The 55,078-nt window shown below is 59.2% G+C and carries 58 protein-coding genes and 1 tRNA gene (1 of these 59 cut by a window edge); 33 read left to right on the top strand and 26 right to left on the bottom strand.

Features of this window, described 5'->3' with window-relative positions; genetic code table 11:
* Together ACTXGA_RS21465 and ACTXGA_RS21460 are read left to right on the top strand one after the other, a co-directional pair.
* Positions 1-262: the 3' end of a serine hydrolase domain-containing protein gene (locus ACTXGA_RS21465; RefSeq protein ID WP_443396763.1), read on the top strand. The gene continues 902 nt to the left of window position 1, outside the view; only the last 262 of its 1,164 coding nucleotides appear in the window; its start codon lies off the left edge, out of view; the stop codon is at positions 260-262.
* Between the two features lie 13 nt (positions 263-275).
* The gene (locus ACTXGA_RS21460; protein WP_443396762.1) at positions 276-653 is read left to right on the top strand and encodes a DUF2237 family protein; all 378 of its coding nucleotides are present in this window, start codon (positions 276-278) and stop codon (positions 651-653) included.
* A gap of 182 nt (positions 654-835) precedes the next feature.
* Here ACTXGA_RS21460 and trpB read toward each other — a convergent pair whose 3' ends face one another.
* From trpB to ACTXGA_RS21430, 6 genes are all read right to left on the bottom strand, one after another.
* A complete protein-coding gene (gene trpB, locus ACTXGA_RS21455; RefSeq protein ID WP_443396761.1) occupies positions 836-2,080 on the bottom strand; it encodes a tryptophan synthase subunit beta in 1,245 nt (414 codons plus the stop codon).
* 145 nt (positions 2,081-2,225) lie between these two features.
* A complete protein-coding gene (locus ACTXGA_RS21450) occupies positions 2,226-3,203 on the bottom strand; it encodes a zinc-binding dehydrogenase (RefSeq protein WP_443396760.1) in 978 nt (325 codons plus the stop codon).
* Positions 3,204-3,227: 24 nt separating this feature from the next.
* Positions 3,228-3,809, bottom strand: coding sequence for a TetR/AcrR family transcriptional regulator (locus tag ACTXGA_RS21445; RefSeq protein WP_443396759.1), 582 nt, complete (start codon positions 3,807-3,809; stop codon positions 3,228-3,230).
* A 62-nt stretch (positions 3,810-3,871) separates the two neighbouring features.
* Positions 3,872-5,194 (bottom strand): MATE family efflux transporter, encoded by a 1,323-nt coding sequence (locus ACTXGA_RS21440; protein WP_443396758.1) that lies wholly within the window; start codon positions 5,192-5,194, stop codon positions 3,872-3,874.
* 187 nt (positions 5,195-5,381) lie between these two features.
* On the bottom strand, positions 5,382-5,891 hold the full coding sequence (locus ACTXGA_RS21435) for a PaaI family thioesterase (protein WP_443396757.1): 510 nt from the start codon (positions 5,889-5,891) through the stop codon (positions 5,382-5,384).
* A complete protein-coding gene (locus tag ACTXGA_RS21430) occupies positions 5,891-6,313 on the bottom strand; it encodes a PaaI family thioesterase (protein ID WP_443396756.1) in 423 nt (140 codons plus the stop codon). The genes ACTXGA_RS21435 and ACTXGA_RS21430 overlap by 1 nt, the downstream gene beginning before the upstream one ends.
* Before the next feature lie 143 nt (positions 6,314-6,456).
* On the opposite strand from ACTXGA_RS21430, the gene ACTXGA_RS21425 reads away from it, so the two are divergent.
* From ACTXGA_RS21425 to ACTXGA_RS21375, 11 genes are all read left to right on the top strand, one after another.
* Positions 6,457-6,834, top strand: coding sequence for a MerR family transcriptional regulator (locus ACTXGA_RS21425; protein WP_443396755.1), 378 nt, complete (start codon positions 6,457-6,459; stop codon positions 6,832-6,834).
* Between the two features lie 241 nt (positions 6,835-7,075).
* A complete protein-coding gene (locus ACTXGA_RS21420) occupies positions 7,076-7,477 on the top strand; it encodes a MerR family transcriptional regulator (RefSeq protein ID WP_443396754.1) in 402 nt (133 codons plus the stop codon).
* A 35-nt stretch (positions 7,478-7,512) separates the two neighbouring features.
* The gene (locus tag ACTXGA_RS21415) at positions 7,513-9,294 is read left to right on the top strand and encodes an acyl-CoA dehydrogenase C-terminal domain-containing protein (RefSeq protein ID WP_443396753.1); all 1,782 of its coding nucleotides are present in this window, start codon (positions 7,513-7,515) and stop codon (positions 9,292-9,294) included.
* A 62-nt stretch (positions 9,295-9,356) separates the two neighbouring features.
* Positions 9,357-9,569, top strand: coding sequence for a hypothetical protein (locus ACTXGA_RS21410; protein WP_443396752.1), 213 nt, complete (start codon positions 9,357-9,359; stop codon positions 9,567-9,569).
* A gap of 10 nt (positions 9,570-9,579) precedes the next feature.
* A complete protein-coding gene (locus ACTXGA_RS21405) occupies positions 9,580-10,719 on the top strand; it encodes an acyl-CoA dehydrogenase family protein (protein WP_443396751.1) in 1,140 nt (379 codons plus the stop codon).
* A gap of 321 nt (positions 10,720-11,040) precedes the next feature.
* Positions 11,041-11,679, top strand: coding sequence for a glutathione S-transferase family protein (locus ACTXGA_RS21400; protein WP_443396750.1), 639 nt, complete (start codon positions 11,041-11,043; stop codon positions 11,677-11,679).
* A gap of 543 nt (positions 11,680-12,222) precedes the next feature.
* Complete coding sequence (locus ACTXGA_RS21395; RefSeq protein WP_443396749.1) at positions 12,223-13,434, top strand: acetyl-CoA C-acetyltransferase; 1,212 nt, start codon at positions 12,223-12,225, stop codon at positions 13,432-13,434.
* A 4-nt stretch (positions 13,435-13,438) separates the two neighbouring features.
* Positions 13,439-14,365: a hypothetical protein gene (locus tag ACTXGA_RS21390; RefSeq protein WP_443396748.1), complete on the top strand. Its 927-nt coding sequence runs from the start codon at positions 13,439-13,441 to the stop codon at positions 14,363-14,365.
* 63 nt (positions 14,366-14,428) lie between these two features.
* The gene (locus tag ACTXGA_RS21385; protein ID WP_443396747.1) at positions 14,429-14,896 is read left to right on the top strand and encodes a cupin domain-containing protein; all 468 of its coding nucleotides are present in this window, start codon (positions 14,429-14,431) and stop codon (positions 14,894-14,896) included.
* Positions 14,893-15,330, top strand: coding sequence for a hypothetical protein (locus ACTXGA_RS21380; protein ID WP_443396746.1), 438 nt, complete (start codon positions 14,893-14,895; stop codon positions 15,328-15,330). The genes ACTXGA_RS21385 and ACTXGA_RS21380 overlap by 4 nt, the downstream gene beginning before the upstream one ends.
* Positions 15,331-15,332: 2 nt before the next feature.
* Positions 15,333-17,534: a 3-hydroxyacyl-CoA dehydrogenase NAD-binding domain-containing protein gene (locus ACTXGA_RS21375; RefSeq protein WP_443396745.1), complete on the top strand. Its 2,202-nt coding sequence runs from the start codon at positions 15,333-15,335 to the stop codon at positions 17,532-17,534.
* 107 nt (positions 17,535-17,641) lie between these two features.
* Here ACTXGA_RS21375 and ACTXGA_RS21370 read toward each other — a convergent pair whose 3' ends face one another.
* On the bottom strand, positions 17,642-17,839 hold the full coding sequence (locus ACTXGA_RS21370; RefSeq protein WP_443396744.1) for a hypothetical protein: 198 nt from the start codon (positions 17,837-17,839) through the stop codon (positions 17,642-17,644).
* Between the two features lie 617 nt (positions 17,840-18,456).
* On the opposite strand from ACTXGA_RS21370, the gene ACTXGA_RS21365 reads away from it, so the two are divergent.
* The 10 genes from ACTXGA_RS21365 to selD all read left to right on the top strand — a co-directional run bounded on the left by ACTXGA_RS21365 (position 18,457) and on the right by selD (position 27,362).
* On the top strand, positions 18,457-18,741 hold the full coding sequence (locus ACTXGA_RS21365; RefSeq protein ID WP_443396743.1) for an STAS domain-containing protein: 285 nt from the start codon (positions 18,457-18,459) through the stop codon (positions 18,739-18,741).
* Positions 18,738-19,112: a response regulator gene (locus ACTXGA_RS21360; RefSeq protein ID WP_443396742.1), complete on the top strand. Its 375-nt coding sequence runs from the start codon at positions 18,738-18,740 to the stop codon at positions 19,110-19,112. Before ACTXGA_RS21365 ends, ACTXGA_RS21360 begins: the two co-directional genes overlap by 4 nt.
* Position 19,113: 1 nt before the next feature.
* The gene (locus ACTXGA_RS21355) at positions 19,114-21,237 is read left to right on the top strand and encodes a chemotaxis protein CheA (protein ID WP_443396741.1); all 2,124 of its coding nucleotides are present in this window, start codon (positions 19,114-19,116) and stop codon (positions 21,235-21,237) included.
* Entirely contained in the window at positions 21,230-21,697 is a 468-nt protein-coding gene (locus ACTXGA_RS21350; RefSeq protein WP_443396740.1) for a chemotaxis protein CheW, read from the top strand. Before ACTXGA_RS21355 ends, ACTXGA_RS21350 begins: the two co-directional genes overlap by 8 nt.
* A complete protein-coding gene (locus tag ACTXGA_RS21345) occupies positions 21,694-22,575 on the top strand; it encodes a CheR family methyltransferase (protein WP_443396739.1) in 882 nt (293 codons plus the stop codon). Before ACTXGA_RS21350 ends, ACTXGA_RS21345 begins: the two co-directional genes overlap by 4 nt.
* Before the next feature lie 9 nt (positions 22,576-22,584).
* Positions 22,585-22,971: a response regulator gene (locus ACTXGA_RS21340; protein WP_443396738.1), complete on the top strand. Its 387-nt coding sequence runs from the start codon at positions 22,585-22,587 to the stop codon at positions 22,969-22,971.
* Positions 22,968-23,327 (top strand): DUF8776 family protein, encoded by a 360-nt coding sequence (locus tag ACTXGA_RS21335; RefSeq protein ID WP_443396737.1) that lies wholly within the window; start codon positions 22,968-22,970, stop codon positions 23,325-23,327. The genes ACTXGA_RS21340 and ACTXGA_RS21335 overlap by 4 nt, the downstream gene beginning before the upstream one ends.
* 63 nt (positions 23,328-23,390) lie before the next feature.
* Positions 23,391-24,590: a CheB methylesterase domain-containing protein gene (locus ACTXGA_RS21330; RefSeq protein ID WP_443396736.1), complete on the top strand. Its 1,200-nt coding sequence runs from the start codon at positions 23,391-23,393 to the stop codon at positions 24,588-24,590.
* Positions 24,587-25,120 (top strand): chemotaxis protein CheD, encoded by a 534-nt coding sequence (locus tag ACTXGA_RS21325; protein ID WP_443396735.1) that lies wholly within the window; start codon positions 24,587-24,589, stop codon positions 25,118-25,120. Before ACTXGA_RS21330 ends, ACTXGA_RS21325 begins: the two co-directional genes overlap by 4 nt.
* 34 nt (positions 25,121-25,154) lie before the next feature.
* On the top strand, positions 25,155-27,362 hold the full coding sequence (gene selD / locus ACTXGA_RS21320) for a selenide, water dikinase SelD (RefSeq protein ID WP_443396734.1): 2,208 nt from the start codon (positions 25,155-25,157) through the stop codon (positions 27,360-27,362).
* Here the strand turns inward: selD and mnmH are convergent.
* Positions 27,344-28,402: a tRNA 2-selenouridine(34) synthase MnmH gene (mnmH, locus tag ACTXGA_RS21315; RefSeq protein WP_443396733.1), complete on the bottom strand. Its 1,059-nt coding sequence runs from the start codon at positions 28,400-28,402 to the stop codon at positions 27,344-27,346. The genes selD and mnmH overlap by 19 nt on opposite strands.
* A 133-nt stretch (positions 28,403-28,535) precedes the next feature.
* On the opposite strand from mnmH, the gene ACTXGA_RS21310 reads away from it, so the two are divergent.
* From ACTXGA_RS21310 to ACTXGA_RS21295, 4 genes are all read left to right on the top strand, one after another.
* Positions 28,536-28,610, top strand: a tRNA-Phe gene (locus ACTXGA_RS21310).
* A 222-nt stretch (positions 28,611-28,832) separates the two neighbouring features.
* Positions 28,833-29,516, top strand: coding sequence for a dual OB domain-containing protein (locus ACTXGA_RS21305; protein ID WP_443396732.1), 684 nt, complete (start codon positions 28,833-28,835; stop codon positions 29,514-29,516).
* Positions 29,517-29,520: 4 nt separating this feature from the next.
* The gene (locus ACTXGA_RS21300) at positions 29,521-30,108 is read left to right on the top strand and encodes a DUF488 domain-containing protein (protein ID WP_443396731.1); all 588 of its coding nucleotides are present in this window, start codon (positions 29,521-29,523) and stop codon (positions 30,106-30,108) included.
* A 7-nt stretch (positions 30,109-30,115) separates the two neighbouring features.
* On the top strand, positions 30,116-30,550 hold the full coding sequence (locus ACTXGA_RS21295; protein WP_443396730.1) for a DUF488 domain-containing protein: 435 nt from the start codon (positions 30,116-30,118) through the stop codon (positions 30,548-30,550).
* A 78-nt stretch (positions 30,551-30,628) separates the two neighbouring features.
* Here ACTXGA_RS21295 and ACTXGA_RS21290 read toward each other — a convergent pair whose 3' ends face one another.
* Both ACTXGA_RS21290 and ACTXGA_RS21285 read right to left on the bottom strand, forming a co-directional pair.
* The gene (locus ACTXGA_RS21290; RefSeq protein WP_443396729.1) at positions 30,629-31,729 is read right to left on the bottom strand and encodes a helix-turn-helix domain-containing protein; all 1,101 of its coding nucleotides are present in this window, start codon (positions 31,727-31,729) and stop codon (positions 30,629-30,631) included.
* 9 nt (positions 31,730-31,738) lie between these two features.
* Positions 31,739-32,425: a hypothetical protein gene (locus ACTXGA_RS21285; protein WP_443396728.1), complete on the bottom strand. Its 687-nt coding sequence runs from the start codon at positions 32,423-32,425 to the stop codon at positions 31,739-31,741.
* Positions 32,426-32,733: 308 nt separating this feature from the next.
* On the opposite strand from ACTXGA_RS21285, the gene ACTXGA_RS21280 reads away from it, so the two are divergent.
* The 3 genes from ACTXGA_RS21280 to ACTXGA_RS21270 are packed head-to-tail and all read left to right on the top strand — an operon-like array spanning position 32,734 to position 33,469.
* Positions 32,734-32,940 carry a helix-turn-helix transcriptional regulator gene (locus ACTXGA_RS21280; RefSeq protein WP_443396727.1) on the top strand — a complete coding sequence of 69 codons (207 nt, stop codon included), beginning with the start codon at positions 32,734-32,736 and terminating at the stop codon, positions 32,938-32,940.
* Between the two features lie 44 nt (positions 32,941-32,984).
* Positions 32,985-33,212 (top strand): hypothetical protein, encoded by a 228-nt coding sequence (locus ACTXGA_RS21275; protein ID WP_443396726.1) that lies wholly within the window; start codon positions 32,985-32,987, stop codon positions 33,210-33,212.
* Between the two features lie 14 nt (positions 33,213-33,226).
* Positions 33,227-33,469 carry a hypothetical protein gene (locus tag ACTXGA_RS21270; protein WP_443396725.1) on the top strand — a complete coding sequence of 81 codons (243 nt, stop codon included), beginning with the start codon at positions 33,227-33,229 and terminating at the stop codon, positions 33,467-33,469.
* 22 nt (positions 33,470-33,491) lie between these two features.
* Here the strand turns inward: ACTXGA_RS21270 and ACTXGA_RS21265 are convergent, their stop codons facing one another.
* Positions 33,492-34,721 (bottom strand): MobA/MobL family protein, encoded by a 1,230-nt coding sequence (locus ACTXGA_RS21265; RefSeq protein ID WP_443396724.1) that lies wholly within the window; start codon positions 34,719-34,721, stop codon positions 33,492-33,494.
* Positions 34,722-34,781: 60 nt separating this feature from the next.
* Here ACTXGA_RS21265 and ACTXGA_RS21260 point away from each other — a divergent pair, with 60 nt between their 5' ends.
* Positions 34,782-35,051, top strand: coding sequence for a hypothetical protein (locus ACTXGA_RS21260; RefSeq protein WP_443396723.1), 270 nt, complete (start codon positions 34,782-34,784; stop codon positions 35,049-35,051).
* An 8-nt stretch (positions 35,052-35,059) separates the two neighbouring features.
* Here the strand turns inward: ACTXGA_RS21260 and ACTXGA_RS21255 are convergent, their stop codons facing one another.
* The 12 genes from ACTXGA_RS21255 to ACTXGA_RS21200 all read right to left on the bottom strand — a co-directional run bounded on the left by ACTXGA_RS21255 (position 35,060) and on the right by ACTXGA_RS21200 (position 50,567).
* Positions 35,060-36,193 carry an AAA family ATPase gene (locus ACTXGA_RS21255; protein WP_443396722.1) on the bottom strand — a complete coding sequence of 378 codons (1,134 nt, stop codon included), beginning with the start codon at positions 36,191-36,193 and terminating at the stop codon, positions 35,060-35,062.
* A gap of 121 nt (positions 36,194-36,314) precedes the next feature.
* Positions 36,315-37,703: a tyrosine-type recombinase/integrase gene (locus ACTXGA_RS21250; protein ID WP_443396721.1), complete on the bottom strand. Its 1,389-nt coding sequence runs from the start codon at positions 37,701-37,703 to the stop codon at positions 36,315-36,317.
* 376 nt (positions 37,704-38,079) lie between these two features.
* Complete coding sequence (locus tag ACTXGA_RS21245; protein ID WP_417729567.1) at positions 38,080-39,141, bottom strand: site-specific integrase; 1,062 nt, start codon at positions 39,139-39,141, stop codon at positions 38,080-38,082.
* A 264-nt stretch (positions 39,142-39,405) separates the two neighbouring features.
* Positions 39,406-39,735, bottom strand: coding sequence for a DUF2190 family protein (locus ACTXGA_RS21240; RefSeq protein WP_417729565.1), 330 nt, complete (start codon positions 39,733-39,735; stop codon positions 39,406-39,408).
* Positions 39,736-39,739: 4 nt separating this feature from the next.
* Positions 39,740-39,964, bottom strand: a complete 225-nt coding sequence (gene gpW, locus ACTXGA_RS21235) for a gpW family head-tail joining protein (protein WP_417729564.1) — start codon at positions 39,962-39,964, stop codon at positions 39,740-39,742.
* Positions 39,964-41,712 carry a phage major capsid protein gene (locus ACTXGA_RS21230; protein ID WP_417729563.1) on the bottom strand — a complete coding sequence of 583 codons (1,749 nt, stop codon included), beginning with the start codon at positions 41,710-41,712 and terminating at the stop codon, positions 39,964-39,966. The genes gpW and ACTXGA_RS21230 overlap by 1 nt, the downstream gene beginning before the upstream one ends.
* Positions 41,699-43,060, bottom strand: a complete 1,362-nt coding sequence (locus ACTXGA_RS21225) for a phage portal protein (RefSeq protein WP_443396720.1) — start codon at positions 43,058-43,060, stop codon at positions 41,699-41,701. The genes ACTXGA_RS21230 and ACTXGA_RS21225 overlap by 14 nt, the downstream gene beginning before the upstream one ends.
* 261 nt (positions 43,061-43,321) lie before the next feature.
* Entirely contained in the window at positions 43,322-44,224 is a 903-nt protein-coding gene (locus tag ACTXGA_RS21220) for a XamI family restriction endonuclease (RefSeq protein ID WP_417729561.1), read from the bottom strand.
* Between the two features lie 2 nt (positions 44,225-44,226).
* Entirely contained in the window at positions 44,227-45,411 is a 1,185-nt protein-coding gene (locus ACTXGA_RS21215; RefSeq protein WP_443396719.1) for a DNA cytosine methyltransferase, read from the bottom strand.
* Positions 45,412-45,613: 202 nt separating this feature from the next.
* Positions 45,614-47,368 carry a phage terminase large subunit family protein gene (locus tag ACTXGA_RS21210; protein ID WP_443396718.1) on the bottom strand — a complete coding sequence of 585 codons (1,755 nt, stop codon included), beginning with the start codon at positions 47,366-47,368 and terminating at the stop codon, positions 45,614-45,616.
* The gene (locus ACTXGA_RS21205; RefSeq protein ID WP_443396717.1) at positions 47,358-47,882 is read right to left on the bottom strand and encodes a DNA packaging protein; all 525 of its coding nucleotides are present in this window, start codon (positions 47,880-47,882) and stop codon (positions 47,358-47,360) included. Before ACTXGA_RS21205 ends, ACTXGA_RS21210 begins: the two co-directional genes overlap by 11 nt.
* A 432-nt stretch (positions 47,883-48,314) precedes the next feature.
* On the bottom strand, positions 48,315-50,567 hold the full coding sequence (locus tag ACTXGA_RS21200) for a DUF5906 domain-containing protein (RefSeq protein ID WP_443396716.1): 2,253 nt from the start codon (positions 50,565-50,567) through the stop codon (positions 48,315-48,317).
* Between the two features lie 415 nt (positions 50,568-50,982).
* On the opposite strand from ACTXGA_RS21200, the gene ACTXGA_RS21195 reads away from it, so the two are divergent.
* The gene (locus tag ACTXGA_RS21195; protein ID WP_443396715.1) at positions 50,983-52,161 is read left to right on the top strand and encodes a DUF6538 domain-containing protein; all 1,179 of its coding nucleotides are present in this window, start codon (positions 50,983-50,985) and stop codon (positions 52,159-52,161) included.
* Positions 52,162-52,359: 198 nt separating this feature from the next.
* Here ACTXGA_RS21195 and ACTXGA_RS21190 read toward each other — a convergent pair whose 3' ends face one another.
* From ACTXGA_RS21190 to ACTXGA_RS21180, 3 genes are all read right to left on the bottom strand, one after another.
* Entirely contained in the window at positions 52,360-52,731 is a 372-nt protein-coding gene (locus tag ACTXGA_RS21190) for a BRO-N domain-containing protein (protein WP_443396781.1), read from the bottom strand.
* Between the two features lie 75 nt (positions 52,732-52,806).
* Positions 52,807-53,088, bottom strand: coding sequence for a hypothetical protein (locus ACTXGA_RS21185; RefSeq protein WP_443396714.1), 282 nt, complete (start codon positions 53,086-53,088; stop codon positions 52,807-52,809).
* A gap of 84 nt (positions 53,089-53,172) precedes the next feature.
* Positions 53,173-53,703, bottom strand: coding sequence for a DUF2256 domain-containing protein (locus ACTXGA_RS21180; RefSeq protein ID WP_443396713.1), 531 nt, complete (start codon positions 53,701-53,703; stop codon positions 53,173-53,175).
* Positions 53,704-54,949: 1,246 nt separating this feature from the next.
* Between ACTXGA_RS21180 and ACTXGA_RS21175 the strand changes: the two genes are divergently transcribed.
* Positions 54,950-55,078, top strand: a 129-nt coding sequence (locus ACTXGA_RS21175; RefSeq protein WP_443396780.1) for a transposase, incomplete at its 3' end; no start/stop codon positions are given.

Genomic DNA, 55,078 nt, shown 5'->3' with positions numbered 1-55,078 from the left:
CGTGCCTGAATCCTGGGTTCTTGAAAGTACGGCCCCTTCGGCTAATACGGAAGCGGGTAAATTGCGCTATGGTTATCAATGGTGGATGCCTGCCGATGCCCGTGAAGGCGAGTTCATGGCGCGCGGCATCTATGGGCAGTATGTCTATGTCGACCGAGCCAGCGCAACGGTTGTGGCGTTGACCGGGGCAGATCTGAAGTTTCGCGAGGCCGGAGCCTTTGACGATGCACTGAAGATGTTCCGCCGCTTGGCCGCATTGTGAACGGAGTGATGCAATGCTGAAAAAAGACCCCTCTCTCAACGTTCTGGGCGGAGAGCTTGAGGCCTGCTCTCAGGAACCGCTGACCGGCTTCTTTCGCGACGGCCACTGCAATACCTGCGCCGAAGATCAAGGCAGCCACACGGTCTGCGCCGTCATGACCGCAGAGTTCCTCGCCTTTTCGAAATACGTGGGGAACGATCTGTCGACACCTCGGCCCGAGTTCCGTTTTGCCGGATTGAAGCCCGGCGACCGCTGGTGCCTTTGCGCCGCGCGGTTCCTGCAGGCTCATGACGAAGGCTGCGCGCCCAAGGTGCACCTGCCTGCCACGCATATGCGCGCCTTGGACGTCGTGCCATTGAAAATCTTGGAACAGCACACCGACGGTGTGTGATCTGCTTTTACCGCCGCACCGACGCCATGAAGCAGGCGCAAGGAAAACCTCTGGCGTACGCGCTGCGGACAGTGTTGATCGTTGCGAAATCCAAGACGCGATTCCGGCAAGGACCCTGAAAAAAAGGATCGCGGACATGATGCCCGCGATCCTGATGCTGTTCATTGCAGAACCGTTCGATCCTATCCGGCGCTGCGCCCTTCGGTGCCGGACATATCCACGCCAAGGTGTTTGGCCACGGTAAAGATGTCCTTGTCACCGCGTCCGCACATGTTCATGCAGATGATGTGATCCTTGGGCAGGTCCGGGGCAATCTTTGCCACATGGGCCAGCGCGTGGCTCGGCTCCAGCGCGGGAATGATCCCTTCAGTCTCACAGCACAGCTGGAAGGCGGCAAGCGCTTCCTTGTCGGTGATCGAGACATATTTCGCGCGGCCAACCTCATGCAGCCAGCTGTGTTCCGGACCGATGCCGGGATAATCCAGCCCGGCCGAGATCGAGAATCCTTCGAGGATCTGGCCGTCATCGTCCTGCAACAGATAGGTGCGGTTACCATGCAGCACGCCGGGACGCCCGCCTGTCAGGGAGGCGCAATGCTCCATCTTCTCGTTCACACCCTTGCCGCCTGCCTCGACGCCGATGATGTTCACATCCTTGTCGTCAAGGAAGGGATAGAACAGCCCCATCGCGTTCGAGCCACCGCCGATGGCGGCGATGATAGTATCGGGCAGACGGCCTTCGGCCTCCTGCATCTGTTCCTTGGCTTCCTTGCCGATGATCGACTGGAAGTCGCGGACCATCGCCGGGTACGGGTGCGGACCGGCAACGGTACCGATGCAGTAGAAGGTGTCGCGCACGTTGGTCACCCAGTCGCGCAGCGCATCGTTCATCGCATCCTTGAGCGTGCCGCGGCCAGAGGTCACCGGGATCACCTCCGCCCCCAACAGCTTCATGCGGAAAACGTTCGGCTGCTGACGTTCGACATCATGCGCGCCCATGTAGACCACGCATTTCAAACCGAACTTGGCGCAGACGGTCGCGGTGGCCACGCCATGCTGACCGGCGCCGGTTTCGGCGATGATCCGGGTCTTGCCCATGCGGCGGGCAAGGATGATCTGGCCAAGCACGTTGTTGATCTTGTGCGCGCCGGTGTGGTTCAGCTCGTCACGCTTCATGTAGACCTTGGCGCCGCCGAGGCGTTCGGTCAGGCGTTCCGCGTAGTACAAAGGCGAGGGACGGCCGACGTAGTGCTTCCAGAGATAGTCCATCTCATCCCAGAAGCTCTTGTCCGTTTTGGCGCGCTCATACTGTTCCTCGAGTTCAAGGATCAGCGGCATCAGCGTCTCGGACACGAAACGACCGCCGAAGATGCCAAAGCGGCCCTTTTCATCCGGGCCCGTCATGAAGCTGTTCACCAGATCGTCCATATCGCCACTCCTCTGTCTGGCCGTCTGAATAGGGCATTTGGGGCACAAGTGACCAGAGGCAAAAGGCAAAGAGCGCACCCCCGGATGTCTTTCCGGGGGGCGGGCCGGGCGTGCAGGCCGGGGTGCCGTTCGGGATCCGCAGGTGTCAGGGCCGGAACATGACCTTGCCCTTGCGCCCCGGGGTGCGGGCCGCGCGCGCCGCCTCTGGCCCCTGATCCAGCGAATAGATTGCATCCACACTCAGCGGCAGCTTGCCCTGCGCGGCCAGGGTGACCAGTTCGGTCATCAGCCGCTTGCGGTCTTCGGCGCCCAAGTCCTCGCTTACCTTCCTGCCCCAGAACCCCTTGATCGTGATCTGCTTGAAGATGATCTGCGCGGTATCCAGAAGCAGCGGCGCACCCGTCGCCGTGCCAAAGGTGACTAGCAGCCCCTCTTCGCCCAGCAAGTTCAACAAGTCGGCGCCGACCTCTCCTCCGACCGAATCCACCGCCGCGCGGGCACCATCCGGCCAAAGAATCTGCTGCGCCTGCTCGATCCAGTCATCGCTCTCGGTCGACAGGACGTTGTCGATGCCCAGATCGGTCATTTCGGTGATCGCTTCGGCACGCCGGACAAGGCTGAGCACCTTTACGCCGCGCGCCTCTCCCAGCTTCGCAAAAATCTTGCCCACGGCCCCGTTGGACGCGGTCTGGACGACCCAGTCCCCTTTCTGGACCTTCAGGAACTCCAGAAGGGAAATTGCGGAAAACGGCATGGCTACCAGTTGCGCGCCAGACTCGTCAGAGATGACATCCGGCAAAGGTAGAATGCCGGCGGCGGACGCCACGAAATACTCAGCCCAGGTGTTCGACGCGCTGCCGGCGGTCACGCGCTCGCCCGTCAGGTCTTCAGGCACACCCTCACCCACCGCCTCGATCACGCCAACAGCCTCGGTTCCGCCGGTGGCGGGCAGCTGTGGTTTGACGCCGTAGTGCCCTTGCACAGTCCAGAGGTTGTGATTGTGGATCGGCGACAGAATGGTGCGGATCAACACCTGTCCGGCTCCGGGTGTGGGCTTGTCGATTTCGGCGGTTTTCAGAACGTCGACGGGGTCGCCAAAGGTTTCGTGGATCACGGCTTTCATGGTCATTTCCTTGGTATTGAATAATCAGGCCCGCAAACGTGCGCGGGCGGCGTCGGTTGCATCGCGCAGCGCGGTGTCCTTGCGCGATAGTCGGGTCAGGATGGCGGCCCCCAAAAGCGTGGCGTAAAGGGTTCGCGCCTCGGCCTGTGGATCGTCCAGGAGACGCAAACTGTGGTCCTTGGCCCCCTGCTGAAAAAGTTTGGCCAGTCGGGCGACGAACTGCTGCACGCCCCGGTCCATGGCAGCGCGCATGGGTTCGGACAGGTCGGACACCTCTGCCCCCAGCTTGACCACCAGACACTGCTCCGCAGACCCGGCATCGCCTTTATCGGACACCCAGGCTGCAAAGAAACGGTCAAGCCTCTCCGACGCGGTGCCCGGCCCGTCGATCAGCGCGTCAAGCCGCGCAAGATAGCGGTCGACATAGGCCTCAATCGCGGCGCGGCCGAAATCCTCTTTGGAGTCGAACCAGTGATAGAAAGACCCCTTCGGCACTTCTGCGGCCCGAAGAAGTGTGGATAGACCCATCCCGGCAAAGCCCGAGGTCAGCATCAGCGCCTGCCCGCGATCAAGTATGTTTTGTCTGGTGGTCTGTGTCTCTGTCATGAGAGAGCAGATAGGCAGGATTAGACCGGTCGTCTAGTGCACTGTCAGATGTTTATTTGACACTATGCCGCAACCGCTGCCCGTTCCAGTGCCGGGTAGCGCAGCGCGAGCGTCGCCGCCCGTGTCACGTAGGCGATCATCAAAGCCGCCCAAAGCCCATGCGCTCCCCAGATCGGGATCAGCGCAGTGACAGCCGCGAAATAGACCACGACGGAAATCGCCATCATGTTGCGCATGTCGCGTGTACGTGTCGCCCCGATGAAAATACCGTCCAGCATCCAGCTTGGCAGACCCAGCACCGGGGTCGCCACGATCCAGGGCAGAAAACTGCGCGCAGTTTGCTGCACCTCCAGATCCTTTGTCATCGCGTCGATGATCGTGCCACCAAGCAGCGCAAAGCCCAGCGCGAAGAAAAGATTCGTGACGAACCCCCACAGGCTGGTCAGCCGCACCGCCCGGCGCAACGGCGCAACGGCCCGCGCGCCGAAGGCCTGCCCGACCAGCGCCTCTGCGGCAAAGGCAAACCCGTCAAGCGCATAGGCCATGATCTCGATGAAATGCAGCAGAACCTGGGTCGCTGCCAGCGTGACGACACCGAAGCCCGCGCTGTAGTAAAAGATGAATGACAGCATGATCGCCTGAAGCATCAGGGACCGCAGCAGGATATCGGTGTTCACCACCGCCATGTGGCGCAGACGCTTGCGGTCGAAAACGCGTGGCCAGTCGCGCCACGCCGGATTGCGAAAGGCCGCCCGGCATAGCCACAGGCCCAGCGCAAACCCGGTCCAGTCAGAGATCACGGTGGCGGTGGCCACACCTTCGACGCCCCAGCCAAGCCCCACGACGAACATCAGGTTCAACGCGATGTTCAGGCTGACGATCCACACCTGCAAGATCAGCATGGATCGGGTGTTTTCCAGCGCCCCAAGCCAGCCGTTGATGCCATAGATCGCCACCGCCGCAGGGGCAGACAGGATCCGAATGTCCATGTATCCGGCGGCCAGCGTCTTGACCTCTTCACCGGCAGGCGACACCGAAAAGCCAAACCCGGATATCGGCGCCAGAAGCGGGATCAGGATCAGCCCCCCTGCCCCGCCGATCAAAAGCGCCCGCGTCAACAGCGCCGCCACCTCCGCCCGGTTCCCCGCCCCCTGTGCCTGGGCGGTCATTCCTGCTGTCCCCATGCGCAGAAAGCCAAAGATCCACAGCACTGCGGTGATCAGCGCCGCGCCCACGGCGACCGCGGCAATCGGCGTTGCATCGGGGATCTGGCCGATCACGGCCGTATCGGCGACCCCTTGAAGCGGCACCGTCATGTTGGACAGGACAATCGGCAGGGCGATGCCCAGAACGCGGGCGTGGGTAATACTGTCGGGGCTCTTCATGAAATCACCGAAAGTCGGATGCGGCAGAGGGCCAAGCCCCCTTCCCCTGCCGGGGTAAGTCAGCCCCTTCCAAACCGCAAGCAGGCAACAGGGCTTCTTTGGTCTGAAAAATACCTTGGGGGAGTCGACCGAAGGGAGACGGGGGCAGCGCCCCCACCTTCTCCACTATTCCTCCATGTGCCGGGGCTCAGGGGTCCTTGCGCGGCATCAGGAAATGCGCCGTCGCCTGGGCAAAGGGCCTGTCGCGGTTGTCCTGCCAGGCCTCGGTATGCACCGACGCGTACCGACGCCCGGACCGGTTGACACGCGCCCGGGCATAGGCGTCTCGCGGCAGACCAGATCGCAGGTAGTCGACGGTGAAATCGATGGTCTTGGGCAGCCGCGGCAGGTTTCCCCGGGACATGGTTTCGAGATCCAGCGCGCCGGATTCGATATCTTCCCACAGCCAGAACCAGTTGAGCGAGATCATCGCCGTGACCTCCAGAAAAGCCGCTGTCACGCCGCCGTGGATGGCAGGCAGAAAGGGATTGCCGATCAGTTTTTCGTCGAAGGGCAGGATGGCGGTCAGCTCATCGCCGCGCCGGTCGAACTGCACGCCGAGGTACTGGATATAGGGAACGCCGTGAACCAGCGCCGAAAGCGCCGCATCCCGGCGTTGCTTGATGACCTGAACGGGCTCGGGGGGCTTGCGCGGCATCACTTGCCCTCCACGGTAAAGGCGCCGGTGGCTGTGGCGACGAGCCGATCCGCATCTTCATCGGTGGCAGTGGCGCGGACAAAGGCGACAGAGCGGGTGATGTGATAGCAGGTGGCCCGCGCCGTGATTGTCTGGCCGGGCGTCGCCGGGCGCATGTAATCGATGCGCAGGTTAATGGTGGCGGTCCCAGCAGGCGATTTCGGGTGGCTCATGACGGCCGCACCCCCGCAGGTGTCCATGAGTGCCGAAACCGCACCGCCGTGAATGACCCCGGTGTCCGGATCGCCAATGAACCGCTCATCGTAGGGCATACGGATTTCGGCAATGCCGTCGCCGATTTCGGTGATCTCCATCCCCAGCGCCCGACAATGCGGGATGGTTTCAATGAATTGCCGGGCGATGCGGCTCTTGTCTGCACTCATGAGTGTCTCCTTGTGCCTTGTTATGGGCCGGGATTCGCTGGGGTTTCAAGCGTGCCCTGTCGTCCGGACGGGCTGACGCTCACGGGTTGTCTCTCCGGCGCAGGGCGCTTAGATTCGCAGCAGAGCGCTTGGGGAGACACGAGATGCCGGACACTCGTCTGACATTCAAGGAAATGTGCGCGAAGTTCGACGTCACGCCGCGGACGCTGCGCTATTACGAATACATCGAACTGCTGCAGCCCGAACGTGATGGCCGGTCCCGGTTCTATGGGGCCAAGGAAATCGCCCGGATGACCCTGATTCTGCGTGGCCGAAAGTTCGGTTTTCAGCTGGAAGAGATCCGTCAATGGCTTGAAATTTACGAAGCCCAAGGCACCGTAGCTCAGATGCATGCGTGGATCGAAATGGCGGATCGACAAATCGCGCAGCTGCGCGAGGATCGCCGTCAGCTGGATGACGCACTGGATGAATTGCAGGCGCTGCGCGATCAAACCGCAAACGCCCTGGACGGAACCGCCTGAAATTCCTTCGCAATCCAGGGCTGGGGGCAATGGACGGAGTTCGCCGCCCCTCTGGTCGTGACCGCGAGTCACAAAATTTCACGAGTACGCAGTTGACCTTTGCTGATCTGACGTCAACTAAGAAGTGACGTAGCGTATGAGTTACGTCAACAGTTTTTCCCATTGTATGAAAAGAGCAGAACATTCACCTCAGTGCATATGAAGTTCTGATGACATGGCTGGAGCACTGAGGATGAGAGACATGAGTGATGAGCAACTGATGACGATCCGGGAAATGTGCGACGCGTTCGAGGTAACCCCCCGAACCTTGCGCTTTTATGAGCAGAAGGAATTGCTCTTCCCGATCCGTGAAGGCCAGAAACGGCTGTTCACCCGGCGCGATCGCGCGCGACTGAAGCTGATCCTGCGCGGCAAGCGCTTTGGCTTCAGCCTGGAGGAAATTCGGCAATTGCTGGATCTCTACCATGTGGGTGATCAGCAACGCACGCAGTTGGCAGCCGCCTACGAAGTGGCACAGGACCGGCTCAAGGACCTGATCCGCCAACGCGACGAAATGAACGCGGCCATCGGTGAGCTCGAAGCACAGATGAAATGGGGCGAGCGTATGATCGCCTCAATGGATTTGAAACGCGCGGCCGAGTAACCGCGGCCGCGGGCAGGACTTCTAGGGAGAGAGACATGCCCACATACAAGGCGCCGACGCAGGATCAGATCTTTGTTCTGGACGATCTGCTTCAGCTGAACACGGCCGGAATCCCGGGATACGAGGATCTGGACCGCGAAACGCTGGAGGCAATTCTGGACGAGGCGGCGAAAGTCGCCGAAAACGTCACGGCGCCGCTGAACGCGGTGGGCGATCAGCAGGGATGCACGCTGGAAAACGGCGTGGTGCGCACGCCTGAGGGGTTCAAGGCCGCCTTCGACCAGGTTCGCGAAGGGGGTTGGACCGCGCTGGACTGCGATCCGGAATACGGCGGTCAGGGCCTTCCCTATGTCCTCGCCACTGCGGTGGGTGAACAGTTTTCGGCCGCCAACATGGCCTTCAACATGTATCAGGGCCTGACCCACGGCGCCTATTCCGCCATCCATGCGCATGGGTCGGATGAACAAAAGGCGAAATACCTGCCCAAGATGGTGACCTGCGAATGGACAGGCACCATGAACCTGACAGAGCCACATTGTGGCACGGATCTGGGCCTGATGCGGACCAAGGCCGTTCCGCAGGAAGACGGCAGCTACCAGATCACCGGCCAGAAGATTTTTATCTCTGCCGGCGATCACGACATGTCCGAGAATGTGATTCACCTCGTGCTCGCCAAGATCCCCGGCGGCCCGGAGGGCATCAAGGGCGTGTCGCTGTTCATCGTGCCCAAGTTCCTTGTGGCCGAAGACGGCACCCCCGGTGAGCGCAACGGAGTCTCGGTCGGCAAGATCGAAGAAAAGATGGGCATCCACGGCAACTCGACCTGCGTCATGAACTATGACGAGGCGACAGGGTATCTGTTGGGTGATGAACACAAAGGCATGCGCGCCATGTTCACCATGATGAACGAAGCCCGCATCGGCGTCGGCCTGCAAGGATATGCGCAAGCCGAAGTGGCCTATCAGAACGCACTGGCTTACGCCAAGGACCGCCTGCAGGGGCGTGACGTGACCGGGGCAAAAAACCCCGATGGCCCTGCCGATCCGCTGATCGTGCACCCGGACATCCGCCGCAACCTGATGGACCAGAAGTCCTTCGTCGAAGGGGCACGGGCCTTTGTCTACTGGGGCGCGTCGATGATCGACCGGGCGCACATGACCGATGACAAGGACGCCGACGGGCTGATCTCCCTGCTGACCCCGATCATCAAGGGCTTCCTGACCGACAAGGGCTTTGAGATGGCCACGGCGGCACAGCAGGTCTACGGCGGGCACGGCTACATCGAGGAATGGGGCATGTCGCAGTTCGCCCGCGACGCCCGCATTGCCATGATCTACGAAGGCGCAAACGGCGTGCAGGCGCTGGACCTCGTTGGACGCAAGCTGGCACAGGACGGCGGCAAGCATGTCATGGCTTTCTTTGAGATGGTCAAAAGCTTTGCCTCTGAACACAAGGGGCAGGACGAGGAATTCGACAAGCAGTTCCTCGATCCGCTCAAGGCGGCCTCCAAGGATCTGCAAGCGGCGGGCATGTATTTCATGCAGAACGGCATGAAAAACCCCAATGCTGCATTGTCCGGATCTTATGACTTCATGCACCTCTTTGGTCATGTCTGCCTTGGCCTGATGTGGTGCAAGATGGCCTGGACCGCCAAGGCGAAACTGGCCGCTGGCGAAGGCGATCATGAATTCTATGCCGCCAAGGTCGCGACGGGCCGCTACTACATGGCGCGGCAACTGCCGATGACGGCAACGCACCTGAAACGGATCGAGTCGGGCGCGGATCCCGTCATGGCGCTTGAGGCAGACGCATTCTGAGGCAATGGTAAGGGCGGCGGGGAAACCCCCGCCCCACCCCATGAACTGCCCCGGAGGAGCCCATGCCCAAACGCTTTCGTCTGACGCGGCGTTTTCCTGTCGCAATGACCGAAGACGGCTATCGTAGACTTCGAAAGTTTTCCCAGGAGGCTGGGTTGGACGAAGGCGAAGCGCTGTCTTTTCTTTTCGAACATTTCGAAAGCGTGACGGATGAAGACGCGCTGGCGCATCGGCTGCGCCTGTTCAACGCAGACCTCGACGAACGAAAGAAATGAGGGAGGAAACATGTCGCGCGGCTGGATGACGGACGAGCACGAAATGCTCGCGGAGATGACCGCCCGGTTCCTCGAAACCGAATGGATGCCGCTCTACGACAAGTGGCGCAAACAGGGACAGATGGACCGCGAAACCTGGCAGCAGGCCGGGGAACTCGGCCTGCTCTGCCCCTCCATCCCCGAGGAATACGGCGGCGCTGGCGGCGATTTCGGCCATGAAGCCGTGATCCTGATCGAGGCGGCGCGCGCCAACCTTGCCAGCTGGGGCAACGGCATCCATTCGGGCATCGTCGCACACTACATCCTTGCCTACGGCAGCGAAGAACAGAAACAGCGCTGGCTGCCCAAGATGGTCACCGGAGAGTTGGTCGGGGCCTTGGCGATGACCGAACCCTCCGGGGGCTCCGACGTTCAGAACCTCAAGACGCGCGCGGTAAAAGATGGCAACGCCTATCGGCTGTCGGGACAAAAGACCTTTATCACGAACGGCCAGCACGCCAACCTGATCGTGGTCGCCGCCAAGACCGATCCGGTACAGGGTGCCAAGGGCGTGTCGCTGATGGTCGTCGAAACCGAGGGAGCCGAAGGGTTCACACGCGGCCGAAACCTCGAAAAGATCGGCTGCCACGCGGCCGACACATCAGAATTGTTCTTCGACAACGTCGCAATTCCGCCGGAAAACCTGCTGGGCACCGCCGAAGGTCAAGGATTCTACCAGATGATGCAGCAACTTCCGCAGGAAAGGCTGATCATCGGCTGCGGCGCGGTCGGCGCGATGGAAGGCGCTGTGGCGCGAACGATAGAATACTGCAAGGAGCGCGAAGCCTTCGGCGGACCGCTGACACAGTTCCAGAACACCCGCTTCAAGCTGGCGGAATGTCAGACGAAAACAACCGTGGCGCGCAGCTTCCTCGACACCTGCATCGCGGAGCACCTGGCGGGGGAACTGACGGTCGAAAAAGCCGCGATGGCAAAATACTGGCTGACCGACACTCAGGGAGTGGTTCTGGACGACTGTGTGCAGTTGCATGGCGGCTATGGCTTCATGCAGGAATATGCGGTCGCAGAGATGTGGGCGGACGCCCGCGTTCAGCGCATCTATGGCGGGACCAACGAGATCATGAAGGAGTTGATCGCGCGCACTCTCTAGCGGTGGCGCGGGAGGCGCGGCTGGAATGACGTATTTAAAAGAGAAGAAACAGGAAGGTCGCACATCGGACCCAGAGGTCAGGGCAGCAGTCGACCTTCCCGCCTTGCCCGCGCCTTTGGATAGGTGCGGGGCTTCTCCTCTTGCGGTCATCGGCTCGCCAGCCTGCACCGCAGCAAAACTCTAGGCGCGTTAACCTTAACGCGCGGTTACCGGAGAAAGAGCCTTTCCGCTTCTTCTCTTTGAAAATACCGCCACGGGGGTGCGGGGGTGTGAAACCCCCGCTCCCGCAGCACCAACAAGCGTAACGGGAGACCCAGCGCGATGACCATGAAACTTTATTGCTTTGGCGAATCGGGGCATTCCTACAAGGCCGCGTTGGCTCTGGAACTTGCCGGTCTCGATTGGGAACCGGTGAAGGTAGATTTCTTCAATGGAGAAACGCGGGGCGACGCATACCGGCAAGACGTCAACGAGATGGGCGAATGTCCCGTTTTGGAGGATGGCGATGTCCGGCTCAGCCAATCCGGTGTCATTCAGCAATACCTTTCTCAGAAATATGGTCATTTCGGCGGCAAGACCAAAGAGGAAGAGCGCGAAGTTCTGCGTTGGATCCTCTGGGACAACCACAAGCTTTCCTCGATGGTGGGGATCACGCGGTTCCTGATGAACTTCCTGCCTGAGGACAAGCGCCCCGCCGAGGTGGTCGGTTTCATGCAGGGCCGTTTGAAAGGTGCCTATGCGATCCTCGACAATCACCTGGCCAACCGGGACTGGATCGTGGGCGATGCCCCGACCAATGCCGATCTGACCTGCTGTGGCTATCTCTTCTACCCCGAACCTTTCGGCTTCGACCGGGGAGACTGGCCTGCGATCGACCGTTGGCTCGCCAACATCGAGGGGCTTCCGGGATGGAAGCTGCCGTATGACCTGATGCCCGGCAATCCTTCCGAGCGGGCATGACCATGTCCTCGGCCCCGGTTTTCACGCAGCTTCTGGACCCACCACGGGACCTGCCGTTCTGGCAATACGGCGGGCAGGACGGGGCCGAGTATCTGACGCTGCTGGACAGTGTCGGCGACCTGACGTTTCCTGCTATCCCGACGACACATATCGCGGCCGAATTGACCGGCCCTTGGTCTGCACCCCCCGAATCCAAGGCAGCCCTGTACGACCTTTTTTGCCCTACTGGTTCAGACCGATTTACCGCGCGTGCATGTCGTAAGCGAAGTGGACCGCCAGAAGAGATTCCGATCACTCTGGGCCGCAACGCAGAGCAAGCATCCTACCGACTGGGACGCCTACAGAAGGGAGCACGGCAAATGTCATTGCCCTCTTCCCCGCTTGCTCGGGCGCCCGTCAGCACCGTTGCTCCGATGGGCGCCGACACTCCAACTCCCGGAGTTGCTAGAAAGACCTCGGCGGGTCCGACCGGTCTGAACTCTACTTCTCCCTGCTTCGACAGTGTCGAGGCGGTTCACATTCTCCAAAAGATCTGAGGACAAGATGAGCGACGCATATATCTACGACGCGGTGCGCACTCCGCGAGGCAAGGGCCGCAAAGATGGCAGCCTGCATGAAGTGACCTCTCTGCGCCTGTCTGCGCAGGTGCTCAATGCCGTGAAGGAGCGCAACGGCCTCGACGGCCACGCGGTTGAAGACGTGATCTGGGGCAATGTCACGCAAGTGGGCGAACAGGGCGGGTGTCTGGCACGCTCTGCCGTGTTGGCGTCTGACCTTGACGAGGGCATTCCCGGGCTGGCCGTCAACCGCTTTTGCGCGTCCGGTCTGGAGGCCGTGAACCTTGCCGCGAACCAGGTCAAGGGCGGCGCGGGCGAGGCCTATATCGCCGGCGGTGTCGAAATGATGGGGCGTGTGGCCATGGGATCCGATGGCGCGGCAATCGCGGTCGATCCCAGCCTTGCCATGGACAGCTATTTCGTGCCGCAGGGGATCAGCGCCGACATCATCGCCACGGAATATGGCTTCAGCCGCGACGACGCCGATGCATTTGCCGTCGAAAGCCAAAAGCGCGCCGCTGCGGCCTGGGCGGACAATCGTTTCGAGAAGTCCATTGTCACCGTACGCGACGTGAACGGCCTGGCGATCCTCGACCATGACGAATACATGCGCCCCGGCACCGACATGCAGGCGCTTGGCAGCCTCAAGCCATCGTTCAAGGACATGGGAGAGGTCATGCCCGGCTTCGACGCCGTGGCACTGATGAAATATCCCCATCTCGAGCGTATCAACCACATCCACCATGCGGGCAATTCCTCTGGCATCGTGGACGGTTCCGCCGCTGTTCTGATCGGCAACAAGGAGTTCGGCGAGAAACACGGCCTGAAGCCGCGCGCACGCATCCGCGCCACCTGCAAGATCGGCACCGATCCGACGATCATGCTGACCGGCCCTGTCCCTGCCACGGAAAAGATCCTCAAGGACAGCGGCATGTCGATCTCTGACATCGACCTGTTCGAGGTGAACGAGGCCTTTGCCTCGGTCGTGCTTCGGTTCATGCAGGCCTTCGATGTCGAAGACAGCAAGGTGAACGTGAATGGCGGCTCGATCGCCATGGGCCACCCGCTGGGCGCCACAGGGGCGATCATCCTCGGCACGCTGCTGGACGAGTTGGAGCGCACGGGCAAGGGCACCGGCCTTGCCACGCTTTGCATCGCTTCCGGCATGGGGGCTGCGACGATCATCGAGCGGTTGTAAAGGCATGCGGGCAGGATCCGAAGCCAAGGCCTTTGCCGTGGCCTCCGGTCTACTGGAGGCCACGGGCGCGACCCTGCGCTCGGGCGACTTCGACGCTTTTGCCCGCTGTTTCCACCTTCCAAATACCCTCGCAACAATCGGGGGCATCCGCCGGTTGTCCAATCAGCAGGAGATGAAACAGGCCTTTGATGAGATCAGAGCGCATTATGACGCTCTTGATCTGGGTCTTCTGGATCGATGGATCGCGGCTGCGCTTTTTGATGGCCCGGACCTGATCCGGTCCTGCCATGTGACGCGGTTCATTGATCGGGGCGGAGCGGTGACAAGACCGACAGTGGCCGCGCTTGGGCGGTTAGAGAGACGCGACGGTGGGGACTGGCGGATCAGCGGCACGCAATATTCCGTGCATCAGGATAGCGACTACGGGAAGGCCCTCCTGGGCGAAGCAAAGCTGATTGATGCCGCATCAGCGGCCAGCACCGCCGCAGAGGCCGTTTTCCAGAGCGTGTTGGACAAGGTCACCACGGCCTATCTCGAAGATCGAAGCGATATTTTGTTGAACATGGTCCAGTTTCCGCTGTTCGTTCAAGGTAGCCGGTCCACGCAGGTGATGACGGCGCCGGAGGATCTTCTGCCGGATTTCCGGCGCTACAGGACGCAGTTCCTCGTTCACCGGGTGACGGTTGTGGTGCGCCGCGTGACCCACGCCGAACAAGTCGGGAACCGTCGCATCCAGGGCGGGTATCGCACCCACATTCTGAGCGGCGAGCAACTGGTCGTGCCTTCTTATGACAGCGCGATGACCCTTGAGCAGGGAGAAGATCTGAACTGGCGCATGACCTCAGTGATCCACCCGATGGGCCACCTGACACTGGACGCCAAGACCGCAGATGCGCGGGACGCGGGGCAATCAGAAGGCGGTGCGACATGATCGATAAAGCGCCGTGCACCGCTGCCAAGAATAACGGCCCGTCGTACTGGAAAGGGAGCCAAGATGCCGAAGATTGATATCGAGGGCCTGCCCGTGCGCACCGGCTCTACATATCCAGCCCCGCACGACGAAAAGGTTCGTGGGCGCAGTCAGGTTCGGCTGGGAGATCCGTCAGGATTGACCCAATTCGGGGTGAACCTTGTCCGACTGGCGCCCGGCGCGATGTCCTCTCTGCGTCACTGGCACGAACGCCAGGATGAATTCCTGGTGGTGACCGAGGGCAATCTGACGCTGGTGGACGATACCGGCGAAACACCTCTGACCCCCGGCGATTGCTGCGCCTTCCCCGCAGGCGACCCGAACGGCCACCATATTGTCAATAATTCCGACGGCCCCGGTGCCTTTGTCGTGGTCGGAACCCGGACCGAAACCGAAACCGGTTGGTATTCGGATCTCGACCTGAAAGTCGAGGTCGCTGACGGCAAGATGCGGTTCCTGAAACGAAATGGCGAAGGGCTGGACGACACATGACCGACCGACATTTCGGCGAAGTGGACTTCAGCAAGTTCCTCGAAGACATTTCGAGCTGTTTCGTGCTGCATGATCTGAAAAGATGGCGGTCCCGCCTGCTGTTGCCATTCAGCATGGTGACCTCCGACGGGCCCGTCACGCTCACCTCAGAGAGCGATGTAGAACGAAACTTCCGCCTCTACATGCAGGCCTTCGATGAAATGGCTCTGGACCTTGTTCATCGGGAGCCGCTGAACATCGAACATTGCCCCGATGGCACGGTTCTGGCGACATACCGGACGCACCTGATGTCCAAGGGACTGCGCGCGGCACCCGCCTATGTCTCGACCGCGCTTTTGCAAAATGAAAACGACGGCTGGCGCATGTCGGCCATTCTTAACGCCCGGGGCCACCATCAGTGGACCGGCAGACCCCCAAAAAACTCTGGAGAGTGACGATGACAGATTTCACGATGGAGACGGGCGCGGACGGCGTCGCGGTGATCACATGGGACGTGCCCGGCAAGTCCATGAACGTGATGACGCTGGAAGCATGGGACGTCCTTGACCAGTTGATCGATCAGGCGCTGGCCGATGAGGCCGTCAAGGGCGTGGTCATCACCTCCGGCAAGGACAGCTTTGCCGGCGGCATGGACCTGAACGTGATCGCCAAGATGAAGGAAATGGCAGGGGACGACCCGGCGCGCGGCCTGTTCGACGGGATCATGAATGCCCACCGCATCATGCGCAAGATCGAGCGGGCGGGCATGGACCCCAAGACCCTGAAGGGCGGCAAGCCCATCGCGGCCGCACTGCCCGGCACCGCACTTGGCATCGGTTTGGAAATCCCGCTCTCGACGCATCGGATCTTTGCCGCCGACAACCCCAAGGCCAAGATCGGCCTGCCCGAGATCATGGTCGGCATTTTCCCCGGTGCGGGCGGCACCACGCGTCTGGTGCGCAAAATGGGGGCGATGGCCGCTTCTCCGATGCTGCTGGAAGGCAAGCTGAACGACCCTAAAAAGGCCAAGGCCGCAGGCGTGATCGACGAGGTGGTCGAAGATCCGCTCGCCGCGGCCAAGGCATGGGTGCTGCAGGCGACAGACAAAGATATCGTGAAGCCCTGGGATGCCAAGGGCTACAAGATGCCCGGCGGCACGCCTTACCATCCTGCCGGCTTCATGACCTTCGTCGGAGCCAGTGCGATGGTCAACGGAAAGACCAAGGGCGTCTATCCGGCTGCCAAGGCACTGCTGTCGGCGGTCTACGAAGGCGCGCTGGTGCCGTTCGACACCGCCCTCAAGATCGAGGCACGCTGGTTCACCAATGTCCTGATGAACCCCTCTTCCGGAAACATGATCCGCTCGCTCTTCATCAACAAGGAAGCACTGGAGAAGGGGGCCGTTCGTCCGACGGATGTTTCGGATCAGAAGGTGAAAAAGGTCGGCGTTCTGGGCGCGGGCATGATGGGGGCGGGCATTGCTTTGGTCTCCGCTCAGGCAGGCATCGAGGTGGTGCTGCTGGACCGCGAACAGGCTGCCGCGGACAAGGGTAAGGCCTATAGCGCCGACTATGCCGCCAAGGGTGTCAGCCGGAAGAAGATCACGCAGGACAAGGCTGACGCCATGCTGGCGCGGATCACCGCGACCACTTCTTACGACGATCTGAAGGGCTGCGACCTGATCGTCGAAGCGGTGTTCGAAGACCCCAAGATCAAGGCCGAGGTGACCAAGGCCGTCGATGCCGTGACGGGCGACGATTGCATCTTTGCCACGAACACATCGACCCTGCCGATCACCGATCTGGCAAAGGCGTCCAAAAACGCCGAGCAGTATATCGGCATTCACTTCTTTTCGCCCGTCGAGAAGATGATGCTGGTCGAGATCATCAAGGGACGCGAAACCGGTGATCGCGCCGTGGCCAAGGCGCTGGATTTCGTGCGCCAGATCCGCAAGACGCCCATCGTGGTCAATGACGCGCGTTTTTTCTACGCCAACCGCTGCATCATCCCCTACATCAACGAAGGCATCCGCATGGTGAAGGAGGGCGTCGCCCCGGCCCTGATCGAAAATGCGGCCAAGCTGGTCGGGATGCCTCTGGGTCCGCTGCAACTGGTCGATGAAACCTCTATCGACCTGGGCGCAAAGATCGCCCGCGCCACGCGTGCCGCCATGGGCGATGCCTACCCCGACGGTGAGGTAGACGAAGTGATCTTCTGGATGGAAGAACAGGGTCGGCTTGGCCGCAAAGCCCAGGCCGGGTTCTACGACTACGACGAAAAGGGCAAGCGCACGGGACTGTCCCAAGTCGTGGCCCACCAGTATCCGCAGGCCGAGGAACAGCCCTTGCTGATCGACGTCCAGCACCGCCTGCTGTTTGTACAATCGCTGGAGGCCGTGCGCGCATTGGAAGAAGGCGTGCTGATGGACATCCGCGAAGGTGACGTGGGTGCAATCCTTGGCTGGGGCTTTGCGCCGTGGTCAGGCGGTCCGCTCAGCTGGCTGGACATGATCGGCGCGCCATATGCGGCAGAGCGCTGCGATCAGTTGCAGGCGGCCCATGGCGCGCGTTTCTCCTGCCCCGATGTCCTGCGCGAGATGGCGGACAAGGGCCAGAGCTTTTACGGGCGCTTTGCACCGGACGGCGCCAAGGTGGCCTGATCCACCCTAAACACGTCACGGCGCAACCAGCGCCGAGCCTCCCGCCCCAAAGGCGGGAGGCGAGACATCCGGTGCGCGCCTCTGGCGCGCTCCGCTATTGAAGACCTTCAATCGTCCTTCAACAGGGCAGAGACCCGTTCCATCCGGTCGATCTGCGGCGCCATCGTGCACCACTCGTCTTCGACGGCCACCCAATGCGCCGCGCGCACCGTGGCGTCGATGGTGATATGCCCCGGCGCGCTTACGATGCTGTCAGGTGACAGGATGTTGAGAAAAAGGGCGAAGGCTTCGGCAGTCATGCACATGGATCTGATCCTTTGTGGTCATACGGCTCCTCCCTGAATGTTGATGACCACAGCCTCCCACTGATCCCTTTTCGTTCGATGCTAATTATGCTGCATCGCAGCATTCCTCGGGATTTCTGCGCAAGAAAGCTGCAATCCGGGACGGCGCGCTATAATTTCAGGCAGTCAGCGCAACGCCTTTGCCGCGTCACGAAGTGAACGCCGCGGGTTCCATGAGATCGCTCGGTTCACAACCTCAATGCCAATGTTGTGCGACGCAATTTCTTCAATTTCGCAATGGATTTGCGGCACTGTCGTTGCCTGCTACAGACCTTCCTCGCGTCCGCCACTCCAATTCCGCGCTCCATGATCCACGAATTTTTTGCAATAAAACAATCAACTAAAAGATTTTCAAGGGCGCCGATGCCACGGATTGGCGTCAAAGAAATCCGATGCCAGTGACGACGCCGATAATTCTTCTGACGCGGGAACAGCCTGATCCAAACGCCCTGTCCCGCTTCCCAAATTCTCCGACCGGGCCATCAGAACCCTTTGTTAAGAGAGCGTCCGTATTCCTCCAAAGCGTCAGATGTGCCGTGCCAAGACGCACACCCTGCCACGAAGGATGCATTTTCGCGATGTCAGACGTCAACTTCCACGCCCTTGGGGCCGCGCGAGCCCGATCCGGTGAAGATCCGCTTGTTGCCTTCCTCCTGAACGCTCGGCGACTGCCGGTGACGGTCTCCGCCCGCGATGTCTCGCGCCTCGACTCGCACCGCCTGCAGCTGTTGCTCGTGGCGCAGAAACAATGGGCCAAAGATCAGGTGAAATTCGACGTCACCGACATGTCGCCCAGATTTCGTGAGGGGCTCGAAAGGCTCGGTCTCTCTCCCGACCATTTCGAGAAGGAAACGCTGCAATGACGACAAAAGTGCTCGCAATTGACGACTCGCGGACCATCCGCAACCTGTTGCGTGTCTCTCTGGAAGGGGCCGGGTTCGAATTTCACTCCGCCAGTGATGGTCAGGAAGGGGTGGACGTGTTTCCGGACGTCGATCCGGACGTTGTGATCACCGACATCAACATGCCCAAAATGGACGGATTTGGCGTCATCGACACACTGCGCAGCGGCCCCAACCGCACGAACGTGCCGATCCTCGTTTTGACAACCGAAAGCTCGGACGACTTGAAGACCCGCGCGCGCAATGCCGGCGCGACCGGATGGATCGTGAAACCATTCGACGACGCTTCGCTGGTGTCGGTGCTGCGGCGACTGACGGGGCACATGGGCTGACATGTCTGGAAATTCGATCAGAGATACATTCTTCGAAGAATGTGAAGAACTCCTCGAAGCGCTTGTCGAGGGAATGTCCCAGATGGAGGAAGCCCCCGAAGACATCGAGGTGATCAACGCCGTCTTCCGCTCGGTCCATTCGATCAAGGGCGGCGCGGGTGCCTTCGGGTTGGACCGGCTGGTCAGCTTCGCCCATTCCTTCGAGACCGTCATGGACAAGGTTCGCGACCGCAATCTGCAGGTCGACGAGAAACTGATGAGCCTCTTCCACCGCTCCGGCGACCAGTTGTCCGATCTGGTCGCCTCTGCCCGCGACGAAACGGATCTTGACGATGAGGCCGAATCCGGCCTGGTGACGGAACTCGAAAGCTACATCGGGGACGAGGCTGCAGCAGAAGAGTTCAGTTTCGATGCCATCACGCTTGATTTCGACGGTCCCACCGTCGCAGTCCCGCTGGACGAACCGCTTTCAGAACGCCTGTTCCGAATCCGATTTTTTCCGACGAAGGCGCTATACGAAAACGGTCATGAACCGCTGCTGATCTTTGATGCGCTGGCGGAATTGGGCTCACTCAGCGTAGAGGCCGATTTGACCGGTCTGCCTGAATTTGACGCCTTCGATCCTGCGGATGCCGTCCTGTCCTGGACCCTCACGCTTGCAACATCGGAACCGGAAACGACCCTGCATGAAGTCTTCGAATTCGTCGAAGGCCTATGCACGCTGGAAATTTCGATCGACGAAGCCGAAGCCGCCGCGCCAGTCCTACCCTCTGAAACAGCCCATCCTGTCGTCGACGACCCGAAAACCGATCCCTGTCCGCCCAATGACCCTGTTCCTGCGGAAGGCACGCTGCAACAAACGGCCAAACCGGTCTCGGCAGGTATCAAGGACTCGCGTGGCCCCAAACCCACATTGCGTGTCGATCTGGACAGGGTCGATCGGTTGATCAACACGGTGGGCGAATTGATCATCAACCAGGCTATGATCTCGCAGCGGATTGAAGAGCTTGACCTTCCCACCGTCGCGCATCTGACGAATGAGCTCGAAGCCTACAAACTGCTGGCGCGCGACATTCAGGAAGGTGTCATGGCCATCCGCGCGCAACCCGTCAAACCGCTGTTCCAGCGCATGTCGCGGATCGTGCGCGAAGCCTCTGATGCCACGGAAAAGAAGGCCAAGCTGGTCACGGTGGGCGACTCCACCGAAGTGGACAAGACGGTGATCGAGCGACTGGCCGATCCGCTGACCCACATGGTGCGCAACGCCGTCGATCACGGTCTGGAACACCCGGACATCCGTGAAGAAGCCGGCAAGGACCGGACCGGTACGATCCGATTGTCCGCGTCCCACCGATCCGGCAGCGTTTTCATCGAGATTTCGGACGATGGCGCGGGTTTGAACCGCGAGCGAATTTTGGCCAAGGCCATCGAAAAGAACCTGGTGCCCGCGGATGTGGAATTGTCGGATCCGGAAATCGACAACCTCCTGTTTCTACCCGGCTTTTCGACCGCAGGGCAGGTTTCAGCGCTTTCCGGACGCGGTGTTGGCATGGATGTGGTCAAAAACGCGGTACAGGCGCTGGGTGGCCGGGTATCCATCACCTCGACCCCCGGCAAAGGCACGACATTCGCAATTGTGCTGCCGCTGACGCTGGCCGTTATGGACGGTTTCGTGATTTCCGTTGCGAACCAGACAATGGTGATCCCGATCTCCTCGATCCTCGAAACCATCCGTCCCAACCCGCGCGACATCCACGTCGTCGGCACCGATAGCGAAGTGGTAAGCGTTCGAGGCGTCTATGTCCCCATCGTGGACGTGGCGGAAAGCCTCGAACTCGGAACCGCAGAAGAAGATCAGAAGAGCGCTGGCATCCTGCTGCTGGTGAACACGGAAATGCAGGGGCTGACTGCCCTGCGCGTCACCGCGATCCACGATCAAAGACAGGTGGTGATCAAGAGCCTCGAGAGCAACTACGCGGCGATCCGCGGCGTTTCCGCCGCGACCATCCTGGGAGACGGCAAGATCGCCCTGATCCTTGATCCAGAGGAATTGATCAAGCTTGCCCATTCCTCCGGGAATGACCCCTTTGCCCAGCACACCAGAATGGAGCTTCGTCATGCCTGAGACCGCAGAAGCACTTGCAGACACGCAGTTCGAATTCATCACCTTCTCAGCCGGCGGACAAAGCTACTGCCTTGAGATCACGCAAATCCGCGAGATCCGCCGCTGGACTCCGGTGACCGCCCTGCCCCACACGCCGACAGACGTACTTGGCGTCATGAACCTGCGCGGCGCAGTGATCCCGATATTCGACCTGTCGTCCCGGTTCGGGCTTGGCGCGACTCCCGCCAATGAGCGCAATGTCGTGATCGTCGCTGCGGTCGAAGGGGCGACAATTGGATTGTTGGTGGAATCGGTTTCAGAAATCCTGTCGGTGGAAAAAAGCGCCATTCAGGAAACCCCGGATATCAAATCGGAAGCTACGCGAAACAGCATTCTGGGCATGATTTCGGTGGACGACACAATGGTGCGGGTTGTGAACCTCGCCGCGGTCCTCGACACAGGCAAAGGCATGCCTTCATGAACAAGCCTGCAGATGGCGCGTTTTCACGCGACATTCCCTTTAGTGACGCAGATTTCAAGGCAATTGCGACCCTTGCGCAGGAACGCTTTGGACTGAGCCTAGCGGACAGCAAGAAACCACTTGTCTATTCCCGCCTGTCCCGTCGCCTGAAGTCGCGGAAAATCTCCAGTTTCCCCGAATATCTGTCCCTGTTGGGCCAAAAAGGGGAAGAGCAGGAACGGTTGGAACTGATTTCGGCCTTGACGACAAATGTGACCAGCTTCTTTCGGGAAATGCACCACTTCGACCTGTTGCGCAATGCGCTCGCCACGGAACTCAAGGACAAGGCCCGAACCGGGGATCGCCTGCGCTTTTGGTCCGCGGGCTGTTCCTCGGGGCAAGAGCCCTATTCGATAGCCATGACCATCCTACAGGTCATTCCCGACGCGCTTGATCGGGATATTCGCATCCTCGCCACCGATATCGATCCCAAGATCGTGGAAAAGGCAAAGATCGGCACCTATCCAAAGGATGAGATTGCCAGTATCCCGCCTGATCTCCGGTCAAATTGGACCCGGTCCGACAGCGCGCATCCTCAGGTTTCAACCGTCAGCGACGATTTGAAGGCCATGGTCACGTTTAATGAACTCAACCTGATGGCGGACTGGCCGTTTCGGGGGCCGTTTGACGCGATTTTTTGCCGAAACGTCGCGATTTACTTCAATCAAGAGACTCAACAACGCCTCTGGCAGCGCTTTTGTTCGATGCTCACACCCAATGGGCTGTTGTTCATCGGGCATTCTGAAAGAGTTTCGGGGCGCGCGGTGGAGAGTCTCAAGGGGGTCGGCATCACCAGTTACCAGAAGTCACAGGCAGCAGAGCAGCCAAAGCTGCAATAGGAGAGCATCATGGGAACGAAGGACTCGCTGAGGATCATGGTCGTCGATGACATGGCCACAAGCCGCGGACTGATCACCCAGGCATTGGATGATATCGGCATCAAAAACTATGTCACGGAAAATGACGGGCGTTCCGCTCTGGGGCGGATGGCCTCCAACCCCGTCCATCTCGTTTTGTCGGATTACAACATGCCGGGGCTCGACGGTCTTGGCCTGTTGAAGGCGGTCAGGGGTCATCCCGCAACCCAGAAGATCGGCTTCATTCTGGTGACGGGTCGGCCCACTCCCGAAATCGTTGCCGAAGCCAAGAAACTGGGGCTGAATAACATGATCAAGAAGCCTTTCACCGCGGCTTCTATGAAACAATGCATCGAAAGCGTGGTTGGCCGCCTATGAACAAGGAAGTCGAGTTTACGCTGCCGTTGAGGGACGCAACACAGCGCGCATCGTCCGAATTGGAGGGACTTTATATCCGGCTCGAGCGTCTTGAACACGCGCTCGACAGCCTGGTCCTGCACTCTTCTGACGCGCTGGACAGCACGTCCATCGAATTGCTGCAGGAACTTGACATGTTGCGCCAGTCAATCGGCGCCTTGGCGGATTTTCTCGGTCAGGTATCGCAGGAGACGGACAGCAGCGGAATGGTCAACGCCTCCCGTGCGTTACAGGCCGTTCCCCTGCGGGACATGGCTACCCGTCTTGGCGGGAGGACCAAGGCCACTACGAAAGCCGGACATGCGGAGCTTTTTTGAGTTCCTTACCTCCTGTCGCCCGCGAGAAAAGGTTCGCGGATCTGGAACCGTGGCAGGTACGGGATGAACAGAAAGAGCATCGTGATTGCCTCTCCTGATCGTGCGCAACGCAACCGGCTGCGTGATCTGGTCAATCGCATGGAGGAGTTTGAGGTCATCGCCTGCACCGGCGACCTGATGAACACCTACAACGAAGTCGAAGAACGTCTGCCAAAGGCCGTACTCATCGCAGATATACTGGCTGACTTGCCCGAATTCGAAGTCATGCGCGCCCTGTTTGCAACGCTTGATATTCGCTGGCTCGTCATGACCGATGCCAATAGGAAGGGCCGCTTCGGCTCGCCCCCGGATGGGTTGGCTTCCCGGAGCACTGACCTGTTTTCCATCGCCGACGATGCCTCCGAGGCGACCTTTTTTCAGCAACTTTGTGCCCTGACACGGCGGGATCGCCACCTGTCACCGGCAATCCGCAAGGACCTTGCGACACACAAGAACGGCCTGCCTAGTCGATCCGTAAAAACCGGATCTGTGGACAGCCAGAATTCTGGCCAGACAACACGGTTCGACAAATCCCTTTCAGAGGGCTTGGTCTCCGGGTCAAGGTTTACACCGCCGCAGCCACGCGTAGTGGATCACGCGTCGCGCCGCCCGAAAACGGCTGCGCCCTACGACCATGTGATCCTAATCGGGGCAAGTACTGGGGGTGTCGATGCGCTCTTGAACGTTCTCACGCAATTTCCAGAGGATTGCCCGCCGACATTGGTGGTACAGCACACGGGCGCCGGTTTTGGCGAAAGCCTGGCCGCTCTGCTGGACCGACAATGTCTGCCCAAGGTTCAGCTGGCAACCGATCTGCAACCCCTGTGCCCCGGTCTTGTCCTGATCGGCGCGGGGGTCCCCTCTCATCTGGTGCTCGGCACACGGGCCAGCCTGGACGCCAAGCTGGTTCAGGGCAGCCCGGCAACCGGGCATCTCCCGTCGGTCGATATGCTGTTTCGATCTGCCGTGCCTATTGCGGACCGGGTCACCGCAGCAATCCTGACCGGCATGGGCCGAGACGGTGCCGAAGGGATGAAAGCCTTGTACACTGCAGGCGCCCATACAATCGCCCAGAACGAAGCGTCCTGTGTGGTCTACGGGATGCCTCGCGCAGCAGTGGAAATCGGGGCCGTTCGGGAGGTGCTGCCGCTGGAACGGATAGCCGAAGCTTTGCTGAAAAAGCGCGCCCGTCCCCGCAAAACCGGAAAGGAAATGCAGAGATGACACAGTCCGCAGAGAAGATCGTAAACGTCATCCAGGGCGATTTCGTGATCTCCGAAGAGGACACCGTCATCCTGACAACCGTCCTTGGATCCTGCATTGCAGTGTGCATGTGCGATCCTCTGCGCGGGATCGGGGGCATGAACCACTTCCTGTTACCCAATCGCGATGGCGAACATGGCACTAATGTCCGCTACGGCGCCTATGCGATGGAATTACTGATCAACGGCCTGCTTCGGCAGGGGGCCGAGAGAAGCCGCCTGCAGGCCAAGATGTTCGGGGGTGCCAGCATGATGGGTAACTTGCGCGACATTGGCAGCTCCAACGCGGCGTTTGCGCGGCGTTTCCTCAGCGATGAAGGAATCCCCTGTCTGGCGGAAAGCGTCGGGGGGACCTCGGCCCGGCGAATTCGCTATTGGCCCACGACCGGTCGAGCCCGACAATTGCTGGTTTCCGCAGACATCGAAACCGTCGCGCTGGAAAAACAGGTGCCGGTGCCGCGACCCAAGGTGGAAGAGATCACTCTTTTCTGAATGCCGTTTCGGCGCTATCCGACTGAGGCACGACATGGGTCGCGCAGGTCTGTACGTGTCCGGCCTGTGCGCCGACCAATGTGCCAAGTCGGACAAAGGGGCCTCGATGCAGCAGCCGCAGATACCGTTCACGCGCGACCTCGTTCTGATCGGAGGCGGCCACACCCACGCACTTGTCCTGCGCGCCTGGGCCATGCGCCCCCTACCCGGGGTGCGGCTGACCTTGATAAACCCGGAACCGACGGCTCCCTATTCCGGCATGCTGCCCGGCCATGTTGCTGGACACTATGAAAAGGCCGCGCTGGATATCGATCTGGTTCGTTTGACCAGACTGGCCAATGCCCGCCTTGTCATTGCCCCGGCGACGGGGATCGATGTGTCGCGCCGCTTGATCCATGTTGCTGGACAGCCCTCCATCGGCTTTGACATTGCCAGCATCGACATCGGCATCAGCACCCGAATGCCCGAGGTGCCCGGCTTCACGGCGCACGCGGTCCCCGCCAAACCGCTCGACCGATTTGCGACCGCCTGGCGAGGTTTCTGCGATCAGGACGGACCGGCCGACGTGGCCGTCATCGGCGGTGGCGTTGCCGGCGCAGAACTGGCGCTTGCCATGGACCATGCGCTGACGACAAAGAACCGCGCGCACAAGATTCACCTCATCGAACGTGATCACGCCTTGTCCGCGCTACGCTCCCCTGCCGCAAGACTGATGCGCCGAGCCTTGCAGGAAGCCGGTGTTAACCTGCACGAAAACACAAAGGTGCAGGAGGTCACGGCGACGGGCGTCACCCTGTCGGACCGACAGGTCGAGGCTGGCTTTGTCTGCGGTGCCGCGGGCGCTCGCCCGCATGACTGGCTCAAGTCATTGGGTCTGGACGAAAAAGACGGTTTCCTGGTCATCGATGAGACTTTGCGCACCTCGGATCCTGCGATCTTCGCCGCAGGGGATTGCGCGCACATGGCCTTTGCTCCGCGCCCCAAAGCCGGTGTCTACGCCGTTCGTCAGGCGCCAGTTCTGTTGCACAACCTGAAGGTCGCCTTGGCCGAAGTCGGACAGTATCGCCGGTATCGCCCGCAGTCCGACTATCTCAAGCTCATTTCGCTGGGATCGAAATCTGCCTTGGGCGATCGGTTCGGGATGACATTCTCCGGCGGTTGGGTCTGGTGCTGGAAAGACAGGATCGACCGAAAATTCATGCGCATGTTCAAGGCGCTCCCCGAAATGCCCCCCCCTGCCCTGCCGACCCCCCGCGCCGCCGGGCAGGCGGAACTTGGGGACAAGATGTTGTGCGGCGGATGTGGCGCGAAAATCGGTCAGGGCACTCTGATGTATGCCTTGCAGGACATAGACGAAACCTCACAAGCCCCTGGAGACGACGCCGCGGTGATCGAGGCGAACGGTCAAAAACTGGTCTTCAGCACCGATCACCTGCGCCAAATGGTCTCCGATCCGGCCGTCATGGCACGCATCGCCGTCCAGCATGCGTTGGGCGACGTCTGGGCCATGGGGGGCGCCCCGCAGGCGGCCCTGGCCACGATTATCCTGCCGCGAATGTCGCCGACCCTTGCGGCCCGAACCCTCAAGGAAATCATGACCGCCGCACGGGAAGCCATGACCGAAGCCGGTGCGGAGATCGTCGGCGGTCACAGCTCACAGGGCAGCGAATTGACAATCGGGTTCAGCGTCACCGGAAAGTGCGAAACGCCGATCACCTTGTCAGGCGCGCGGCCCGGTGACGCCCTCATTCTGACAAAACCGATCGGCTCTGGCGTCATCATGGCAGGCGAAATGGCAGGCAAGGCACACGGGGCCGAGGTCCATGCCGCGATAGAGGCAATGTCCACGTCGCAGGCCGCTGCTTCGAAGATCTTGAACGGGGCTAACGCGATGACTGATGTCACGGGGTTTGGCCTTTTGGGGCACCTGCGGAACATCTGCCTGAATTCCGGATGCGGCGCAGAGTTCCGGGCGAAGGACGTGCCCCTGCTGCCGGGGGCTCTGCGGCTCTCAGAGGCGGCGGTTCGCTCCAGCCTTTACCCTGACAATCGCGCCCCGTTTCCAGACCTTCCCGATTCTCCGCGTCATGATCTGCTGATCGACCCGCAGACATCCGGAGGCTTGCTTGCGGCAGTCTCTGGCGACCCGGCCCCCTTGCTGACAGCCCTTCAGAGCGCGGGCTATCAAGCCGCGCAAATCGGCGTCATCACAGACCGGACGGGTCAGATCGATATCGTGTGAAACCGCTCCGCCAGCCGATCGGCAAGTCGCGCTAACGCCTGTGGGTCAAGCGATTCGGTTTCTTCACTCAACAAGATCTGAGGCGTGATCGCGCGCATGGAGGTGCGGTACGCCGGATCGTAATGATCGGCCGCCAACGAGGCACACAGGGCCAATCGGTCACCGTCCGTGATCAGTTTGTCCCAGTGGTCGACCAAGGCATGCCCACGATGGAATCGCAGGGGTGACAACTTTTCGCGCAGCCTTGCACTGTCAGAGAGGACATCGTCGTATGCTTCTGCCAGATAGCGCGCGCGCGCCTGCATCGGCGCGGTGATCTCGATCCATGGGGCGGATTTCATGGCGTCCCACAGCGCTGGCGGCAGATTGATTTGCCCGATCTTGCTGCTTTCCGCTTCGACCAGAACCGGGCGCGCCGGATCAAGCGCGTACAGCGCACGCGCGAGATCGGATTCGAAACCTTTTTGGGCTGGCTGCCCCCCCGGCATTTCCCCCAGCAGGGATCCGCGATGGCGCGCCAATCCTTCCAGATCGAGCACTTGCACGCCACGTTGCGCCATCAGTGCAAGCAATTCCGTTTTCGCCGTCCCGGTATAGCCCCCAAGCTGCACCAGCCTGTGAGGGAGCGGATCGTCATAAAGATAGCGTGTGACCAGCCTCCGGTAAGTTCGATAGCCCCCCCCCAGGACCTCCGCCCGCCAGCCGATTTCCCGCAACATCCATGTAAACGATCCGGATCTCTGCCCACCCCGCCAACAATAGACCAACGGCTGCCATCCCCCTTCGTGATGGGACAGGCGCGCCTCGATGTGGTTTGCCGCATTGCGAAACACCAGCGCCGCGCCGATCTTGCGTGCCTTGAACGGGCTTTCCTGCTTGTAGATCGTCCCGACCCGCGCCCGCTCCTCGTTGTCGAGAACCGGCAGATTGATCGCGCCGGGCACACGATCCTCCGCAAACTCCGCCGGACTGCGCACGTCGATGACCGTGTCAAACCCGTGAGAAAAGAAAATTTCAAGACTGTCGGCGGTCAGCGTCATTCTGCGGGTGTAGCCCGCCGACCACCGCTTTGGAAGAGGGCGTAAATTCCTTGCTTTTCCATGTCAAAACCCGCTGGACACCGACAAGGACCTCAGCTAAACCGCCTCCACCCGAAGCGAAGGCTTCACCCGTGCCCGGGTAGCTCAGGGGTAGAGCAGTGGATTGAAAATCCTCGTGTCGGTGGTTCGATTCCGCCCCCGGGCACCATTTTCCCCTTGGAAAACTATGCGTTGGCGGATTGGCCGCAATTGCACCTCGATGACTTAAAGCCCCGGACTGCACCGGGACTGCATTTGCGCTTGAGCCTAATTACTATGAACATTTATTGTTGCTTGGTCAATTTCAGATTGTGAGCATTCAAGCTATTGCACTTGCACTTCTACCGCCGGATATTACAAATAGTTTCGAGATTCATTTGGAGCATTTGACATGGCGGTAAGGCGAATTGTATGTCTTGCGAACTCAAAGAAAGACTATCCGAACAGATGTGTGGCGGGCGTAGAGATTGCTAACGATTTCTACAACGGTTGGCTTAGGCCTGTGGGAAACAGGCCCAGCCATTCGATACTGCTCGGCGAACAAACCTATGCAGACGGCAGCCACGTAGAGCCGTTGGATGTTGTCGATATTGACTTTGGTGCAGCGTGTCCCAACGGGTATCAGTCAGAAAACGTCTTCATCACTCCGGGTCTGCGTTGGACGAAGGTTGGTAGGTTCTCTGCCTCTGATGTCACTCCTTTGTTGCACGACGGAGCTTCTCCGCTTTGGCCGGGAACCCAAAACTCTTCCAAAGGGCTCAACGATGAGCTGCAAGAAGCATCTCTGACCGAGATCACAAGCTCGCTGGCTTTGATCCGACCTGAAAGCGCTATCGTAATCGTAGCCGAAAATTACCACGGCCATCCAGAGGCTCGCGTCTGGTTCCAGTGGGGAGGCCAGGCTCACAACCTAAAACTGACAGACCCGCTTGCCGAAGCTGAATTTATTCGCGCTGGCTTCGGGAAACATGTTGTTCAAAACCCAACAATGTGCATTAGCATCAGTGAAACCATCACAAAGCCTAATTCTGACGTCAGGGCCGCTTACAAACTCGTAGCGAGTATGATAATTTAAGGCTATGGGCACTTTGAGAATTTATACAGTCGGCCACTCGACACAGCCTGCAGAAAGTTTTGTTAGGTTGCTTCACGCAAACGGAGTAACTGCAGTGGCTGACGTTCGCTCTTCGCCATACAGTAGGCATGCCCCGCAGTTTAATACCGATGCTTTAAAGGATACACTCAAAGGCCAAGGTGTTGCATACGCTTTCTTAGGCAAAGAGCTTGGTGCAAGATCTGAAGATGAAAGTTGTTATGTCGGCAATACCGTTAGCTATCAAAAACTGGCTCAATCCCCCCTTTTCCTGTCAGGAATCCAAAGAGTTGAGGAAGGAGGCCAGCGCTTTCAGATAGCACTGATGTGCTCAGAGCGTGATCCAACTGAATGCCACCGAACGATATTGGTTTCGAGAGTCCTGCAAGAGCGAGGAGCCCAGGTTTGCCACATCCTTGGTGACGGAACTCTGGAACCACATAGAAACACCATGCTGAGAGTTCTCGACATTCTTGGAACACCCAGAGGCGACATGCTCGACTCTGAAGATGATCTGATCGCTCGAGCGTATGAAGGTCGTGAAAAACAAATCGCCTACCGGCGAGAAGGATAAATACTAGATGGTTCAGGTATTTACTATAGGATTTACCAAAACCACCGCGGAGCATTTCTTTGCTCGTTTGAAGGAGTCCCAATCTCGGAAACTCGTCGATGTTCGATTGAATAACGTTTCGCAGTTGTCAGGGTTTGCCAAGCGGGACGACCTCAAATTTTTTGCCAAGAGTCTTTGCAGCATGGACTACGTTCATGCTCCAAACTTCGCCCCGACCAAGCCTATGCTTGATGCATACAAGAAAAAGAAAATCGACTGGTCAAACTATGAAAACCAGTATCTGGATCTCATGATGAAACGGAGAGTAGAAAGGCTCCGTCCGGCGGATTTAGATGGATGCTGTTTGCTTTGTAGTGAAGACACGCCGCACTTTTGTCACAGACGCCTCTTGGCCGAATACCTTGACCAAAAGTGGGGCAACGTCGAAATCATCCATCTTTGAGGATGGTGTGAGCCTGCCACCGTTGATGACAAACTGCGCCTGCTGACCTCTCACAGCCAGCAGGGCACCCATCATACTTTATTCGACAATGCGCAAAGTCGGGCGTTCATTGCTGTTGCCCACATCGCTTTGATCGGTTCTGGGCAATATCCCTGAAAGCAGCATTTCCACTTCACTCACGGGCAAATATAGATCGTCCGCCAAATTCTGTAGGTTCTTTCGATCCGACCAAAGCTCGGACAAAATCTTCCCCCAGAGAACCGAGCTTTCTCTGGCGATCCCATCTGGCTCTCCGCTCCTATATCCCCGTTTCCCTAACTCAATGCAGATGGAGCGATATTGCCACTCAGTCAGCATGGGCTTGTTAAAGTGGCTCAGACGATAAGCCAGGGCCATAGCTGACACACGCCACCGTTTCTTCGCTTTGATGATGAGGTTTGCGGTAATGAGACGAGGCATTCGGGCACGAATATCTTCTTCCGGCATCAAAAATGCAGCTGCAAATCTGTTGGCCTCCAATTCAACAGAACGAGTTTCTCCATTCGCGCCAGATGTCTCGCCATGCTTGTGCAAAACAAGGTGACCCAATTCGTGAGCTGCATCAAAAATGCTACGCTCAGCAGATTTGTAAGAATTCAAGAAGACATAAGCGCTGTTGTCCTGCCAGAAAGAGAATGCATCCACGTTAGCTGTGTTCTCTTCCAATCCAAGAACGCGGATACCCTTGGATTCAAGTAGCTTAAGCAAATTCGGGATAGGATCATATCCAAGCCCCCAATGCTGCCTCAGCGCCTCAGCGGCTGCTTCTGGTGTCAATTCCGGGTCGAAAGGAGGGAGGTCGAGCGGCGGCAAATTGAAGTGACTATCCAGCCATGAATAGACCTCCACACCAATCTCGCCAGCCGACAATGCTGCATCCCGTTCCTTGGCGCTCATACTTTTCAGGCTGCGGAAGCTCACAATCTCTTTGGTAAGTGGTGCCGGTTCCGCTTTGAAGAAAAAGGAAGCAGGGTAGTCCAGAACTTCTGCGAGCTTTTCTACTGTTACGGGATCGGCTTCATTTTGGCCGGTTTCCAATCGAGTGATTGTTACAGGTGATACGCCTGCTTCTTCTGCGAGTCCTTTTGCCGTCAGCCTGCGCCGTTTTCTGGCGAGGCTGAGTCTTTTGCTGCTAAACATTTTTTCACGTCACTTCCGGGTCACGACGATATCCAGGTCGGATTCGTCGGCCGGTTCATCAACGCCGAAGTCAATCTCGTCAAGGTCATTCCCATCAAGTAGGAAAATCCGCTCAACACACCGCAAAAAGTTTCCGCCTTTCACAATGGGTAGGCTGAGTTCCATAGCCCCGTTTTGATCAACCATCAGGTAATAGGTTTTGTAGTCGCCATGGAACTTCACGACGCTGACCGGGAGATCAACACCTGCGGCATCGAACATATCACCGCAGGCGACACGCTCGGAACCTGCGCCTTTGCGAGAGCGGGCTTGAGGACTAACTTCGCCACAAGCTTCATGCACATTGGCAAACAAGACCCTCAGCTTCAGTTCCTCATTGCAGATGCCTTCGACACCTTCGCTACGAAAGAACTGCCAATGGTCGCCCATATTTTCAGCCCGCAGCCCCTTGACGCCATCGGCGTATGAAAAATAGCCTGCTGCGTTCGCTGGGTGGAGCGGGGATGCGCTTGTGCGGGCGGCCAAAGCGTGGTGGCCAGCCGCAATCAGTCGGTCACGTTCGAGTTCAAGCTCTGAAAGGCGTGCATCGCCTTCATGCAAATCTTTGAGGGTGGTAGGTTGGATGGATTCCATATCGGGCCTGCTCGTGTTAATTTTTGATGCCTCGATTGTGGTTGAAAAAATTAACATGGTCAAGCCAGATGTCGCCAACCGTCGCAGAATGCGTCGCCGGGCAACCAAGCCGATACAAACACGTCCATGACCTTTTTGCTCAACTCATGGGGTTGAAGACCTAATGTCTTGCCCTCATACTTTTAGCAAGCGATCTCCGCTGGCAACCCGACGGTCACGGCACGGCGCTGGGGTTTTCAGGGTAATAGTTCGCTGTGATAGACCGGGTGAGCATGGGCATCAAAAAGTTGCCACGCGCCCTTCGGTTTTTCAGAAATGGCCAATATTAAGCTCGCGGCGAATGCCGCGAGCTTAATATTGGAGACTTATCCATGACCCATTCGCCGAAAATGCAACCCCAAGATTCCCTCGTCGATATCAAGACCGTCTGTGTGACCCTGTGCCGGTCCCGCGCCAGCATCTACCGCGACATTCAACGCGGCAATTTTCCAGAGCCGATCAAGCTGGGCGGCTCGTCGCGCTGGCGTATGTCTGACCTCAACAAGATCATTGATCCCGCTTTTCCGATGGCTGCATGAGCCGCCGCGTTCTCACAAGCAACATTTACCATTAAGGAATCAAAATGAACCACATCACCAACCTGACCTATACCGAAACCGAAGGGCTTAAACTGGCACTTGCCCAACTCATCGACGAACGGGATCTGGATGCCGCAATTTCTTTGCTCGAAACATCCATTGAGTTTGCAGGAACCGAAAATGGCGGAATGCGGGCTTTGATGTTCAAAGCGCTCTTTGATGTAGCGCATTCGAAGATTGCCGTGTCGTCGACTGATCTGCCTCAGCATTGAGAAAGGACCAAACAATGAGCTGTGAGAAGGTCCAGAGCATCATCGAAAGAACCATCCGGCTGGACCGGGATATGTATGGCAATCCTCGCTATTTCACTCCGGCGGATTGCTATCCAGTTGAACCGGGCACACGCCAGGCTCGTGCCGTGGGCCTCCACAAATATCGTGGCGAGGCATACCGTCTTGGGTTTGTGGTGCAGAGCTATGACTTGAAAGATTCCATCGAAAGCTGTGTGCAAGGATGCGCTGACAAATAGAAGTAGCCAATTACCACGCGCCTCATGCCCCTCGCTCAGCCCCGCCGTCGCGGGGCTTTGTCTTTTCTGGCGGGAGGGACTGATGGTTTTCCTGCTCGGGTGCTTCCGGGTGCGAGCGGCGTTGCCCCTCATGAGGCAAAAGCCGCGCCCTCAGGGTGTCGCGTAGCATGATCAACTCACGATAAATCCGCCGAACGCCACGCCCCCGGCGAAGACGGTGAGCAAGCCCAAGGCGAGCAAGCGGGGGGAACCCCGATTGTCGCCCTGGGCGCGGTTGAGCGCGGCTTGGCTGCGGGCAATTTGCTGGCCCTGTGTGGTTTCCAATTGGTCGATAACCTTGGTCAGGCTGGCCAGCTTGCTTGAATGGTGGTCGATTTCCCTCAGCAGCTTCGACATTCCTGCTATCGCGTTCTCGCTGTTTTGCGACGCCGCCGTCGCGCTGCGCCTTGTTGCTTCCATTGCCTGCTCCCAATCGAACGGTTCCTGCATTTTCCTGTTCCTCTTTCAGTTGGTTGATTTCTCGGATGATCGTATTCGCTTCGGCCCGGGTGTGCCCGTGGTCGATATGCTTCCATTTCTCTTTGCTTGCCTTCTTGGCCTTGGGCGTTGCCCGGGCACTCGCGCCCTCGTGGATTGTGGGAACCCTGTCGATGCCACGGTCTGCATAAGACAGGTGGCTTATCTCGAAAGCCGGGCCAAAGCCCCAGCCGCGCATCATCTCGTTGTGAAGCTCGGCCCACATTTTGGCAGCGCCTTCGATGGCGTTTTTCCGGGCGAGGCCAAGTGTGCTTTTGGGCCTGCCGCGCCCGCCAGTTTTCTGCTGCACATCGAAGAACACGAAATGCGCGTGGGGATTTCTTGTGTCATTGCCGTGCTGGTCGTGGATGGCCGCGACATACCCGGCAACGCCTTTGGTCAGCCGCTCCGCAAATGCCCGCGCCAGCGCCTCTCTCTGTGCCGGGGTAGCTTCCACCGGCAGAGCAATCACGAGGCGCTCACAGACGCGCCCCTTGCGCCTCTGGGCCTCTTCTTCGGCAAGGGAGGCAGTCTTGGGGTGGGAGTCGCCAGAAAGCCGCTCTTGCATTACCACACGCGCCGCCTTGGGGCGGGTGATATAGCGAAGATGGGCCGCTGTCTGGCCCGGCTTTGCTGCACGGGAATCAACCGTGCGCTTCTCTGAGAATGTCTTTACCGAATGCCTAAATGAAAACAGTGCCATCCATTCCGTGAGGGTAGCGTGGATAAAAACCATGTTTTTATCCGTTGTGCGCCTTCCCTATCTCCTTCCCGGACCGGAAATAGGGACCAGTCAATGAAATCGAAAAATCCTGATATCCTGGCCGACAAGCGAAAGCAGAACGGGCAGATACTGATGATGATCTCGAACTACTGCCGTAAGCACCGCATGCTCGATGTTGGGCTCAGAAGCCTGCCGATGGAGGCGTTCGAGGCTATCGGCAATGAGATCGTGGATCTGTTCGTGGAGCGCGTAAGGGAGCACTCAAAGGAAGCGGCCCCAGAAACGGGGACGCTTGGCCGGAAAAAAGGCGCTGATCGTCCGACGCGCCCTCGGTCGCCGTAGAGGATGGGTCAGACCGCTGCTCCGCTCCCTGGCGCCCGAAGCCTTACACCATCCTGGGATTTTTCGATCTTGCCCTCGGCAAGCAGCGCCTCCAATGCCGCACCCACCTTTTTCCGCATGGTGTCGGAGTTTTGGCGGATCGCGTTGAAGGGTTCGCCGGACATCTGACCAACTTCCTTCGGCTTGTGCCATTCGCCCCCGTCTTGCTGGTGCAGATCAGTGAGGACACGCAGCAGGTCCTTGGCACGCCGACTGGCCAGCGTTGGCGCAGGCTTGTTGGCGGACTTGATGACTTGACTCTCGATCAGCGAACTGTCGGGCTTGAAGGGCACCGCCCAAGGCACGGTGGTCCTTTCGCCGTGCCGGTTATAGCCGATCTCAAAACCCTTGATTTTGAAGGCCAGGGGGGCGGGCTTTTCGTCTTCGCGTTGCTTATGAACCCGAATGAACACCGTTCCATCAGGATGTGTTTCGTCCGCCTTGTGCAGCGTGAACCCTGTATCCACATTGGCGGTAAGGGTTGTCGAGCCGCGCGGCCTTGATGATTCGGATGCCCCCATGTGATGAACAATCAAAACATGGGCGTTTGTCGTCTTAGCAAGGTAGTTCGCATTTGCCAGGACGCGCCCGGTATCCCGGGATGAGTTTTCATCGCCATCACCCATGCAGAGATTCAGGGTGTCGAAGACCACGACGAGATCATCGCACCCATGGTAATCTCGGAATGCCTTGGCATCGGCTGCAAACCGCTTGATCAATTCGGGATCTGACAGATCCACCGGCATGTCCAAGACCTCGAAGGCGGCGGCCCTGCCGGATTTCTGGCACAGAAACGGAAATGCCCGTTTCAATACGCCCCTTGCTGCCTCTGCGGCGACATAGAGGATTGCGGCGCGAGAAACGCGCATGCCGCAAAAGTCGCGTCCCATGGCGACATGTGCCGCAATGCTGGCCACGATTGCCGACTTTCCCAGGTTCGACGGCCCCGCGAACATGCTGACCTCGCCTGGAAAGAGAAAACGCTGCACAATGTAGTCGGGGTCGGGGTTGGGTTGATGCGCGTTCGCAGAAATTGTTTCCTGCCCGAGGATTCGAGGGCATTGATTGGCTTGAGTTTCTTGGAGATTGTTGTTTTTGTTCATATTTTACCTGTATCGTTAAGTTTTTTCAGCCCGTTTCCGGCGCCGAACAGGACATGGTTCCGCTCGGTCCGGACGAGAAACGAAAAGCGAACATTTTTTTTCGGACGGACGGACGCTCCCCCTATTGGGGGGCGTCCGTCCGTCCGGTGTCCCCGACAGAGTTTGCGTCCTCGACGATATGGTCCAGCGCTGCGCTGAGCTTGTTCAGGGCGACGAGCTTGGGGTCTTCCACCTCATTCAGAATCCGGGTGGCCACCATATAATGACCCGCAGAGCCACTAACGCCTGCGTTGGCGAAGCGGTTGCTGTGGTCGAGAATGGCCTCAATGGTCTGGACGGGCACTTGCAGCTCTTCGAGAAGGGTCGCGCCGGTGCGGCGAAGGTCGTGCCGCGTCCAGCCGCTTGTTTTGCTGCCCTTCTGGATTTGCTCGGCAATCCGGTTCCAGTTGTCCAGCTTTCCGCCATTGCGGTTCGGGAACACGAAAGCCTCTCCGTCCCGCTTCATGTAGCCGGGGAGAGATCGGAGGAGTTCCAGGGCGGCATTGCTGAGAGGCAATCGTTGAGACCGCCGTTTGCCGGTCGTGTCCTTCACCTCATGCTTGACCCATACCCCATTGGCGAAGTCGATATCCCCCCACCGAGCGCTGGCGACTTCCTCACGGCGAGCCAAGGTGAGCAGGAGAAAGCGCATCGCCGCAGGCCCAAAATCGTTCTTTGGAAGGATATTCCGGCGTCGGATCTTCTCCGGTGCAGGGTATTGCAAAAGCGGGAGGATGACCGCGATTTCCTCGACACTCAGGACGCGCTGCCGCTTGCCCGTGATCGTGGGATCGTCGCTTGCGGGGTCATGGACACGGCGCAGTTCGGCTGCATCGAGACGAGTAGCACGACCCGCTCCGATCTTGCCGAACTTGCGGCCACGATGCGCAGCCCAATCCAGCACTGGCGATAGGTAGGATAGCGCCCGTGAAACCTGGCCGTTCGCCGTATTCTTTCCATTCACTGGACGGACTGGTTGATAGCCATTTGCAGCCCGGCCGAAATCTTCCGCCGTGAGGCTTTCGACAGGCTCGTCGAGGAGTGGTTCGAAAACCCGTTCGATCGTGTTTCGAGTGTAAGCGGACGAGCCAGCGCCTCCCCTTGGGCGCCAGCCCTTTTTGGCCTGCGCGAAAACTGGCTGCACCTCGTCCAGCAGTTCCCGGAGGGTGATCTTTTCAACCTTAGCGACAGCTGGTGCGGAAGGCTTTGCCAATCCCTTGGTCTTTAGATCCACCCGAATTTGGCATGCAATTTCTCGCGCCTTCTTCAACGAAAGGTCGGGATAGGTCCCGATGGTGATAGTTGTGTATTTTCCAGCCTTATTGCGCATCATCATAGCGAACGACTTGTGGCCGGTGCGCGAAACGCGCAGCTTGAGCCCAGGAGTTCTGGCATCGGTGATCTGGATGCGGCCCGTGTCGGCTTTGATGTTCTGGATGAGCCTGTCAGTAAGGGGTTGAGTGGTGTTCATGTGGAACCTCGCGTTGATTGCGAGGTGCAGATTGGCCAATGTCCTTTTGCCTGAAGCGGGACTGCACGGGACTGCAAAGCGGCTTGGATTGCCTGAAATCGGCTGAGACAATGCGAGACAAAGCTTGCGTCAGAATGTCGCAGGTCATTCGACGAAATCCCAGCAATCTTCCGGGGTTAGCCTGTCTAACCCAGTGTCAGGTCGAGTCAGTCGATAGCATCCTGAGCTCGATGCAGAATGATTGAAAATCCTCGTGTCGGTGGTTCGATTCCGCCCCCGGGCACCACTTCCCAGACGAAATATTCGTTTTCAATGGGTTGCATAGCGGTTCTGTCCCACCCGTTCGCACCGGTCCCAAAAGTGGGACACTTTCGTTCTATTTCTGTCCATCTGTCAGCCTCTTAAGAGCGGACTCCGCGCGGGTCTTCTGTCGCGCTGCGCGTGTGTAGCGGGTCACTTCCTTTGAGGTCCGGTGACCGGTGATCGCCATGATCTCGAATTCCGTGCAGCCAAGTTCGGCCAGCCTCGCTGCCGCCGCCTTCCGCAAACCGTGCAGCGGGCAATCATTGAGGCCCGCTTCGCGCGCCCACTTTCGGAATCGGTTGCCAAAGCTGCCCGCCGTCCAAGGCGTGCCACGCTCGTTCACCAGATAGGTGAGGTCGCCGGTTGGTGTTGCGTCGATGATCCGTTGAAGTTCGGGAATGATCGGAATTTCCATGCGCACAGGATTGCGGTTCCGCCCCTTGTGCTGCGTGAAGGTCAACCAGCCGTCGCGTGCGTGCTGCCGTCCAAGCTGGATCAGATCGGACAGCCGCTGCCCGGTGTAGAGCGCAAGGGCCAAGGCCAGCCGGGCTTGAGATCCGACAGGATGCTTGTTCTCGAATTTCTCGATTTCTTCGATGGTCCACGAGTGGAAGCCTTCCGGGTTGCCCCGCAGGTATTCGACTGACGCCGCCGGATTGCGGTCGTGCAGATCATACTTCACCCCGTAGGCATAGAGTTGGCGCAACGCCTTCACCATGCCGTTCGCCGCCTCGGGACGGTCGGACAGCTCATCGCGGCGCAACCTGACATGGCGCGGTTCCATCAGCTTGAAAGGCTTGTCCCCATCTCCCTTGTGCTGGCACATGCGTTCGAGGATCGCGCGGCGCACCTTCTGCGTTCTCGGGTCCAGCTGTTTGAAACCCGCGCTCTTGAAGTATTCGCCACAGAGCCACCGGACGCTTTTCGGCACGACAGGCGCAACCTTTCCCGGTTTATCGGTCGCGCCCTTCACCGACTGCGGCCCCTTTGCAGCGCGGCGATAGTCCGTCAGGAATTCGGGCGAACCGATGGGACCGCGCAGCCGAACCTTTGGCTGCCCTGCCTTGCGATAATACAGGCGCACGTTTCCATGCCGGTCTGTATCTTCGACCACATATTTCACTCTGAATTTCATCCCGACTCCCCTTTCATTCGTCCCAAGGGTTCAAGACCGCATCTTCCGCGCCTCCGGGCAAGTCTTCGATTGCCGAGTCAATCTGGCGCACATCCCAGAAGACGCGCGTATAGATGCGCTTAGCCGGGGGCATGATTTTGTCGGCAATCATCCTGTCGAAAGTGACAGGGCTAACCCCGACGTAGGCCGCAGCCTCAGCCCGAGACAGCAGCCGGGCGCAGGGCAACGGCAGAACGCGGGTTTTCTCAGCTGCGGCCCTCATGGTCAGAAGCCCGACAAACGCACGTTGACCGCGCCCGCGCCCGTGCCGGCCGCAGCAACAGCGACGCCCAGTTTCGTGTTGTCGGTTGCCGTGATCGTGGCGAGTTCCGCGGAATCGTCCCAATAGATCACGTCGCCAAGCACCACGTCATCGGCTGCGACCTTGGCGATTTCGAAGACGCCAGAAGTTGCCACGTCCACGGAAGCGCCGCTTGCAGCATCGCCCAAAGCAATTCCGACGATTTCACCGGCGATGACCGGTGCGCCGCTGGTCACGGTTGCGGGGGCGGGAATGGTCAGATTGTCCCCGCGTTGAATGAAGTTCGTTGCCATCGGATCAGACTCCTTTGCTGGTCTGAAATTGGATCATGCGGGCGGGTTTCGCCGCGCCTGCGATTTGGGATTTCAGGTCGAGGATATAGAGGCGCAGCGCGTCGCGGTTGGCGGGTCGGAATTCGACCCGCTCGCCGTTGCTGTCATAGACTGCGACAACCGCCTGACCCGTCATGAGGTCGTGCCACGCGGTTTCCGCCTCAGTCAGCCGTTCGGCCAAGGTTGCCATCAGCTGTCACCGGGATTCTTGTATGCGCCGCGCCAGTCGGACCAGCCGCAGCCGAAGTCGAGGAAGGCGCGATATTCCATGCCCAGCGTGCTCCAGGCTTCCTTGCGCTGGATTTGCACGCCCTGCGCCGATTGCAGGTAGGCAAACTGCAACGCCGGAACCCGTGCCGGGTCAGCAAACAGCCACCAATCGTCCGAGTCTTCCAGACGCGGTTCCACGATGAGTTCCAGACGCGATGCGAAGGGGTTCGCGTCGTCCACTGTTGCCGGGTAGATTTCAGCCATCAAGCGTTCGGCTGCGGTCTCATGGTCCGGTCCCACCAGAAGGAAGCGCGGCTTGGCGTCCACGATGGTCTTGCCGTCCAGCCCCTTGGTCTTGCGCATCGCCTGCCGTGCGGCGTCAAGTGCCGACATATCACCCACGCTGCCGATCGAGGTGCCCGCGCCTGCGAGGTTGCCCCGCGCGGCGAAGAACACCGGGTTTCCGTCAGCCATATTCGGGTTGCTGGTCAGGATCGAAACCAGCTCGTCAGCTTCGGTCTGCGCCGCAGCCTGACCAATGGCAGAGGTCATATCGCCCAGCATGTTCAAGTCGTCGTCAATCAGCAGCTTGCGCGAAACCGAAATGGCGCGACCGAAGGTCTTGAGGCTCATGGACTCGCCGGTTTCCGCGCGGCTGGTATGGGTGAATTCGCCCTGTTCGGACATTTCTTCCATTCGCCCCATCTCGCCCAGGCGAATGGATTGCGAGGGCTTGAAGTTGGGAAGGGTGCGTTGCCGTGCCAGACGTTTCAACGGCGACTCGGCTGCCCGGTAGCTGTCCAGCGCGACCTTGCCCATCGCGTTGCTGACCACCAGCGGGAAGTCGGACGTGCCATGCGCCGCGCGGGTGAAGATTTCATCCGTCGAAAGGCCACGGGTCGCTTCGCCTGCGCGTTGCAGCGACTCCAGCGCCATATCGCGCAGCGTCATGTTCACAAAGTCACGGGACGCTTCCGGCAAGTCGCCGCCCACCATGCGGAAAGCCACTGCATCTGCTTGCCGGGTGCGGATCGTCGCCGGATCTTCGCTGGAACCATGAACACGGATGCGAGGAGCTTGCTCCCTTTGTTTCTCAAGTTCCCGGCGCAGTGCCTCTCGGATTTCTTCTTCAGTCAGTCCGCTGTCGATCATACGGGTTGCCCAGTCTTCGGACAGGCTGCACGCCTTGCGCAGGGTTTCGACCAGTTTTGTCCGGTCGTTCGTTTCATCAAGTGCCATGCTCTTACCTCGCTTTTTGGCATTCGGGTCTGCGGGGATTGCGACAAGCGAAACCTCTTGGATGGTCCACGCCGTCGCGGTTCGGGTTCGGGTGCCTTCGGTCACGCCATCGCGCCATGCGGCGACGCTGTAACCGACGCTGAAACTGGTCAGGGTTCCGTCGCGCACGCGGTCCACGATGGGGGAAACGTCCTGCGCGGTTGAAAAGGTGAGGTCTGCCACCACGGCCCCGTCTTCCAGCCGGAAGTTGCGGGCGCGTCCGATGGTGGCGGTTGCCCGGTGCCGGTCATGGGAGTCCAGAAGCGGCACATCGAGGCTTCCGAGATCCAGCGCCGCCGGATCAAGGACTTCCAGATAAGCGCCGCGCTGGTCACGTCGCCGGACAGGCGTTGCGGTTGCCACGGTTGCCGTGATGGTCAGCGGCCCTTCGGACGCGCCGCCGGGTGCCGTGACCGGCATTTGCCGAGTCAGCAGTTCAAGCGTTGTCATTATCGTTTTCCTTGAAGGTCAGGTTGAGCGCGGTTTCGCGGTCGCGGTCTGCGGCGATTTCCGAGTCCAGTTCGTCAATCGAATAGCCAAGCGAAGCCACCGCCTGACGGCGCGACATGAGACCAGCGCCCATGAGTTTCAGCGTCGCTTCTGCATCCTTGAGGGGGTCCACCCAGGGTTGCGCGGGGGGAATCCATTCGACGGCGAACAGGTCGTTATTCAATGCCGCATCGATTTCACCGGACAGCACGGCATTCGTCATCACGCGACGCCAGACGGGGTTCAGCAGTTGCGGCACCAGCGTGTGAAACTGGTAGGCTTCGACCTTCTGCCGGAAGCTGACCAGCGCCGCGCGAAGGCTTGAATAATTGGCTTGGCGCAAGTCACCCGTCAGCAGATGTTCCGGCACGTCCAGCCCCGCCGCGATGGTCCGGGTCATGTGCGACAAAAACTCTGCGACTTGCTGCGCCTGTTGCGGCGCGGTCGTATTCACGCGCCAACCCCCAGGCACTTTAAACATGGCGCCGGGTTCGAGGCTCTGCCCTTCCGCGAACGGCTCATCGCTGCCATCGTCCATCGCGTTTTCATTGGTCAGGATAACCGACAGCAGCGCGGCAACTTTGGCATTCGTTTGCAGCGCGTCTTCCAAGCCATCCAGTTCGGACAGCCGCAGCAGGACATTCGCCAGCGCCGACACGCCACGCACCGCCCCCGGCCCAGACGGACGATAGACATGCAACACGTCTTCTGCCGGAATGCGGATAGGTTGCGCGTAAGTCGGGAATTGGTCGGACGGTTTTGCAGGGTTCACCCAATAGGCCACGCGCCTTCCGAAGGCGTCCAGTTCAACTCCGTTCGCGATAAGCGCACCGCCCGCAAGGTCGCGGGTCATCGCCATATCCAGCATTTCCGCCGGGATTGCTTGCAGCTGGTCCCCGACCCACCGGAACAGGGCTTCGCCGTCGATGCGTTCGGAGCGCACCGCAGCGGCTTGCAGCCCTGCGAAGTCGGTCAGTTCTTCCAGATCAGCCCGGCGAGTCCACGCCTTAAAAGCCGCGTCCAGGCGCTTGCGGGTTTCCGGGTTCGGATGCTGCGACGTTGCTGTGATGCCTGCCCCCACCGCAGCCGTGGTCCAAGCGGTCACGCCCGAATGTGCCAGCGGGTTGTTCGCGGCAAAATGACGGGCGCGACGCTGCACAGGTTCCCGCGCTGCGGAAGCCTCGGCCGCCCAAGGGCCGAAGGACTGCGACCCGCCCCCGAAGCGGCGCTGCGTCTGAGCTGCCGCATCGTAACTGCGCACGACTTTTGGTTCGGCGGAACGCCGTTTGAAGTGATTGAAGAACCGCATTGTGTTGACTCACTGCCTGTGTTCGCTAAGCATCACGCACAGACAGAAAGTGAGTCAAGTAACTGATTTTATGCGCAAAAAATGTGAAATCCGCCAAGATGCGATAGAATCTATTTCGCGGACCGGGAGGCGTGACAAGATCGAATAGGATCAATCTTGAGGGATCTCATATGTCCCCATACGTCCCAAGCTGACAAGGTCACAAATTCGTGATATCGGGGAAGTTAGGGAAATTCGCAATTTTTTAGGGGGTCGCCGTGCTCAAATTCGGCTCTGCACCCACGCCGAAAAAGAATCTAGATCGTGAGACCAAAAGACTTTCACTCCCTCGTCGGTGAGGCGCTGAACGTCTTCTGGCTTTATAACGCCTTGCAGCAACGCGGCAGTTTCTACAAAGCTACCCCAATGTAATTTCCAAGCGGCAGCCTTCTTTAGAACGTCATTGATGCGCTTTACTGAGTTTGTCGCGTCGTTAGTTACCTTGCATTCCATCGCGGCTACGAATGAAGATGCAAACCCGCAGGCTATATCAACTTCCTGTGCGGTGGTAGTGGCAGTCGCAAAGCGAGTTTTATTCATGAAATGTTTTGACGGAATGGCGGCGCGAGTATCAATGGTAACGCTAGGCAGTTGCGTCCAGCCTTGAGAAAGCAACAAACTAACTACTGCACTTTCTTGTTCTGCGCTCAGCCGATTTCTTTTCTCCGTTTCTGTGAGCTTAGGGGCAATGAATGAAATCACTCGCTCTATCAGAAGTTCACGCTCCACAGCTGTGGGTGCTCGATTCCCTGATAGCCACGGCGCAATATTTCGATCCATCCATTGGTTTAATACAACTGAGACTTTTTTTACTGCTTCGGGGTTTTGCGGGCGACCGGACTTTTCAGACCCCTTAGACCATTCATCGCACAGGAGTTTGAATTGGTCTTGACTCTTAGGTGGAGCTAGCAAATGCCGGAATATCAGCATATGCCGTGCATCCCCTTCCAATGCAGATCGAAAGTCTCGCAAGTCATTTGAAGCAGCTAGTGCGTCTACGACCCGCAACCTTATTTGGGCTAGGGAAGCTGACCAGTCGGTTGCTTCCCCAACCGGGTCAGCGCCTTCGATGTAGAGCTTTTTTGCGTATTCGGCGTTCTCGCGGTTTTCTTTCGAGATGGGCATTCTTAGGCTCGCCGCTTTCGCAGGACTGGTGCGGACCGGCGGGACTCACCATTGCGAGCCTCGTCACGCTTTGTGTAAGCGATTGCAGCCATAAGTCTCTCGTCAAGCGGTGTTAGCTTTTCCACAGAGCGCCAGTCGGAAGGAGGGGTTTGAGTCTGTACCTTGTGCTCCAAGAGTGACAAAGCGACCGCTTTTGCGAGTTTCGGCGGGACAGCATTGCCAATTTGGCGGTAAACAGAAGCCCGCTTTCCCACCCATTTCCAAAAAGACGGAAACGACTGAATAGCTGAACATTCTCGGGGGCACAAACGGCGCAGGCCGTGAACCGGGTCGATCACCCAATCTTGCGCAGTACTCGCAGTCACTGTGCGAGCAGGAAGTGATGGGTCTGCTATAAATGCACCTTGTTTGTAGCCCCAATGGCCTCCCGGTCGAGTTGCTTCAGGTTTTCCACGCGACTTTACGCCACTTCCAGGACTGATCTCTGCCAGTTCTGCTGCTAGTTTGGGGGTGGGTCGAATAATCTCTTCCTCCGAAATATCGCGAACATTTGAAAGGCAACGTTTGAGGCTCACCCAACTTTTCAATCCACCAACCCGATCCTTTGAATGCGTTGGGTTTGGAAAGGAGGGGCAGTCACCAGTCCGATGGGCAATAACAAATAGACGAACGCGTCTTTGCGCAACGCCATAATCTGCGGCGTTCAAAAGACTTACAGCCGTTTGCCAACCTTCTTTACGCAAGTCTTCACGGAGAAGGGCAAGTGCAGATCCAGGTTCACCATCTAATCCGCGAGCCGTCAAAAGGCCACGCACATTCTCCATAATTATGAAGCGAGGGTCCAGCGAGTTTGCAAGCTTAATAAAATGCCGAAAGAGCTGTCCGCGTTCGTCTGCCAACCCTTTTTGATGGCCTGCACTCGACCAAGACTGACACGGTGGCCCACCAACTATAGCATCAAGGTCGCCGTTAGACATACCTCCGGCTCTTGCCAAGACTTCCGCGGCCGTAAGATCGCGAATGTCAGCCTGACCAACAGACGAGCGCTCTTGAGCTTTAGTGTTGGCGCGCAGTGTAGCAACAGCGTCCGAGTCCAAGTCTGACGCAAAGCGGCGAGACCAACCTGCCTGCTCAAATCCTAGGTCCAAGCCACCGGCCCCGGAGAACATTGAAATGAAGTTATGCATCCCTCTCCACCTTGTTTACTGCTTCGTTCGCGGGAACGTTTGTAGAACGGCTTGGTTACCGGTTGCTTTCCATGACATCAACCCAACTGCCCATCCACCTACCAGATAAAGGGCACAGTTGCACTGAATCGTCAAGAAGTTGGGCTTCTAGGTCGCTAGAGCTAATGCTTTGCAAAAACAGACATGGACCTGCCTCTGTCGCTCATGCTAGCCATCTCGATCTCACGATCAATGCGTCTACCTCTCTTGCTTTTTTGCTCGACAGTTCAACTTCGCGCCGGTCAAGGGCTTGCCCCACCAGCTGCCGAGCCGCCCACGCGTAAACAGTCGCGTCCAGCGTTTCCGCCCGCTTCCCCTTGATCCGGTCGAACCGCGCCACCGGCTTGCCGTGCGTGTAACGCACCACGCGGCGTTCTGAGGTCAGTTGTTCGAAGAACACGGGTTCTAGCGTCTCAGCAAACCGGACGCCTTCCCCACGCGACAGGCGGTTGAACAGTTGCGATTTCACCGCGTCGCTACCCACAAGCCATAGCGGTGCCCCCTTGGACCCGGATCGTTGCAAGAACGGGCGCGAGAACCCCGGCACGCCCTTAATGCTGACCACGCGGCGCCCGAACCTTGGGCGGGTGAAGGCGTGGACCAGATCAGTATGCCCCCCGTCGCCGGAGTCGATCGCGCAGGCGTCAATGCCGATGGTCCCGCCCTTGGCATGCGTCCAGCGTTCGCGCAGCAAGGAGTCGAGATCCTGCCAAACAGCTTCCCCGTCGATTGCCCCCCACAAGACCCGGTGATCGAGGATGAACAAATCACTGCGCCCGTGGCCCATCAGGACCAGTTCCAGGCGGTCGTCCTGGCAGTCCACTCCGCAGGTCAGGAACAGCACGTCTTCTGGCATGGTCGGCAGGGTGAAGGGTTCGCGCCGCTGGAACAGTTCGTGTTCGTCCAGGTCCTCGCCTTCGGCCTTCCACGGTTCGCCCAGCACAAGGTTTGTGAAGGTCTGCAAGGTCTCGGGTGATTTCTTCGCTTCCAGGAATTCCGCCACCAGCTTGCCCCACCGGGCGTTGTGGTGAGGCGAGACCAGCGCGTTGATCTTGAACCCCGCATGGCCTTTCACATGCGGCGCGGTCGCCCGCCAGCGGCCGGCTGCCACCATTGCCGGTTTCTGACGTTCTTCGACAACGCAACCATTCGACGGGCAAACCCAATGCGCCGAGTCTGGGTCGCCTTCGGTCCACCGAATATCGGCCCATGTCACTTCCGAGAATTCGCCGCAGCAGGGGCAAGGCACTTCGAAGACGCGCTTGTCGGATTTCTCATAGAGGCGGGTTGCAGGGCCGAAGTCGAAGACCGGCGTGCTGCCCGCGATGATTTTGCGGTCTCGGAAGGTGAGCGTGCGCATCTCGGCAAGCGCGATGGGGTCGCCTTCCTGACTGACTTCGTAACCGTCGATTTCATCGAGCAACAGGATCTTCGCCGTATGCCGTCGCAGGTTGCGCGGCGACTTCGCCGCCAGAAACTTGAGCGACCCGCCGGGAAACTTGCGGTTCAACATGGTGCTGCGCCCGGTTTCGTCCGCCTCATCCGACAGGATGCCCCGCAGAACCGGCGACGCCTCAAACAGGGCTTCGAGGTCCACGGCATAGTCCCGCGCGTCGTCCGCGGTCGGCTGCACGGCGAGGATGGGGCACGGTTGGTTCGCGCAGTAGGACGCAATGATGCCCGACAGAAGCTGAGTGTATCCCACCCGCGCCGATTTCAACACTGTGACGCGCTCTGTCTCGGGGTCGTCAATCGCTTCGCAGATACCGCGCTGATAGGCCCAAAGGCGCATTCGTCCCGGCGTCGCGGATGCGGTCTGCGGCAAGTGGATGTTCGTTTCGATCCACTCGGCAAGCGGGATGTTTGCGGGTGGTCGCAGGGCTTGCAGCGCATTTCGCCGGATCAGTTCAATTCCCATCTGCGAGTCCTTCCAGTGCTGCCCGGAATTCCCGGTCGATCTCGGCAACGTCATGGGCGGTCAGGTGCGGAAGGGTCGCGCCGCAGCGGCTGGGAACCGCCAGCATCGCCGCCCGCACGTCGCGCAGCATCGCAGCCCAGGCGCGTTCCACGTCCGATGCCTTGACCAGCTCGCCACGTGCTGCGGCGTTCTGAATTTCGATCTTGTCGGCCTGTTGCCGGGCAAGGCGCAGCTTTTCCGCTTCAAGGTCGGACTTGCCTAGGTGCTTCCCACCCGCATAGCCAAGCCGGGACGCCTTATCGCGCAGATCGCCAATATAAGTCTTGAGCGACGCCCGCACGTCATAGCGGCCCCTGACAGGGCGATGCAGCATCCCGTCGCGTGCGAGGGTGCGAACGCGGTTCGCCGTGATACCCAGCAGCTGCGCCATCTCGGATTCGGTCGCAAGTGCCGGGATTGCATCGGTTTCTTCGTCGCCAAGCAGGTCTTCGAAGTCGTCAAGATCCGCTGTCATGATGGTTGTCCCATTTCAAAAAATTCTGCAAAGCGCGTTCCTTCGCGGTCAGCGCCCCCCGCGGCCGGTCCCCCTTGGGAAGGACCCGTAGAAGCCATGATGCGACAGGCTGCATGATACGATTGAGCGACGGTGCGAGAGTGGTCCAGGTGTGGTCCACGTTCGGTCCACGTTGGAGAGCCCGAAAAACCCAATGATTTCAACGGTGATCCAAGTGGTCCAGGTGGTCCACGTTGAATCTCTCTAAGGCTTTTCACAGCACTTGGGATGCAGCGGTCGGCAACCCTTCTATGCGTCCCAAGACCCATACTGTGAGTTTTCCACCCGGCCCACCCGGCCCACGTGGACCACCCTTGTCTTTTCAATGGGTTACGGCCTTCCGAACGTGGACCACAACCCGGACCACGGCAAGCTGAACGTGGACCACGCAACTCAGCCATTTTCTTCACTCCAACTGAAATGCGCCTCATCCGATTTCATGTATCCGGCGAAGGCCCTGCGGCATTCATCCAGTTGCGGCATCCAATACGCGCGTTGACGGCCCGATCCTTCGGCACTGCCCCCGCGCCGCCGCCTTGTTTCCATCATGGGACACATTGCATTCAGCGACTTGGCAAATGCTTCCCGCCCTTTAGTGTCCCCGTGGTGCCTTTGCCGGTGCATCCAGTAGCAATAGTCGCTGTGAAGGTCGGTCTTGATGATTTCCAGCGGCCCACTGCGCCATTCGCTTTCATCCCCGAATTCTTCGCTGCCCGTGAAACCGGCACACAGTTTCTCGAACCACCACGCTTCCACATTGCGAAGTCCGGCAAGTTTCTGATCAAGGAGTCCGCGCGTCTGAGGTGGCTTGCCAATCCTGATACCGTCCGGCGTTTCCCAGGCCATGAGGAAGGCCATGAAGGCTGCCGCCCCATCACCCTTAATCTGCCGGTGCAGCGCATCGAAATAGTCGTGGTCTCCGATTCTGTGATCCGACACGTTGAATACGGCATAGCGCCGTTCATCCGCAGTCGCAGGCACGGCCCACTCTTCGTTCGTGCTGAAAATGACCCGGTGAAAGGACGGGATTTGCACCGCGTCCACGCCCTTACGTTCAATGCGGATCTCGCTATTCGTGATGAGCGATTGCAGTTTGCCCTTCGCTTGTTTGTCGCCGCCCCAGCTCGCTTCCTCGGCATGGATCAACAGCGCCGTGTCATAGAGGCCATTGAAATTCGAGGTCAGCACGTCCGGCGAATTCGCCAAGGCGTAATGGCGAGATCCGACAATCCGGCGCATCAGGTCCACAAGCGAATCCTTTCCTGCGCCCTTGCCGCCCTTCAACACCAGCGCCACGCGGGGTTTGTTCGCGGGGTTCTGCACGATGTCTGCAAGCCAAGACACGATGTAATCGAAGTGCGCCGTGTCACCGGACGCCCAAACGTCGCGGATATGGTTCACGATCAGGTCGCAGTTGCCGGTCTCATTCGGCTCAATCGCGAAGCCTTTCCAGAGGTTCAGCTTGTCCTTGTGAACGCGGCCGGACGGATCGAAGGTCAGTCCCCCTTCGAAGGTGGTGCGCTTTTCCGACTTGATCCATTTATCGCCGCGCCCTTGGAAGGCGTGAAGGTCTCGGAAAGCGCGAACGGAAATGAGCGACAGCCCATCGGCTTTCCGGTCCACAATCTGCACGTCCTTGCCGACACGCACCATTGCGTAACGGTCATTCAGGGTCGGTTCATCTTCGCCCAAGAGGTCTTCGAAGGGTTCGGGCAGGTCTTCCAGTTCTTCGTCCAGGCTGGCAACAATCGCGCGGGCGTAGGCTTCCCGTTCCATGAAAAGGATTGTCGCGCCCTTGATCCGTTGCCCCCGGTTGCTCTTGCCGAAAGAACGCCACTGGGAACGGGTATCGCGTTCACCCTTGTAGCGTTCGGGGTCGCGCTGGGACCACGCATCGAAGGCCCGGAACCCGGCTTCGCTGCCGCCGGTCTCATAGCACACTGCCATTCCCACGTTGCGCCATTCGTCGCGGTGAAGTTCCTTAGGGTCGATGCCGCGCAGCGCCGCTTCCAGCCGGTCGAGGGACAATGGGTCAGCGGGCGCAGCCGGTGCCATGCGTTCCGGCCGCTGCAACAGCGACACGTCCACCACAGGCGCACCGGTCAATTCCCAAGTCAGCAGGTCTAAGGGGCGTTCCCAGCAATAGGGTTGCCCCGTGTCTGGATGAATGCTGCCCGGTGCCACGACATAGGTGCCAGTGCCCTTCACGGCGACTTCCCATCCGTCCCCTTTGGCGATGGTCCAGGATGCGAGGGGTTCGGGCGAGAAAATGTAGAAGTGCCGCGACGCGCCACCGCTGCCGGAAATGACGCTGGGAAGGTCCATGGCGTTCGGGCAATGCCGCAGCAATGCCGCCCGCGCCTGCGGTTCGGCTTCCGGGGTCTTCACGTCGAAATCAATAGCGCAGAAGTAGCCAAAGAGAGCCTTGGACGGTTCACCAAGGCGAATGCCGACATTTTCACCCGGTTGCCGCTTCGCTGCGAAGGCGTCGCCGGTCAACACAGGGGCTTTGCTCCACCCCTTTTCGATTGCGGCTTTGCTTTTCGGCTTCACGCGCATCAATGCTGCATGAATCTCGCGCAGATCAGCCGTTTCGCGCATGATCTCGTCTTGCAACTGCGTCGCATTTGCAGTATTTTTGTCCATGTGGTTTCCTTTCATGTGGGTTCCACGGGTTCCGTTGTGGTGGCGGGACCAGCGAAGTGGCTAACGCCACGTCTCAGGGTCCAGGGGGTCAGTTGCATAGCCGCGACTGGCCCCTTTCTCGTCTTGGCGTATTTGGATTTTGGCGGTCAAACGATCTTCGCGATTGACCAAATGCCACTGACAAGCTCCGACTCCGATTCACGGTTGGGTTGACCGGAATCCCATCGCTTGCAGGGCAATAGTGGTGGGACGTAAATTCTGAATTTCTGTTTATTTGCCTATAGCGAAAAAAGTATCCCACTCGCGCGAAGCAATTGAAAACTAGAGAAAACTGCACCCCGCCCCCGGGCACCATTCCTCAGAGTAAACCCTTGTCACGCCTCAGCTTTATCTCAGGATGGAGCAAGCGTAGTACATGGCGGAGAACAAAACTGCAGCCTTCTCATTTGTGAAGGACGGGGTCTACTACTTCAGCAGACGCGTGCCGAAGGACCTGCAACACCACTACACCTCACGGAAGATCAGCTATTCGCTGCGGACCCGGTCAGCTCCGGTCGCGGCGTCACGGGCGATCAGGGCAGCCCAGAAGCTCGACGAATACTGGTACCACCTCAGGATCAAGGACACAGACCTGCCGGGGAAGCACATGCTGCGGCTGGTGCAAGGCGGTCAGGAGGTCCCTGCTGGAACGGTTCCGGCCATCCCCGCAACTGAGTCGGTCAAGCTGTCTGAGGCTGTTGGCATCTACCTCCGCCTCAAGGGGCAAGGGCATCCCGTCACCTTCCACCGGGCAGCCGAGCGGTCCTGCGGCTACGTCATCGACGTCTGCGGCGACAAAGACGTCACTGCGTACACCAAGGCCGACGCCAATGCCTTCCGCGACAATCTGATCGAGCGGGAACTTGCAGGCAGCAGCATCACCCGGGTTTTCGGAACGGTCCGGTCAGTGATCAACTTCGCCGCCGCAGAGACCGGGATCGACATCAACAACCCATTCGGGCGCGTCTACTTTGACCGAAAAGCAGGCGTGGAGGACCGCGCAACCTTCCCGCTGGAGACCATCCGCGACGTGCAAGCCGAGTGCCGAAAGCTGGACGACGAAGCCCGCTGGCTGGTCGCTCTTGTCTCGGACACGGGGATGCGGCTTGCCGAAGCGGCGGGACTGCTCAAGGAGGACCTCAAGCTCGACGACCCGGTTCCGCATGTGGTCATCCGAGAACACCCGTGGAGGCGGCTCAAGACCTCAGGCAGCACGCGCATGGTCCCTCTGGTGGGGCAAGCCTTGTGGGCGGCTCGGCGGGTCCATTCGAATACCGGTAGCAGCACCTTCGCTTTCCCCAGGTACAATACGACCGACCAGACGAACGCGAACTCCGCCAGCGCCGCGCTGAACAAATGGATGAAGCCAAGGGTCCCTGAACGATGCACGATGCACAGCTTCCGCCACTCGATGCGGGACCGGCTACGGGCGGTGGAATGCCCTGCCGACATCGTGGACCAGATCGGGGGATGGCAGACCGAGGGCGTAGGCCACGGCTACGGCACCGGTTATCCCCTTGAAGTCCTTGCCAAATGGATGCGAGCTGCAGAGTGACCCAAAGGCCATGTACTACGCTTGCTCCATCCTGAGATAAAGCTGAGGCGTGACAAGGGTTTACTCTGAGGAATGGTGCCCGGGGGCTGTGTTTTGTTCCCGCTGCAGGCACCGCCTCAGCCCTCGGCCTCAGCAAAACAAGGGGTACAGCGATGGCGATAGCAAGGTCAACAGGCACCGCGTGTACTACGGCAGGTACTACGGTTCCTCAGTGAGCGGATTGGGGAAGGCGCTGCTCAGGATTTCTTCCCCGGTCGCAACCTTCTCCTCACCCAAGATGTTGCTGCCGTCCTTGCGGGTAGCGGGGAGGACCACGCGGGTCACCCAGTCTTGGAACTCACGGGCGATGGGATGCACCCACTGCGCCCGCATGATTATCATGTACAGCCCCGATTCTGAGATCAGCTTGGCGTGTGGGTGCAGGCCCATCCCCCTCAAACTTTGAGGGGTAACCATTTTGTCCCTCGCATCAAGCGAGCGGAGCATGTTGTCGGGGCGGGAGTAGTCGAAGACACGAAGAAGATCGCCAGCCACGAACCACGGCTGGTCGTCTTTCTCAACGACGCGGATGTACGCCCCGTTGAAGTCGAAGGCCCCCTCCCTTCGCTAGGGCATGGGGGGAACCTTCAGCGAGCGCCCTTGGTGTCAGGCGCTCAGATATTTGACCCATTTTTTGGCCGCGATGCAGGTCGCCTCGGGGTCCACATCGAATTGCGCAGCCACCTTTTGGAAGGCGTCGAAGTAGCGGGAGTTGTGGACCCGGACCTCCTCGACACAGTGGTCTTCGAGCGCTGCGAGGAACTGCGGATGCCTGCGGATGATCCGGTTGAAGTTGGACCTGCTGCTTTCCCCGATGTTCGCCATGATGTCGGAGAACAGGATGGGAGCTTCCGGGTCCTCCTTCAGCCTGGCCTTCAGGAGGTCCACAGTGTCCGCCACATGTCCCTTGAGCGGCTTGTGCCGAGATCACCACGGGGGCGGACGCGGAGGACCGCGCTCATGATGGGCCGCTCAGGCAGCCATCGTCGATGGTTCGGCTGTGCCTTCCTGATCCTCGGGGCATTCCCCTGTGGGCGGTTCCGGGGCCTCGCCTCTGACCACAGCCTGAAGGCCGCTTTGCCATGGCGACATCTGGCAGTACTTCTCGGCGGCTTGGGGGAATGTCATGTACGCCGCAGGTGCCTTCCGATGAAACAGGCCGAGGATTGTCTTGTCAGGCCAGATGAACTTCGGGTTGGTAAGGACCCGCCGGAGTGCGCCGCCATGTGGCCTCCTTGCGGCCTGGATGACCTCCTCGACGAACCCCAGCCTGCGCCCCGGAGGCAGCGTATAGAGGCGTTCTCCCAGCCGTTTCATCAGGTCGTAGTCTTCGGCTTGCTGTCTGCGTTGGCCCGGGCTTGAAGCGGCATTCACGGGATTTGCGCTGCGGCTTTTCTTCTGGGCGCTGCGCTTGCGGCACTTCTCCGAGCAGAAGCGCTTGTTCGAGCGGTACGGGAACTCCTTCCCGCACATCGGACAGGTCTTGGTCGTTGGTGTTGTCATGTTAGGGATGTCGCTGCTGAGGACCGCGCACGACCGATCACCCGCATGCGCAAGGTGCAGCGGGGGCGGAGGTGTCGAGGACGGTGATTGGGAAAAGCGTCTTCAGTATACGTAGTAGGATGACTTTGGCTGAGACACTGGCAGGGGGGGCTTGGGTTTGAGCAGTTGTTCGGCAAGCTGGAGGAGAGCGAGCTGAATGCGCATACTGAACGAGAAGACGCTGAAGCTGTTGGCCTGAACCAGTCTTTCGCTCAGGCGGCGCTTCAGCAGGGACCTATGTGGGTGGTACCACCCCCACCACGTCCTTCCCCATCAAGAACGCTCAGCGTCAGCCATTGCGGTGCTTGAGGAGGAGACCAGACCAAGCCTGCCACCAAGTGCGAGGTGGACCGAGGACGAGATACTTCTTCAGGTCAAAGCCATAAGGATCTGGGCAACGTCCAGGAAAGCTGTGAGTTGGGAGGAGGACAGGATGTGGCCAAACAGGTCTGGCATTTGCCTCAGGCTAGCCATGGTCGTGTCGATCAGGGTGGACGTGGTCGAGATGGTACTCTTCCTATTGTAGCCTAAAGAAGACTGTACCAGTTGACCGGAGCGGGTGACTTGAGCGGCGGCAACAGGGCGTGCCACGGCTTCAGCAGAAGTCGCTTGCATGGTGTGTATCTCGGTTGATCAGGAATGAAGGTGCATCCTCCACCGGGTCAACCCCGCCAAGGCAGGATCACGGAGCAGAGGGTCGACCACATCGCCTTGCCCAGCAGAGCAGGAGGACAGCGCGGTCGATGTTATGCGATGGTGGCACCTAAAACCCCAGTTGGTCGACAGTTCCAATGTCCTGACCAAGTCGCAGAAACCCTCGACCGTCTCCTCTGTCTGGGTGAGACCATGGCCGCCCAGTTCGACCAGAACACAAGCTATGCTCGCACAGTCAAGAGAGAAGCTGCTGGATGGGGAGCAAAGTTAATGAATGAGGTCCTTTGGCAATAAGGTAGTCCTTGGCAAGGGCATCAGGGGCGCCAAGAGACGCAACCTGAGCAGAATGTCCCAAGGGTGCATGTGGTGGTCCCATCGACGTAACATAGGAAGGCGCCAACACGGTCGAAGAGACATAAACTGGAAGCGGCAGAAACCCAGGATTCGACTGACCGTGGGTCGCACAAAAAACCAAGGGAAGAGACAATTAGCCTCAGGACCCATTGATTTGAGCCGAAGGGCATGATTCACCGCACGAAAACAGAGCGGTGATATGTCTGATCTCTTCTGGCTGAGCGATGCGCAGATGGCGCGTCTAGAGCCCTACTTCCCGAAGTCCCATGGCAAGCCGCGCGTTGATGATCGGCGCGTGTTGAGTGGGATTATCTTCATAAATCGTAAT

The sequence above is a fragment of the Antarctobacter jejuensis genome, from assembly GCF_052266595.1.
Taxonomy (GTDB): Bacteria; Pseudomonadota; Alphaproteobacteria; order Rhodobacterales; family Rhodobacteraceae; genus Antarctobacter; species Antarctobacter jejuensis.
This window is presented reverse-complemented; position numbering and strand designations above follow the sequence as displayed.

Excerpts from the sequence above, each read along its gene's own strand:
- ACTXGA_RS21440 (WP_443396758.1), bottom strand. The coding sequence starts at position 5,194 with ATGAAGAGCCCCGACAGTATTACCCACGCCCGCGTTCTGGGCATCGCC.
- ACTXGA_RS21355 (WP_443396741.1), top strand. The coding sequence starts at position 19,114 with ATGTCTGGAAATTCGATCAGAGATACATTCTTCGAAGAATGTGAAGAA.
- selD (WP_443396734.1), top strand. The coding sequence starts at position 25,155 with ATGGGTCGCGCAGGTCTGTACGTGTCCGGCCTGTGCGCCGACCAATGT.
- ACTXGA_RS21345 (WP_443396739.1), top strand. The coding sequence starts at position 21,694 with ATGAACAAGCCTGCAGATGGCGCGTTTTCACGCGACATTCCCTTTAGT.
- ACTXGA_RS21335 (WP_443396737.1), top strand. The coding sequence starts at position 22,968 with ATGAACAAGGAAGTCGAGTTTACGCTGCCGTTGAGGGACGCAACACAG.
- ACTXGA_RS21365 (WP_443396743.1), top strand. The coding sequence starts at position 18,457 with ATGTCAGACGTCAACTTCCACGCCCTTGGGGCCGCGCGAGCCCGATCC.
- ACTXGA_RS21265 (WP_443396724.1), bottom strand. The coding sequence starts at position 34,721 with ATGGTTTTTATCCACGCTACCCTCACGGAATGGATGGCACTGTTTTCA.
- ACTXGA_RS21410 (WP_443396752.1), top strand. The coding sequence starts at position 9,357 with ATGCCCAAACGCTTTCGTCTGACGCGGCGTTTTCCTGTCGCAATGACC.
- ACTXGA_RS21330 (WP_443396736.1), top strand. The coding sequence starts at position 23,391 with ATGAACAGAAAGAGCATCGTGATTGCCTCTCCTGATCGTGCGCAACGC.
- ACTXGA_RS21230 (WP_417729563.1), bottom strand. The coding sequence starts at position 41,712 with ATGACAACGCTTGAACTGCTGACTCGGCAAATGCCGGTCACGGCACCC.
- ACTXGA_RS21325 (WP_443396735.1), top strand. The coding sequence starts at position 24,587 with ATGACACAGTCCGCAGAGAAGATCGTAAACGTCATCCAGGGCGATTTC.
- ACTXGA_RS21305 (WP_443396732.1), top strand. The coding sequence starts at position 28,833 with ATGGCGGTAAGGCGAATTGTATGTCTTGCGAACTCAAAGAAAGACTAT.
- ACTXGA_RS21210 (WP_443396718.1), bottom strand. The coding sequence starts at position 47,368 with ATGGGAATTGAACTGATCCGGCGAAATGCGCTGCAAGCCCTGCGACCA.
- ACTXGA_RS21445 (WP_443396759.1), bottom strand. The coding sequence starts at position 3,809 with ATGACAGAGACACAGACCACCAGACAAAACATACTTGATCGCGGGCAG.
- ACTXGA_RS21275 (WP_443396726.1), top strand. The coding sequence starts at position 32,985 with ATGAACCACATCACCAACCTGACCTATACCGAAACCGAAGGGCTTAAA.
- ACTXGA_RS21240 (WP_417729565.1), bottom strand. The coding sequence starts at position 39,735 with ATGGCAACGAACTTCATTCAACGCGGGGACAATCTGACCATTCCCGCC.
- trpB (WP_443396761.1), bottom strand. The coding sequence starts at position 2,080 with ATGGACGATCTGGTGAACAGCTTCATGACGGGCCCGGATGAAAAGGGC.
- ACTXGA_RS21450 (WP_443396760.1), bottom strand. The coding sequence starts at position 3,203 with ATGAAAGCCGTGATCCACGAAACCTTTGGCGACCCCGTCGACGTTCTG.
- ACTXGA_RS21435 (WP_443396757.1), bottom strand. The coding sequence starts at position 5,891 with ATGCCGCGCAAGCCCCCCGAGCCCGTTCAGGTCATCAAGCAACGCCGG.
- ACTXGA_RS21270 (WP_443396725.1), top strand. The coding sequence starts at position 33,227 with ATGAGCTGTGAGAAGGTCCAGAGCATCATCGAAAGAACCATCCGGCTG.
- ACTXGA_RS21205 (WP_443396717.1), bottom strand. The coding sequence starts at position 47,882 with ATGACAGCGGATCTTGACGACTTCGAAGACCTGCTTGGCGACGAAGAA.
- ACTXGA_RS21460 (WP_443396762.1), top strand. The coding sequence starts at position 276 with ATGCTGAAAAAAGACCCCTCTCTCAACGTTCTGGGCGGAGAGCTTGAG.
- ACTXGA_RS21340 (WP_443396738.1), top strand. The coding sequence starts at position 22,585 with ATGGGAACGAAGGACTCGCTGAGGATCATGGTCGTCGATGACATGGCC.
- ACTXGA_RS21295 (WP_443396730.1), top strand. The coding sequence starts at position 30,116 with ATGGTTCAGGTATTTACTATAGGATTTACCAAAACCACCGCGGAGCAT.
- ACTXGA_RS21385 (WP_443396747.1), top strand. The coding sequence starts at position 14,429 with ATGCCGAAGATTGATATCGAGGGCCTGCCCGTGCGCACCGGCTCTACA.
- ACTXGA_RS21215 (WP_443396719.1), bottom strand. The coding sequence starts at position 45,411 with ATGCATAACTTCATTTCAATGTTCTCCGGGGCCGGTGGCTTGGACCTA.
- ACTXGA_RS21220 (WP_417729561.1), bottom strand. The coding sequence starts at position 44,224 with ATGCCCATCTCGAAAGAAAACCGCGAGAACGCCGAATACGCAAAAAAG.
- ACTXGA_RS21380 (WP_443396746.1), top strand. The coding sequence starts at position 14,893 with ATGACCGACCGACATTTCGGCGAAGTGGACTTCAGCAAGTTCCTCGAA.
- ACTXGA_RS21425 (WP_443396755.1), top strand. The coding sequence starts at position 6,457 with ATGCCGGACACTCGTCTGACATTCAAGGAAATGTGCGCGAAGTTCGAC.
- ACTXGA_RS21370 (WP_443396744.1), bottom strand. The coding sequence starts at position 17,839 with ATGTGCATGACTGCCGAAGCCTTCGCCCTTTTTCTCAACATCCTGTCA.
- ACTXGA_RS21300 (WP_443396731.1), top strand. The coding sequence starts at position 29,521 with ATGGGCACTTTGAGAATTTATACAGTCGGCCACTCGACACAGCCTGCA.
- ACTXGA_RS21375 (WP_443396745.1), top strand. The coding sequence starts at position 15,333 with ATGACAGATTTCACGATGGAGACGGGCGCGGACGGCGTCGCGGTGATC.
- ACTXGA_RS21260 (WP_443396723.1), top strand. The coding sequence starts at position 34,782 with ATGAAATCGAAAAATCCTGATATCCTGGCCGACAAGCGAAAGCAGAAC.
- ACTXGA_RS21195 (WP_443396715.1), top strand. The coding sequence starts at position 50,983 with ATGGCGGAGAACAAAACTGCAGCCTTCTCATTTGTGAAGGACGGGGTC.
- ACTXGA_RS21290 (WP_443396729.1), bottom strand. The coding sequence starts at position 31,729 with ATGTTTAGCAGCAAAAGACTCAGCCTCGCCAGAAAACGGCGCAGGCTG.
- ACTXGA_RS21400 (WP_443396750.1), top strand. The coding sequence starts at position 11,041 with ATGACCATGAAACTTTATTGCTTTGGCGAATCGGGGCATTCCTACAAG.
- ACTXGA_RS21225 (WP_443396720.1), bottom strand. The coding sequence starts at position 43,060 with ATGCGGTTCTTCAATCACTTCAAACGGCGTTCCGCCGAACCAAAAGTC.
- ACTXGA_RS21200 (WP_443396716.1), bottom strand. The coding sequence starts at position 50,567 with ATGGACAAAAATACTGCAAATGCGACGCAGTTGCAAGACGAGATCATG.
- ACTXGA_RS21245 (WP_417729567.1), bottom strand. The coding sequence starts at position 39,141 with ATGAAATTCAGAGTGAAATATGTGGTCGAAGATACAGACCGGCATGGA.
- ACTXGA_RS21420 (WP_443396754.1), top strand. The coding sequence starts at position 7,076 with ATGAGTGATGAGCAACTGATGACGATCCGGGAAATGTGCGACGCGTTC.
- ACTXGA_RS21430 (WP_443396756.1), bottom strand. The coding sequence starts at position 6,313 with ATGAGTGCAGACAAGAGCCGCATCGCCCGGCAATTCATTGAAACCATC.
- ACTXGA_RS21405 (WP_443396751.1), top strand. The coding sequence starts at position 9,580 with ATGTCGCGCGGCTGGATGACGGACGAGCACGAAATGCTCGCGGAGATG.
- ACTXGA_RS21255 (WP_443396722.1), bottom strand. The coding sequence starts at position 36,193 with ATGAACAAAAACAACAATCTCCAAGAAACTCAAGCCAATCAATGCCCT.
- ACTXGA_RS21180 (WP_443396713.1), bottom strand. The coding sequence starts at position 53,703 with ATGACAACACCAACGACCAAGACCTGTCCGATGTGCGGGAAGGAGTTC.
- ACTXGA_RS21350 (WP_443396740.1), top strand. The coding sequence starts at position 21,230 with ATGCCTGAGACCGCAGAAGCACTTGCAGACACGCAGTTCGAATTCATC.
- ACTXGA_RS21415 (WP_443396753.1), top strand. The coding sequence starts at position 7,513 with ATGCCCACATACAAGGCGCCGACGCAGGATCAGATCTTTGTTCTGGAC.
- ACTXGA_RS21395 (WP_443396749.1), top strand. The coding sequence starts at position 12,223 with ATGAGCGACGCATATATCTACGACGCGGTGCGCACTCCGCGAGGCAAG.
- gpW (WP_417729564.1), bottom strand. The coding sequence starts at position 39,964 with ATGGCAACCTTGGCCGAACGGCTGACTGAGGCGGAAACCGCGTGGCAC.
- ACTXGA_RS21390 (WP_443396748.1), top strand. The coding sequence starts at position 13,439 with ATGCGGGCAGGATCCGAAGCCAAGGCCTTTGCCGTGGCCTCCGGTCTA.
- ACTXGA_RS21280 (WP_443396727.1), top strand. The coding sequence starts at position 32,734 with ATGACCCATTCGCCGAAAATGCAACCCCAAGATTCCCTCGTCGATATC.
- mnmH (WP_443396733.1), bottom strand. The coding sequence starts at position 28,402 with ATGACGCTGACCGCCGACAGTCTTGAAATTTTCTTTTCTCACGGGTTT.
- ACTXGA_RS21250 (WP_443396721.1), bottom strand. The coding sequence starts at position 37,703 with ATGAACACCACTCAACCCCTTACTGACAGGCTCATCCAGAACATCAAA.
- ACTXGA_RS21360 (WP_443396742.1), top strand. The coding sequence starts at position 18,738 with ATGACGACAAAAGTGCTCGCAATTGACGACTCGCGGACCATCCGCAAC.